Below are 57671 nucleotides of genomic sequence, written 5' to 3' on the forward strand. Positions count from 1 at the left end.
GGCTATAAAATTCATCGTGACGCCTCACAGCAAGCGCTTGACGGTGAACCTTTAAGTTTTATTGAAGAAAGCGAGCCTGGAGATTTGGCCTTTTTTGATAACGACGAAGGAAACATCATTCACGTCGGAATCATTATGGAAAACAACTATATCATTCACGCAAGTGGAAAAGTACGCATCGACCGTTTAGACCACACAGGAATTTACAACCCAGAAATAAACAAACACACGCACAAACTTCGTGTAATCAAGAAGATTATCTAAGGGCTTTGATTTTATTATCGAAAAATTGAATAACGTACGCGGATAAAACAGATTCGCTTTGCGAAAACGCGGATTTCAACGGATTTTTTTTCTCTCGCAGATTTAACAGATTAAGCTGATTTATTTTAAATTCTGCCTAAATTATTTAAAATCTGCATGAAACAAAAAAATCATTTAATCACTTTAATCTGTGGCTAAAAATTAGTGCAAATTCGAGAAATTAGTGGTAAACAAAATCTACGCACTCAATCGAATCGTCTTTCTAAATTCTGAAGGACTGTAGCCTTTTTGCTTTTTAAAGAATTTATTAAAGTGGCTTTCATCCGTAAAACCAAATTCATAAGCAATTTCGTTAATTCGCTTATCACTAAATTGCAAGCGATGTTCAATCAACTTCGTTTTATAATTGCTGATATACTGTTGCATCGTTTCATCGGCATGTTTCTTAAAATAACGCCCTAAATACGTATTCGAAATTCCGAAATAATCACTTATCGATTCCGCTTTAATTTTCTCCGGATAATAAATATTCGTCTGAATGTATTGCAAGATATCCATTGCCTTTGCTTCCGTTCCTACATTCACTTGTTCCGGCAAATATTTCGCAATATTTCGAGCCACAATAATAATCAGTGTATTAACCAATTGCTGAATCAATTCCTGATTGTAAACATCTTTATCCTGATGTTCTCTGCAAATCGCTTCAATCATCACCTTCACCAAACATTTATCAGCATCATTTTTTAAAATACAGCCCGGCTGATGATTCGCATTCTGAAGAATATATTCTAAACGCTGAACATTCTCGTTTTGCAGACTCGAATTCTTCAAATAAATATCATTGAATCTCAAAAAGAAAAACTTCGTTTTGGTTTCAATTGTAAAATTATGACAATCCTCAGGCGTCAATAAAAACATATGTCCGGCATCATATTCGAAAATATTTTTGTTGATGCACTGTCTTCCTGTTCCACTTAAAATATATACCAATTCAAAGAAATTATGACGATCTCCAACATCCGGATATTCATCCAAAGTCTCAAAGGAAACCGTAAACGGCTCGTATAAATTTTCTTTTTTCATGACTTCTAAAGTATTTGAAGTTGCAAATTTACATAAAAAAGACAAATATATACAAGTTAACACTCTTAAAAATGGTATAATTTTGCCAAGTGAAATTTAAGATATAAAAATACAACATTATGGAATATAGAAAATTAGGCAACTCAGAACTTGAATTATCAGCAATAACATACGGCGCATTTGCCATTGGCGGAAACATGTGGGGCGGAAACGAAAAGAAAGATTCAATAGAATCTGTTCAGGCGTCTATCGATCATGGCGTAACCACAATAGACACCGCTCCTTTTTACGGATTTGGTTTAAGCGAAGAAATGATTGGCGAAGCAATAAAATCTTATGATCGCTCTAAAGTTCAGTTGTTGACCAAATTCGGTTTAGTTTGGGACGGAAGCAACAACGGAAAAGGCGATTTTTTTTTCGACGCCGATGATAACGGTAAAAAAGTTCCTATTTACAAATATTCATCAAAAGCAAACGTAATAAAAGAAATCGAAGAAAGCCTAAAACGTCTTCAAACCGATTATATCGATTTGCTTCAAATTCACTGGCCGGACTCCACTACTCCAATTTCCGAAACCATGGAAGCTGTCGAAACTTTAATCCAACAAGGAAAAATCAGAGCTTTTGGCGTAAGTAATTATAGTATTTCGCAAATTCAGGAAGCACAAAAAACAGTTCAAATCGCTTCAAATCAAGTCGCATACAGCATGTTGAATCGCAAAATTGAAACCGATTTAATTCCGTTTACAGTTGCAGAAAACATCGGAATCATTGCTTACAGTCCAATGGAAAGAGGTTTATTAACCGGGAAATATTTCACCGACAGCAAACTAAAAGAAAACGATCATAGAAACGGTTATTTTGGACAATTCGACCTTCAAAAAGTAAAAACTTTGGTTGAAGAATTAAGTTCATTGGCAAACGCAAAACACATTTCAATTTCGCAATTAGTATTACGATGGACGTCATTACAAAAAGGAATTGCAGTTGTTTTAGCCGGAGCAAGAAACGCAGAACAAGCCATTTCAAACGCAAAAGCAATGGATTTCGATTTATCAGCTTCAGAATTGGAGTTTATTAATCAGGCAATTTCAAAGCTTAAATAATATTTTAAACACATAGAAACATAGTTTTACTTTGTCTATAAAGGCGTTTCACTTGCATTAATAAACATAGTCTGGTCAATCTTGTCATTCCGAGGAACGAGAAATCGCACTAGAAACTCCGCAAACTAAGTCGCCAATCTTTGGCGAGCAACGTGTGCGATTTCTCGTTCCTCGAAATGACAAACTTTGAGAACTATGTGTTAGAAACTAGTTTCTTTCCATTACCTTTTTTCAAGATAGAAAAACCTATGTTTCTATGTGTTTAAAAAAAATCTCAAAATTTAAATAATTAGAATTTGGGCGTGTCCCTCCGGGTCGGGCTTTCGGCTATATCTTTTGTTCCGTTTCACTTCACAAAAGGATACCGCCTCAATCCCTCACGCATCCATTTTCAAAAGAAACAATCCTATAAAAATGAAAAAAATATTTATCATCAACGGAAGTCAAAATTTCGCACATTCAGGCGGAAAATTCAATGAAACAGTAACCGATTGGACAATCGAATACCTAAAAAGTAAAAACTACGAAATAAAAACAACCGATATTAAACAAGATTTTGATTTAGACGAAGAAGTAGAAAAATTCGTTTGGGCAGATGTTGTGGTGTATCACACGCCAGTTTGGTGGTTTCAATTACCCAATCTTTTCAAAAAATACATCGACGACGTTTTCACAGCCGGACACAACAAAGGAATCTACAAAAGCGACGGAAGAAGCCGAGTAAATCCCGACATCAATTACGGAACCGGCGGACAATTACACGGACGCAAATACATGCTAACCACAAGTTGGAATGCACCTGCAACTGCCTTCACACTTCCGGGAGAATTCTTCGAAGAAACTTCTGTTGACGACGGAGCGATGTTTGGTTTCCATAAAATGAATAAATTTGTAGGTATGGAAAAACTAAACGGTTTCCATTTTCACGACGTTGAGAAAGGTGCAACTACCGAAAACATTGTCATTTTCGAAAAAAACTACAAAGCTCATTTAGAAGAAACTTTTAAAAACTTATAATTATGATATCCATTACCGCAATTATTAAAAGTAAAAAAGAAAACATTGAAGACGTTAAAAACATGATTCAAAATTTGGTTACACAAACCAGAAAAGAAGAAGCTTGTATTCGTTATGATCTTCATAATACCGAAAATGTTTTCATCATTTGGGAAGAATGGAAAGATCAGTCCGGACTTGATATCCATAACAATCAGCCTTATTTAGTCGATTTTATCTCAAAAAGTGAAGCTTTTTTATCTGCTCCCGTTCAGGTTTACAAAACGATTCAAATTTTATAAGTTTTTTATAGCCACGAATTCACGAATTATTTTAAATACTTTACGCATAGATTTTAAAAAATAAAATTCGTGAATTCGTGGCTATAAAATTTTTCAGAAAAAGATTAAATTGCCATTTCTTTATCCTATAAAATATGAGTCAATATCATCTTGCCGAAATTAATATCGCAAAAATGAAAGGCGTCGACATCAACGATCCTATCATGAAAGAGTTTGTAGACAATTTAGATCTTGTAAACACCTTAGCTGAAAACAGCGAAGGATTTGTCTGGCGACTTAAAGACGACAGTTACAATGCCACAAACTTAAATCCATACAATGACGAGCAGATAATTGTAAATGTTTCGGTTTGGGAAAACATCGAAACTTTGGAACATTATATGTACAAAACGTTTCACAGTGAATTTCTAAAACGCCGAAAAGAATGGTTTGTGAAATTCGGAAAAGCACACACTGCAATGTGGTGGATTCCAAAAGGACATATTCCAACACTTGAAGAAGCCGTTGAAAAACTAGATTATCTTCAGCAAAACGGAGCTTCAGAACTTGTTTTTGATTTAAGAACCAAATTCTCTGCACCAAATGAACATAAAGAAAAAGCGAAATAAAGAATCTTTATTTCGCTTTTCTATTTTACTTTTTAGTTGCTATATCAAATATTCGGCAATAGTTTCCGCCACCAATTTTAGCAATTTCTCCTTCTTTAAAACCAGCGTTCAATAATGATTCCACAACCGTATAATAAAACCCTTGTTTCTCAATTCCCCAGGTCTGATTCGTCCCCTGAGATCCTTGCTTTTTATTATTGTCTTGAGCTTTTTGATCATTTTCTTTTTTAGGCGGTTCATTTTGTCCTTGCGGTTTTTTGTCTTCACCTTGTCCCCAGCCTTTATCATTTGGCGAACGATAGGCTGGCGTCAATTTTGTGTCTGTTCCAATGCAGACATGATCAATACCAACAACATCAACCATTGCTTTAATATTATCGGCAAATTCTGTTGGAGAATCCGCGAGATGCGTCCAAACACCAATCACACCACCATTATCAGCAACGATTTTAGCTTGTTCATTATTAATTAATCTTGGCATCATCATCTTAGACATAAATTCATTATTTCCTAAACGCGTATTTAGCCCAGTATGAGAAACCAAAACAGGATTTTTAGCTACTTTTAAAGCTCCATTTACCGTATTATTATCACAATGCGACAAATCGACCAAAATTCCCAATCTTTCGCATTCCCTAATAACTTCAGAACCAAAAGTCGTAAGTCCGCCCCATTGTGGTGTTTTTGTAAAAATATCACCAAGCGGTACCGAAGCATCATTATCATGAAGCAATCCCAAATGTCTTAAACCGCGATCGTAGGTAATTTGCAAACGCTCAATTTTGCCTTCAAGAAAATGCCCGCCTTCAACAGACTGAATTACAGTTGGCTTTTTAGCTTTTTTCGCCAACTCAAGATCTTTAAAGTTTAAAGAACGTTGCATATTATTAGACTTCAATATTTCATCCATTGCAGTCAAACCGTTAAGGAATCTTTCATAAGCATCTCCCGGATTTACTAACTTCTGATAATCAACTGCAAAAGTCATACAAATCGCCTTTAATCCAGATTTGTTTAATTCACCAGCCAAATCAACTTTTGGCCCGGGAAGTTCCGATTTGATTAGCGGAACATCAATATGATTATGTGTATCAATTCCAAAAGTTCTCGCAACAATACCGGCAATTCCAGGATCTAAATCATTTCCTGCCCACGACAAAAGCGGATTTAACATTAATGCTGTACCTGCTCCGCTCATTGTTAGCAAAAAACTTCTGCGATTCCATTCTTGATTTTGACTCATTTATATTGATTTTGAATGTTTGAAACTAAAATAAACTTGATAATACAAATCAACGCTTTTTTTATATTCTAAAACTAATTATTATACAGATCAATAACTACAAACGACCAATAGTATTAATTCTTCTATTAACCTTTTTCTTAAATCAAAAAAAAATGCCACGAATTACACGAATTTGCACTAATTTTTATTCGCTAAGAAAAATTTAATTCGTGAAAATTCGTGAAATTAGTGGCGAAAAAACAATTATTTAATTCCGCCAAAAGCGCCAAAACACATATTTTTATGCAAAATTTCGACTTTTGAAAAACCAACTTTTTTCATCAAATCCAATTGATAATTCATTGATCTTGGTGTATCTTCTTTAGCAATATAATCGAATACATTTTGGCGGTATTCTGCTCCTCCAATTCCTTCTAAATATTCGCCGTAACGTTGCCAGGTATATTCGTTTAATAATTCCGTGTCTTGCGTAATCAAATCCGAAATCATAAAACAACCGCCCGGTTTTAACAATTTGAATATTTTTTCGAACGTTGTTTCCCAATCCTGATCATCTCTCAAATGATGTAAAACTGCTCCGGCCAAAATAATATCAAACTGATTTTCCGGCAAAGCGACTTCGCGGATATCACCTTGCTTAATCTCGACTTTTCCACTTGTTTCTGCTGAAACTCTTTCTAAAGCTTTCTCCAACATCGGCAAACTCAAATCGACCAAAGTGCAGTTTAAATTTGGCAATTTAGACAACATCATTAAAGTATAATTTCCTGCACCACAGCCAATATCCAAAACATGAGTCGCATTTGGAACAATCCGTTTTGAAGCTTCCGTTATTAATTCCAAAGAAACTTTAGCGTCGATCGTAGACAACTGTCCCGTTTCTAAATTCGAAAATCGTTCGACATCCTTGTCAAATCGTTCTTTGATTTCTGTAATAGTTGATTTTTTCATTGTCTTTACTTTTTTAATCTCTCGCAGATCTAGCAGATTTAGGGGATCTTTTTGCTATTATAGATCGGAAAGTTTAATGATTAAGAATGATTTTAATAAAATTAATTAATAATCTGCCCTATCTGCTGAATCTGCGAGAGAATTATTTTTTCATCAAAACTATCTCTTTCATAAATACTTTAAAAATACTATTTTTATCAATCAACAATACTTTAAAAGTATCATGGAATTACGTCACTTAAAATATTTTTTGGCTGTAGCCGAAGAATTAAACTTTACAAAAGCTTCAGAAAAATTATTCATTTCTCAACCACCATTGAGTCGCCAAATAGCGGAATTGGAAGAAGAACTCCAGGCAAAGCTTTTCATCAGAAACAATAAAAAAGTAGAATTGACCGAAGCCGGAAAATATTTTGAAAAAGAAGTCAAATCAATTTTTCAAGTTCTCGAACGCATTTCCGTTAAAACAAAAAAGATTGCCGAGAATGTTTCGGGCGAATTCAGAATTGCTTATATCAGTTCGATTTATTCTTCAACAATTTCAGATTTAATCAAACACCTGAAAGCACAATTTCCTTATGTAAATTTCAAGCTCTTTGAAGTTTCAACAAGCAAGCAAATCGATGCTTTGGAACAAGGAAAAATCGAAATGGGAATTATTCGTTCCCCGATAAAATCTCCCAAAATAAAATCGCATTTATGGTTTCAGGACGGATTTTCAATTGTTTTTAATAAAAAGAACATTCAGCTAAAATCTGAAAAAGAAATTCTAAACCTGAAAGATGAAACATTCGTTTTCTTCAACAAAGATTATGCACCACATTATCACGAAGTTTTACTGGAACTTTGTGCTTTTTATGGCTTTACGCCGAAAATTATCCACGAAGCCAACAATATCAATTCCATCGTACAATTAGTCAAAAACGGGTTAGGAATTTCGATTGTTCCTTCAAATATTGCAAAAAACAATCAAGATTCTGAAATTGGTTTTATCGAATTGAATAAAGTTAATTTAAAAACAGATGTTTCGATTATAACTTCAAAAGAAGATGATTCTGAAATTACAAAAACTGCTGTTGATTTTTTATTGAATAAAAGTAGTTCACGCTAAGTTTTGTGATGCAATTAATCTCGCAAAGACGCAGAGTCGCAAAGTTTATTCTCATTTTTGTCATTTCGACGAAGGAGAAATCTTCACAAGTAACTCCGTTCCTATAAGCCAATCTTTGTGGAGCTTCTCGTGGAGATTTCTCCTTCGTCGAAATGACAAACTATTCGGAAAAAGCTGTAAAAAAAACTTTGCGCCTTCGCTCCCGATAGCTATCGGGATTGCAAGATTAAATTATAAAAAAACTTTCCGCCTTAGCGCCTTCGCGGCCATAACAAAAATTCGTTACAATTTAGTACAGAAATCCACATTATAAAAAGAGAACTTTTAGATACCTTAGCAAATTCAAATTCTACAATAAAAATTCAATAAAAAATGGCTGAGCAATCTTCAATTCAGTGTCCAAACTGCGGAACTCCTATCGATGTCAATGATGTTTTAAAGCATCAATTGGAAGACAGCATCCGTAAAGAATTTCAACAAAAAGCGACTATTCAAAATAAAGAATTAGAGCTTAAAAATGAGCAATTGGACAAAGCTAAAGCCGAATTTGAAGCCAAAAAGAAACAAGAAAACGAGCTTTTTGCCGAGCGTTTGGAACGTGAAAGAAAAATTGCGGAAAAGGAAATTTCTGAAAAACTAAAAACCAAACTCGAAGAAGAAAATAAAGACCGTTTGCTTTTAATGGAAAAAGAGCTCTCTGAAAAATCGGAAAAAATCAGGGAATTAAATAAAATGGAAGGCGAAATCGCAAAATTACAGCGTGAAAAACTGGAAATGAAAGATGCCATTCAGGCCGAAGCCGAAAAGCAATTAAACACTCAATTGGCTTTGGAACGTGAAAAAATCAGAAAACAAGAAGACGATAAAAACGAGTTAAAATTTAAAGAACTTCAAAAGCAATTAGAAGAGCAGAAAAAATTAACCGAAGAAATGAAACGCAAGCAGGAACAAGGTTCTATGCAATTGCAAGGCGAAATAATGGAATTAGCAATCGAAGAATGGCTTGCCAATAATTTCCCGCTTGATAGTATCGACGAAGTTAAAAAAGGTGCAAATGGTGCCGACTGCCTTCAAATTGTAAACACTCGCGAACATCAAAACTGCGGTTCGATCTATTACGAAAGCAAAAGAACAAAAGCGTTTCAGCCTTCATGGATCGAAAAGTTTAAAAACGATATTCGAATTAAAAGAGCGAATATCGGCGTTTTGGTTACTGAAGTAATGCCAAACGGAATGGAACGAATGGGCATGCGCGACGGAATCTGGATTTGTACGTATGAAGAATTTAAAGGCTTGAGTGCTGTTTTACGTCAATCTTTAATTCAGATCAATCAAGCTGTTCAGGCGCAGGAAAACAAAGGCGATAAAATGTCGATGTTATACGATTTCTTAACTAGCAACGAATTCCGTTTGCAGATTGAAGGAATTGTAGAAGGTTTTACGCAAATGCAAAGCGATTTAGATTCTGAAAAAAGAGCGATGCAGAGAATCTGGAAGCAACGTGAAAAACAAATCGAAAAAGTAGTTCACAATACTTTAGGAATGTACGGATCAATTCGTGGTATTGCCGGAAATGCCGTTCAAAGCGTAAAAGCTTTAGAATTAGATTTTATTGAAGGAGACGATGAAGAGGAAGAAACTAAGGAATTGCTTGAGTAATTAAGTATATTATTGTCATTTCGACCGAAGGGAGAAATCACACTCGAAACTCGACAAAGATTGGAGAAGTTCTGTGCGGAATTACTAGTGTGATTTCTCCCTTCGGTCGAAATGACAAAATAAAAAAGGCTTCGAAATCAATCGAAGCCTTTCATTTTTAATTAACCTTTTTTGAAAGACATTGTCAATCCAAATTGATTGGAAAGGAAAAGCTTATTATTCTCAACAGAATAACCTGAGGTAGTTCTTAGCAATTGCAAAAATTCAACTTCCTTTTTTGCATCACATTTTTTAGTTTCTGAAGTAAGATTCGTAAACTGAACTTGTCCTGTACCTTTCGAAAACAAATTTCCATTAACAGCGTTGCATCCTGTTGAACCTGAAAAAGTTGAAGAAGACATTACAATTTTAGGAAAGTTCGAAAAATCTTTTTCAGTAATAACTTTTCCATTTAAATTCTCCAAAATCCAAGTTTGTTGCAATTTCTTTTCAATTGAATTTTCATTCGTCGAAGTAACAACTTTTGTATCTTTAGTTGATTTGCAACTGCAAACAAGCGATACCGTAATAAATAGCATTAAAATCCTTTTCATGTAAAATAAATAATTATAAGTTTTATTTTACAAAAGTATTTTCGCTTTAAGCCATTCTAGTATACTATAAGTTATTTTTAAACCATTCTAAGACATTTTAAAATCTCAAATTTTAATCAACTTTTTTAAAAACCAAAAGTTTACCAGAAGGATTTGAAAGCGTTAATCGATTATTTTCAATCGAATAGGTTGTAGTGCTTTGTAACGCTTTTGTAAACTCTCCTTCTTTATTTCCGGGGGCACAAGCCATTAAAGTCGAAATCACCTTTGTAAATCGCAATAAATCTTTTTCATAAAAAATTTGTCCGCTAATTCCATTACAACCACCATAACCAGAAAATCTGTTTTCTGCTGAATTAATTTCAATTCTTGGAAATTCTTTTTGAAAATCGGTCGCAAAAACTTTGTAGCCATTTAATTCTTCCAAAACCCAAATATCATAAAGTCTATAATCGGTAATATATTTTCCGCATCCGTTGAGTTTTTTAAATTCTAATTCCGAATTATTTTTAATCTCAACTTTCACACTATAAGGAGAAATCGCGCCAGACATCGAATCCTGACAATCTAACTGCTGAATCGTAATTGTAGCCGAAGCCGATTCAGTATTGACTCTATACATCTTTACATTAGCATCCATTGCTTTTATGGCTTCAACAGCAGGAAAAACTATTTTTTCTTTTCCCGGAATTAAAGATGTAAAAACAATATTCTCATTTCCAATTTTTATTCCCCAAAACGGCTCATTTCCCGTTGCTTTAAAATAAAAGTTCATATCATCTTGATTTACTCCTTCTTGAGCAGTTTCTTTTGTAGCTACATTTTTGCTTGCTGTAGATTTACAGCCCACCATCAAAGACAGTAAAAGCAAAAGTGGTATTATCTTTTTCATATTATTATAATTTGAAATGTGTTTTCTGTTAAAAACATCCGTAAAATTCTTATGAATTTACAACAATTTTTTCAAATGCTTATTTAGAATCTTTTCAAATTTAAAAAATTGCCCATTTACAAAATCACTGAAAACCCGTACTACGTAAAAGATTACGACAAAATACGTAGTAAATAAAAATGATTGGTATTTAAAAAATAAATAAGTTACGTATTTTAATAAGTATAAATACTTATATTTGCGTAGTAATACTTAATTAAAGAAATCATGATTAGAGTAATAGTAGTTGGAAACGGCATGGTTGGTTATAAATTTTGCGAAAAGTTTGTTGCAAAATCAGGACAGGAAAAGTATCAGGTTACCGTTTTTGGTGAAGAGCCAAGACGCGCATATGATCGTGTTCACTTAAGCGAATACTTTGGAGGAAAAACGGCAGATGATCTTTCATTATCAACAAGTAATTGGTACACTGAAAACAATATTATTCTCAATACATCAGAATTAATTACAGATATTAATCGTGACACAAAAACAATTCACACGCACTTAAACAAAACACATACGTACGATTACTTAGTTTTAGCTACAGGTTCTTCTGCTTTTGTTCCACCAATTGAAGGCGTCGAAAAAGAAGGTGTTTTTGTATACAGAACCATCGAAGATCTAGATGCTATAATGGCTTATGCAAAAAAAATAAAAATAAAAGGCGCAACAGAAGCTGCTGTTTTAGGAGGAGGATTATTAGGCCTTGAAGCGGCTAAAGCGGTTAGAGATTTAGGTTTGAATCCGCATGTAGTGGAATTTGCACCACGCTTGATGCCAAGACAATTGGATCAAGGCGCAAGCGATATGCTTCAAGCCAAAATTGAAGAATTAAATATCGGAATTCATCTTAACAAAGCAACACAATATATTGACGGAAAAGAAAGCATAACAGGAATGATGTTTGCGAATGAGGAATTGTTAAAAGTAGACATGTTGGTTATATCTGCCGGAATCAAACCTCGTGACGAACTGGCTAGAGTTTCAGGACTTGAAGTTGGCGTGAGAGGCGGAATCGTGGTAAACAATCAAATGCAGACATCAGATCCTTCAATTTATGCAATTGGTGAAGCTGCACTTTACAACCAAAACATTTACGGACTTGTTGCTCCAGGCTACGAAATGGCCGATGTTGCTGCTGAACAAATCTTAAATGGTGATAAAACCATGAGAGAAACCATCGATATGTCGACACAATTGAAATTAATTGGTGTTGAAGTTGCGAGTTTTGGTGATCCTTTTATCGAAAATGAAAACGTAACTGCCATTATTTATGAAAACAAATTAAGTGGCATCTACAAAAGAATAAATGTTACCAAAGATTCTAAAACGCTCTTAGGTGGAATTTTAGTCGGCGATTCAAGCGATTACAATTCGCTTTTTCAGATTTACAGCAACGCAATGGCTTTGCCTAAAAATCCAGAAGATCTGATTTTAGGTTCTCGCGACGGCTCTGAAGGTTCAAGTTTAGGAAGTGTTATGGATTTACCAGATACTGCCGTAATTTGCTCTTGTGAAAATGTAACAAAAGGCGCCATCTGCTGTAAAATTCTAGACGAATCTTGCGCTACACTTTCAGATGTTGTAAAAGCAACCAAAGCAACTTCAGGCTGTGGAGGCTGTAAACCAATGGTTTCTGATTTGGTAAAAGCGACTCAAAAATCTTTAGGAAAAGAAGTAAAAGAAGTTATATGTGAACATTTCAACTATAACCGCCAGGAATTATTCGATTTGGTAAAAATCAATAAATATGAGAATTTCTACGATGTTTTAGATCATCACGGGAAAGGCGACGGATGCGAAATTTGCAAACCGGTTGTCGCTTCTATTTTCTCTAGCATTTATAACGATACTGCAAATAAACACGTTACAACGCAAGATACAAACGATAGATTTTTGGCTAATATTCAACGAAACGGAACTTATTCTGTAGTTCCTAGAGTTGCCGGAGGCGAAATTACTGCTGAGAAATTAATCGTAATTGGCGAAGTGGCTAAACAATTTGATTTATACACTAAAATCACTGGAGCGCAAAGAGTCGATTTATTTGGAGCACATTTAAGTGATTTGCCGAAAATCTGGAAAATATTGATTGATAACGGTTTTGAAAGTGGTCACGCTTACGGAAAATCACTTCGTGCTGTAAAAAGCTGCGTAGGAAATGCTTGGTGTCGTTACGGAATGGACGACAGCGCCGGATTTGCCATCGAACTAGAAAACAGATACAAAGGAATTCGTTCTCCGCATAAATTAAAAGGTGGCGTTTCAGCCTGCATCCGCGAATGCGCAGAAGCCCGCGGAAAAGATTTCGGATTAATTGCTGTTGAAGGTGGATGGAACCTATACATCGCAGGAAATGGCGGTGCAAATCCAAAACATGCCGTTTTATTAGCCGAGAAAATCGACAAAGAAACAGTTATAAAATACATGGACAGATTCTTAATGTATTACATCCGCACCGCTGGCCCGCTGATTCGAACTTCAACTTGGTTAGAAAAACTAGACGGCGGTTTAGAATATTTAAAAGAAGTAATCATCGAAGACAGTTTAGGAATCTGCGAAACATTAGAAGCAGAAATGCAGACTTTAGTTAACACTTTCGAATGCGAATGGAAGCAAGTTCTTGAAAAACCAAGATTATTGAAACGTTTTAATCACTTTATAAACTCAGACGAAAAAGACGATAACGCAGTTTTTGTCCCTTTAAGAGATCAAAAAATGCCTAAAGCTTGGTCGTAAATAAATTTATTTAAAACACATAGAGACATAGAATCATTAAACTTAAAAAGGCGTTTCACTTGCATAAACACACATAGCTATGCGTTAGAAACTAGTTTCTTTTAATTTTCTATTTCTCAAACAAAAAACAAAAAAATCTATGTTTCTATGTGTTTAAAATAAAAGCCACAGATTAAAGGATTAAAAAGATTAAAAATAAAATCGGCTAAATCTGCAATCCCGATAACTATCGGGAGCGCGAGAAAAAATAGCTCCAAAAAAAAAAGAAAAAAAAATCATTAAACGTTTGCTGTCCTTCTTACCCTCTTTTTTACTGCGCCATCAAACTCTCTTGATTGTAAAAAGAGGGCTAAGAAACAGGAAATCAAAACTTAATCAAAATGGAAGAAATCTTAAATCAATACGAAACGGTTCATGCAAGCGATGCAACAATTTGGTTCAAAGCTGGCAAAGTTGAAGATTTCCCGACCAACCGAGGCGGATGCATCAAATACAAAAACAAACAAATTGCTATTTTCAATTTCACACGTCGTAATGAGTGGTATGCTTGCCAAAACGCCTGCCCGCACAAAATGGAAATGGTGCTTTCAAGAGGAATGACCGGATCTACAGACGATATTCCAAAAATTGCCTGTCCGATGCATAAAAAGACTTTTTCTTTAGTTGATGGTTCAAATTTAAACGGAGAAGAATATAGCATTGCAACTTATCCTATTAAGATTGTTGAAGACGAAGTTTTCGTTGGATTTGTAGATTGATTTCACGCAATCTTGTCATTTCGACGAAGGAGAAATCTTCGCAAGTAACTCCGCACAGAAGCGTTAACAATCTTTGTCGAGCTTCTCGCGAAGATTTCTCCTTCGTCGAAATGACAAAACTATCGTAATTACTATGTGAATTAATGCAAGTGAAACGCCTTTAACCACAAACAAAACTATGTTTCTATGTGTTAAAAAAAATTATCCGCAAAAACTTAATTCCGTATCTTTGAAATTCTATTATCAAACCAAAAAATGACTACACCTTTTCAAAAAGCAAGCGAATGGATTGATGCTGAAAATGCTCAAGACCCAAACATTGAAACCGACCACAACAAAGAATATCCAAAAGAATTACTGTATTCCAACAGGATGTACGAAAGACTGATGCAGTTTGAACCAAATGCATCCGAAGAAATCCAAATTGCTTCAAAAGCACAGCACATCTGTCGATGGAAAGTTGCCCGCGAATCATACCCAATAGACCGTGTTGGTTATTTGAAATGGAGAGAAGAATTGAAAAAATTCCACGCAAAAACTACTGCAGAAATTCTGGAAAAAGCAGGTTATGACCAGACTTTTATTGATCGCGTTTCTTTTTTAATTGAGAAAAAATTACTTAAAAAAGACCACGAAACACAATTATTAGAAGATGTAATTTGTCTAGTTTTCCTTGAATATTATTTAGATCCTTTCGTTCACAAACACGACGAAGAAAAACTAAAAAACATCTTCAAAAAAACCTGGGATAAAATGTCGGACAAAGGACATGAGGAAGCCTTGAAAATCAACTATTCTGAAGAAAATCTTAATCTTATAAAAGCATCTTTAGGATTGTAAACTGACTTTATGAAGAAAAGCAATCAGGAAGAAGAAAAAATCACCTTCAAAAATTTACGCCGTCTGTATTTTTTTGCGCTTCTTACTATTGCCTTAACTATAATTGTGAGTCAGATTTTAGTGCAATACAATCTGAATCAACAGTTAAGCGATTCTAAAATCATTAATTTTTCGGGAAAACAAAGGATGTTGAGCCAGAAAATCGTAAAAGAAGTTCTGATTCTGCATTACGTTTCTGATACCGCCTCTGCCAAACAAATTTCGCATTTAAATGAAGTTTTAGCGCTTTGGAAGAAAAACCAAAATATGCTCGAAAACGGCAGTGATAGCTTGGCTTTTCCAAAAGAAAAATCAGAAACACTTTCTAAATTATATTTAGAAATCAATCCAATTTTCAATAAAATTGCAAAGGCAACCGATTCATTTTTATTGAATTTAAAACAAAAAAAACAATCATCTGAAAATCAAAAATTCGTAAATAGTATTTTAGAAAACGAAGGCATTTTCCTTTCTAAAATGAATCAGATTGTAACCCAATACGATCTCGAAGCACACGAAAAAGTAACTGAGCAACGCAAAATTGAATATTGGATTTTTGGGTTCACTCTTTTAGTTTTGCTTTTAGAATTCCTTTTCATTTTCAGACCTACAAATAAAAAAATCGAAAGATTAATTACAAGACTTTTATCTTCCGAAAAGAAAGCTTTAAAGCTCGCTTACGACACAGAAATCCTCAGCGAAATCAAGGAAAATTCGGTTAAAGAATTAAAATCGCTCAATTATGCGATGGAAAATACTTTACTCTATTGCCGAATTTCGCCTGATGGTTCGATTATTCATATTGGTGAAAAATTTGCCAAATTGCTGAATTATACCAAGTTTTCATCAAACAAAAAATTCTCTGAAGTTTTAACTGTTGACGAAAAAGAACAAACCAATTTTGACCGTCTAATTTTCGAAAAACAAAGAAGTGGCTGGCAGGGCGAAATCAGTATTTTAAACAAAGAAAACGAAACCATTTGGCTTGATTTGTCAATGGTTCCGGTCATGATCAAAAAAGACGAATTAGAACTTTTAATCGTATGTTTCAACATTACTGAACGCAAAAAAGCACAGCGTGAAGTTGAACGTTTAAATCTTGAAAATACAACCGAAAAAATCAATCAGCAAAAGATTATTTCGAGTAAAATTGTTGAAAATCAAGAAAACGAACAAAACCGAATCGCAAAAGAAATTCACGACGGAATTGGCCAAATGCTTACGGGCTTAAAATTCAGTTTAGAAAGTATCAATTTAGACGACCGAGAAAAATCGGAACAAAAAATTGAATATTTAAAGAAACTTTCGCTAGACATTATAAAAGGTGTCCGTACCGCAACTTTTAACCTGATGCCACCAGAATTAAGCGATCACGGAATCGTTTCTTCATTGGCAAAACTTACACAAGAACTCTCAAAACTTACTGGAAAAGAAATCCTTTTCTACAACAAAACTGAGTTCGACCGACGTTTAGATTCCCTAATCGAAATCAACATTTATCGATTAACTCAAGAAGCCATCAACAACGCCATAAAATACGCCGAATCGTCGCATATTATCGTCCAGCTTTCCCACAGCGAAACACTTTTAAGCATCATCATCGACGACAACGGAAAAGGTTTCGACATCAATTCCGTCGACAAAAAGCGCAACAGCGAATCCGGAATGGGGCTTTTATTCATGAAAGAAAGAATACAATACATCAACGGGCGCGTTTTCATCAACTCAATTCCAGGCGAAGGAACGAGAATTACATTCAATATTCCTATTCTTAAATGAGAAAATCAGTCAATTAGATAATTTGATAATTACTTAAAGTCGCGTAAAAAATTATCTAATTATCAAATTGATACATTCCCTAATTATCTAATTAATAAGGGCGAGCCAGTATTAGAAAAAGTGGGCAAACATACTTTATCTTTATTCGCCCACTTTCCCTAATACTGTCGGGCTATCCGCGCTACTTCGGTAGCTTGCTCCTATCCCTCTCGCGGGCACTCGTTTTCAAAAGAAAATTTAAGTTTATAAGGGAATTAAAAAGTAAAAAAAACAATTGCCTCCAGCTTTAGCTGGAGGTTATAAAAAAGTATCAAGAAGGGCTTTAGCCAAACTTATGCATTTGGCTAAAGCCTTTTCCCTTTTACCTAGAAAAAACTCCAGCTAAAGCTGGAGGCAATTGAAAAACAAACTTTGTCAAAGTTTTGAACTTTGACAAAGTTACCCCAAAACTACCCACTATCTTGCTAAGCTGAGCGGAGTCGAAGCCCATGCAAAGCAAATCGCCAATCTTTGTAACGCTACTTGCATGGGCTTCGACTCCCCTCGGCCTGACTAAAAATGAGAGCTAAAAATTGAAATTGATTTTTTTGCAATTGCAATTGATATTGCATTTTTTAATGATTTTTTAATATTGGAGCCTACAATTTCACAAATCAGAATTTAAAATCTAAAAAATTACGTATATTAGCGTCTTCTTTATAGATGAATATACGTAAAAATCGAGAATCTAAATTAAGTAAATTATGAGTAATATCATTCGTGTAGTATTAGCAGATGACCATGTTTTTGTTAGAGACGGAATCAAATCTTTACTGGAAAACGAAGCAAACATCGAGGTTGTGGGCGAAGCAATAGATGGCGCCGATGCAATTGATGTAATTGCCGATACAAAACCTGATTTACTTATAGCTGATATTCGTATGCCAAACTTAACAGGTATCGAACTAGTAGAAAAACTTAGAAGCGATAACAACGATATAAAAATCATCATGCTTTCAATGCACGAATCAGAAGAATATGTATTAAAGTCAATAAAAGCTGGCGCCGACGGGTATTTATTAAAAGGATCTTCTAAAGAAGAGTTTTTAAAAGCGCTTCATATTGTTTCTGCTGGCGGAAAATATTTCAGTGGCGATATTTCTTCTATCTTAATTGGTCAATTAACAAATCCTTCTAATTCATTAGAACCTAAGCAAAATTTAGGTGACGAAATGATGATTACCAAAAGAGAAAAAGAAATTCTGACGCTGTTATTATCAGGAAAAGGAAACAAAGAAATTGCCGAAGCACTTGACATCAGCAAACGTACTGCCGAAGTACACCGTTTTAACCTCATGAAAAAACTGAAAGTAAAAAACTTAATGGAACTTTCTAACAAAGCCACTGAGTATTCTTTAATCTAAATAATTACGTATAAATACGTAATTATTTTTCAAAAACTGCGTTTTAGCATGTTTTAACTAAGTTATAGTACTTATTTTTACATAAAAATATAAGTACTATGAAAACTACAAACTCACTTACGCAATCACACAAGATTTTATTTTTAAATACTTTGGCATTTACAATCTGTTTTGCCTGCTGGACTTTAAACGGGGTTTTAGTAACCTTTTTGGTCGATAATGGAATTTTCCATTGGAGCGTTGTTCAAGTTGGATGGCTTTTAGGAATTCCAATTTTAACGGGTTCTGTAATGCGTCTCCCAATCGGAATCCTAACTGATAAATTTGGAGGAAAATATGTTTTTTCTCTTTTACTATTATTAAGTTCAATTCCACTCTTCCTCCTTCCCTACGCCGACAGTTTTTTCATGTTTGCTTTATTGAGTTTCTTCTTCGGAATGGTCGGAACCAGCTTTGCAGTCGGTATTGGTTATACTTCAATATGGTATCCAAAAGAATGGCAAGGACGCGCCTTAGGAATCTTCGGAATGGGAAATGCCGGCGCGGCAATTACTACATTTTTAGCTCCTTCCCTATTAAATCATTTTTCAATTGATGATCCGCAAAACGGCTGGAAAGTGCTCCCTATTATTTATGCTGTTTCATTAGTTGTTATTGGAATTGCCTTTTTACTTTTTACCGAAAATAAAAAACCTGAAAACAATACTAAAACTGTATCTCAAATGCTTGTCCCTTTAAAATCAGCCCGAGTTTGGCGTTTTGGAGCATATTATTTTTTAGTTTTTGGTTGCTTTGTGGCTTATTCGCAATGGCTTTTACCCAACTTTATGAATGTTTATCAGACTAGTTTGGTTATGGGAGGTTTGTTTGCTACTATGTTTAGTCTTCCTTCAGGCGTTATCAGAGCATTTGGGGGTTATTTATCCGATAAATTCGGCGCAAGAAAAGTAATGTATTGGGTTTTGGGTTCTTCCGTAATTTTGAGCGCTTTATTAGCTATTCCAAAAATGGAAATCATTACAACAGGTCCTGGAGTTTTGGCAACTAAAAAAGGAACCATTACAGCTGTAACAAACGATAAAATTAAGATAGGAGAAACTGATTTTCCGGTCGCACAGAAAAAAGAAAACACAGCCGAAAATGCTATTTTTCCAACTTCAACATCTTGGCAACAAGTCGTAGTAGCAGAAAATCAAAGTGTAAAGAAAAAAGAATTACTAGCAAAAGGAATTACCGTAATTAAGTTTGATGCTAATATGTGGGTTTTCTTGGTTTTAGTAATCTTAATCGGGATTTCTTGGGGAATCGGAAAAGCAGCTGTTTACAAACATATTCCAGAATATTTCCCAAATGAAGTGGGTGTTGTAGGTGGAATGGTCGGAATGATTGGCGGTTTAGGTGGCTTCTTTGGCCCAATCATCTTTGGTTATTTATTAACCGCAACCGGAATCTGGTCAAGTTCATGGATTTTTATTCTGCTTTTTTCAATAGGCTGTTTGGCTTGGATGCATTACGCGATTACCAAAAGTGTAAGCAAAAAACAATCTGTACCAACAAAAGCTATTGAAACGCAGCAACTTGTACCTGCAACTAATTAAAATTTAAAATAATGACTTTTATCATTAGTAAAGGCTTATTTTTCTTACAAATTTACGCCATCAAAAAATTACCAGTTTTATGAAAAAAATAAAATTAATTGCGCTATTCCTTTTTGGTGCTGGCGCAGCGCTACAAGCACAAGAATTAGATGTAAATTTACAAATAAGGCCTCGTTTTGAATATCGAAATGGATATAAACAACTTCTGCAAGAAGGACAAGAAGGTACGTCACAAATTTCGCAGCGTTCTCGTTTAAATTTCAATTATAAACAAGAAGATTTAACTGTAAAACTGACTTTACAAAACACAAGAACTTGGGGAGATGTTGCACCAACATCGCCAGCCGATAAAAACGGAGTTGCTGTTTTTGAAGCTTGGGCACAATATAATTTCACAGACAAATGGAGCGCCAGAATGGGACGCCAAGTACTTTCTTACGATAACCAACGTATTTTGGGTGAGCAAGACTGGGGACAGCAGGCACAAAGCCATGATGCTCTTACCGTTTCGTTTCATACTGAAAAACAAAAATTAGACTTTGGAGGAGCGTATAATTCTACTGCCGAAAATGTTGTACAGACACCTTACACAGTGGCGAGCTACAAAGCGTTGCAATATGCATGGTACCACAACCAATTTAGTACTGATTTAGGTATGAGCTTTTTACTCCTAAATACAGGTTATGAATATGCTAATGCTGACGCAAAATTATTAGTCGATTACAAACAGACTTTCGGACCTTACTTAACATATAAAAACAGTAAAATCGACAGTAATTTTTGGCTATACGGTCAAACCGGAAAAAGTACCGACAAACAAGTAAGTGCTTGGAATGCTGCCGCAAATTTCAATTATAGCATTACCGAATCTTTCAAAGCAGGTCTTGGCTACGAATTTTTATCAGGAAAAGCGACAAATGACGCAAGCACAGTAATAAAATCGTTCAACCCAATATTTGGAACCAACCACGGATTTAATGGTTACATGGATTATTTTTATGTTGGAAATCACTTAAATAGTGTTGGTTTGCAAGATGCTTTTATCAAATTGAATTACAGTGTAAACAAATGGCAATTTGCTTTGATTCCGCATGCATTTCTAGCCGCTGCAGATGTAGTTACTCCATTAAACGAAAAATTGGATTCGTATTTAGGAACAGAGATCGATGCAACTTTTGGTTATAATTTCAAAAAAGACATTACCGTTACAGGAGGTTATTCTCAAATGTTTGGTTCTAAAACTATGGAATTCATCAAAAACGGAGATGCAAATCACACCAACAATTGGGCTTGGTTAATGATTTCTGTAAATCCAAGAATTTTTAGCTGGAAAAAATAGTTTTTCTTCAAAATTAACTCCTAAAAAATCCCCTTTTCCTATTTCGGAAAAAGGGATTTTTTTTTGTCTGTCTAAAACTTTATTATATGATTTAATTATTTATATTTGAAGTGATTATGAACCCCAAATTCTATCAAAATGAAACCATTTCTAAAATTATCTATGCTGACATTTATTGTCACGCAAACAGGCATTGCACAAAAGTACAATGATGCCTTAATTTCTAGTAATTCCGAAATAAATTTTGCCAAAACGCAAAAAAGAGGAATCAAGAAAAACAGTATTGTTTATTATGTCGAGAATGACTTACAAACAATATCAGCCTACAAAAGAAGCAAATTGAAATGGCAGACCAATGTAATTTCAGTTTGTGGAAAACCCAAAAAAGGACAACCTGAAATTAGATATGTAGGTTATAATTCAGACAAACTGCTTATCGTTATGGGAAAGCATAATTTTGCTGAAATTGATATCAATAGCGGTGTTACGAAGCTTGTTGGTTAACCCTAGGATTTTTAGTTGGAAGAAATAACAAGATTTTAAAAAATCTAAATTATATAAACTGCCCTTTTTCTACTTTGGAAAAGGGTATTTTTATTTCTAATTATCTTGCGAATATATTTAAAGTATTATTTAGGTATATTTGGTTGAAAATGCTCGAAATGCAATTTACTATATGAAATATAAAGACATCATAATTTTGTTTGTTTTCATAATTTTATTTTTTCTAATTGGATTATTATGTGATATCGAATATCGAACTTTAACTCGGACGTTCATATCTAAAATTGCTGATTATGATTTAAAATTTTACGGAGGAAAAGAGATTAGATTTTTTATTCCAGATTTTGGCTTCATATTAAGCCTTATTCCTATTGGGTTTTACATCATCTCTCGGCTTCAAAAACCAAAAAAAATCACTTTTGTTTCAATTCTTATTTACATAGTTCTTTTACTTTTATTTTATCTTATATTTTGTTTATTAGAATCACAAATTATAAAGTATACTACCGTAATTGATAGCGAAAACATATATCATTATCATTATAGCAATATCAACTATAGATTAATAGCATTCTCTAGTATTGTTTTTTCATTAAGCATAAACTTCGTTGTTTTAAATATTTTGAAGCAACAAAAATCAATTTCAGAAAAATGAAACTAATCGCCTGGAATTGCAACATGGCATTCAGAAAAAAAGCAGAATACACTCTTGCTTACCATCCTGATATTGTCGTAATTTCGGAGTGCGAAAACCCTGAAAAATTAAAATTTCCAGATAATATAAAACAGCCAACAGATATTCTTTGGTACGGAACCAATCCGAATAAAGGAGTTGCTGTTTTCTCTTATAGCGATTATCGGTTTCAATTATTAGATTGTCATAATCCAGATTTCAAAAATATTCTGCCAATAGCCGTTACGGGTGGAAAAGTTGATTTTACTTTGTTTGCAATTTGGGCAAATAATCCTGCTGACAAAGATGGCGCTTATGTAACGCAGATTTGGAAAGCGATTAATTATTACGAAGATTTAATTAAAGAAACCAAAACCATTTTAATTGGTGATTTCAACAGTAATACCATTTGGGACCGACCGCGTCGAGAAGGAAATCATACAACGGTGGTAAATAAATTGGGCGAAAAGAACATTTTTAGCACGTATCACAAATACTTCAACCAAATTCAAGGCAAAGAAGCGCATCCAACTTTATACATGTATCGTCACGAAAACAAACCGTATCATATGGATTATTGTTTTGCATCAAATGATTTTATAGAAGTTTTAGAAAGCGTTGAAGTCGGAAATTACAAAGATTGGACTTTGCACAGCGACCACAAACCTTTAATTATTAAATTCAATATATAAACCATGAACAACTGGACTAAAAGATGGGACGACCGCTACAGCAGTGAAGAATTTGCTTACGGCGAAGAGCCCAACAATTACTTAAAAGAACAAATCGAAAAATTACAAGTCGGGTCAATTTTATTTCCTGCTGAAGGCGAAGGACGAAACGCCATTTTTACAGCAAAATTAGGTTGGAATGTTTCGGCTTTTGATATTAGTGAAGAAGGAAGAAACAAAGCTTTAAAACTTGCTGAAGCCAATGATGTATCAATCGATTATCAAGTTGGCGAATTAGAAACGCTGGATTTTGAGGAAGAACAATTTGATGCAATTGCTTTGATATATGCGCACTTTCCGGCAGAAATTAAATCGGATATTCACAAACAACTGGGTCAATTATTACATAAAAATGGAATTATTATTTTTGAAGCTTTCAGCAAAAAACATTTAGAATATCTTGCGATAAATGATAAAGTCGGCGGACCAAAAGATATTGAATCGCTTTTTTCAATAGAAGAAATAAAAAATGATTTTCCGAATTACGAAATCATCGAATTAGAAGAAAAAGAAATCGAATTAAACGAAGGTTTATTTCATAACGGAACGGGTTCTGTAATTCGATTTATTGGCAGAAAAAAATAAATTATTCGGCGTGGAGACGCACTGTTGTGTGTCTCTACAAAATCTTAAAACTAATTTTACGTATTATTACGTAATAATTTTAAACAGAGAAATATTTATGTTCCATAATTTCAGAACGTAATTCCTCAACATCCAAAATCCCAATTCGTTTTCCAACTGTTTGAATCAACGCTTCTTTTTTAAGACTTGAAATTACTCGAATCGCTTGTTCTTCAGTTGTTCCGGCAAAATCGGCGATTTCTTTTCGAGAAAGATCAATATCGATCAAACCGTTGATTTGTCCGAATTTACGATGAATATAAAGCAGTAAATCAACCACACGTTCACGGACATTCATATGCGCAATTTTGCGAATATTGTTTTCGCTTTTATTTAATTCTTCTGCATAAAACAGCATTAGAGCATAAGTAAATTCCGGAATCTGTTTTAAAATTTCTAACATCGTTTCGTTGCTGAAATTACATAAAACTGTGTCTTCCAACGCATAAGCACCAATTAAATACTTTTTTCCAGTTCCAAATCCACGAAAGCCGATAATATCTCCGTTTTTTGTTAAACGAACAATTTGCTCTCGACCATTAATTCCCGTTTTAACCGTTTTTGCTTTTCCTTTACAAATAAAATAAAGTCCTTGCAAAGAGGAACCTTCCACAATAAATTGATCTGATTTTTTGCAAACTATATTCTGTTTCTTAGAAACATAAGTATTCATTTGCTCTAAATGCAAGTGTTTCTTGATAAAACAATTTTCATTGGCACAAGAATAACAAACGGTTTGCTCTTCTTTCATGAGTCCTAATTTTTATCGGATTAAAAAACTAATTTCTTGTTGCTCATTTCTTTGCATCAAAAATAAAAAAATAAATTCAAAAAATAAGTATTTATACGTAAAAATACTTATTTTTGTATACGTGATTTATTTACAATCAAACAGATTCAATAATTAGTATCTAAATAAGAACTGTAATGCAAAATACCAAAATCAAAACTACCTGTTCGTATTGTGGCGTTGGCTGCGGTATAATCGTAACCAACGATGCCAAAAATGGCGTGATGGTAGAAGGCGACAAAGATCATCCGGTAAACAAAGGAATGTTATGTTCAAAAGGAATGAATTTGCATTACGTAGTCAACGATACTTCCGATAGAATTTTATATCCTGAAATGCGCGGCAGCAAATCGTATCCGCTGGAACGTGTAAGCTGGGATACTGCGCTTGATCGCGCTGCAGCCGTTTTCTCTTCCATAATAAAAAAACACGGACCAGACAGCGTTGGATTTTATATTTCAGGACAATGCTTGACCGAAGAATATTATCTGGTAAACAAGCTTGTAAAAGGTTTTTTGAAAACCAATAATATCGATACCAATTCAAGACTTTGCATGAGTTCTGCTGTTGTAGGTTATAAAAAGACTTTTGGAGAAGATTCTGTTCCAATCGCCTACGAGGACATTGAACTTGCTGATACATTTCTAATTACAGGTGCAAATCCGGCTTGGTGCCACCCAATTCTTTTCAGAAGAATTGAAAAACACAAAGAGAAAAATCCAAAAATAAAAATCATTTGCATTGATCCAAGACGAACAGATACTGCCGCTTTCGCCGATTTGCATTTACAAATTATTCCGGGTTCGGACATTATTTTGTATCATGCCATTGCCAAACGCATTATTGAAAAAGGCTATGTCGATCATGATTTCGTAAAATACAATGCAGAAAATTTTAAACAATATAAAGACTTAGTTTTAGGCACTTCTTTAGAAAAAGCGTCAAAACTTTGCGGAATTTCAGTTAACGACATTAAACTCGCTGCCGATATTATCGGGAAAGCAAAAGGCTTTATTTCGCTTTGGGCGATGGGATTGAATCAAAGTGCCGTTGGCGTTGACAAAAACACGGCATTGCTGAATCTTTCTTTATTAACAGGACAAATTGGGAAACCAGGTTCTGGACCGTTTTCATTGACTGGCCAGCCCAACGCAATGGGCGGACGTGAAGTCGGTGGCATGGCGACACTTTTAGCCGCGCATAAAGATATTGCCAATCCAGAACACCGCAAAGAAGTTGCAGATTTTTGGGGTGTTGATGAAATCTCAGATAAACCGGGTTTAACTGCAACCGAAATGTTCGAAGCATTAGAATCAGGAAAAATGAAAGCCGTTTGGATTATCTGTACCAATCCTTTAGTCAGTTTGCCCGATTCCCGAAAAATTGAAAAAGCGCTTCAAAATGCAAAATTTGTTGTTGTTCAAGATATTTCGCATAATGCCGATACAGCAAAATTTGCCGATTTACTTTTACCCGCTGCAGGTTGGTTAGAGAAAGAAGGAACGATGACAAATTCTGAACGCCGAATTTCTTATTTACCAAAAGGAATTAATGCGCCGGGAGAAGCACTTCCAGACATTGAAATTTTAATTCGCTTTGCAAAAAAAATGAATTTCAACGGATTCAATTTCAACAGTGCCGAAGAAATTTACAAAGAACATTGTGCACTTACAAAAGGCACTAATATTGATATTTCATTCTTAAATTATAACCGTTTAAAAACCGAAGGAACGTTTCAATGGCCCGTTCCAGATTACGGACATCCAGGAACTCCGAGATTATTTACCGATAAAAAATTCTATACGCCTTCGCAAAAAGCAATTTTTAATCTGCCTATTTCAATCGAAAATACATCGGTGCAACCAAATGCCGAATTCCCTTTTATCTTAACAACAGGTAGAATTCGTGATCAATGGCATACGATGACCAAAACCGGAAAAGTATCGAGATTGTTGACGCATATTCCGAGTCCGGTTTTAGAAATAAATCCGATTGACGCTTATAAAAACGAAATTAAAAATGGTGATATCGTTACGGTTACAAGCAAAAACGGTGAAGTTCGAGTAAAAGCAAAAGTTACAGATTCGATAAAAGAGAAAGTCGTTTTTCTGCCAATGCACTGGGGAAAACAACTTGAAAATGATTTAAATAGAACCAATAATTTAACCAATACCGTTGTTGATCCGGTTTCAAAAGAACCTGATTTTAAATACACTACAGTTTCGATTTCGAAATATGTAAAACCATTTCAAAAAATTGCGATTGTTGGTGCCGGCGCGGCTTCTTTCCGATTTATTCAAAACTATCGAGAATTCAATACAACAGATGAAATTATAGTTTTTTCAAATGAAGTAAATCCGTTTTACAACCGCGTTTTGCTTCCTGAATATATGACGGGAGAATTTACTTGGGAACAACTTTTAAAAGTAAAAGACGGCGAAGCTTTCAGCAAACTAAAAATTACAATGAAAGCGGGAGTTGCTATTGATAAAATAGATACAAACAACAAGACAATCAAAGACAGCCAGGGCGAAATTCACACTTTTGATTCGTTAATAATGGCGACAGGAAGCCGTCCTTTTGTGCCTGAAAATGCGCAACTTCATCTTCCTGGCCGATTTACAGTTAGAAAAAAAGAAGACGCTGATCGATTGAAAAAACACTTAGACAGCACCAATCTTCCGCCAGAAGAACAGCATGTTGTGATTATTGGAGGTGGATTATTAGGACTGGAATTGGCCGCCGCATTAAAACATAAAAAAGTAAAAACTACCATAGTTCAACGTGCTTCGCGTTTAATGGAACGTCAGCTGGACCGAATTTCAAGTAAATTATTGGCCGAGGAAGTACAGCTTCGTGATATTCAAATTTATTTTGATAATGAAGTCAGCACTGTTTTTGAAACGGATAATCCAAATGAAATTGAAATCGCTTTAAAAAGTGGTAAAATCATTACTGCAAATGCGATTGTGTATACCATTGGAACAATTCCGAATATCGAAATCGCCAGAGAAAGCGGTCTCGCCTGCGGTCGTGGCGTTAAAGTCAATCAGTATTTACAAACCTCAAATCCGGATATTTTTGCCATTGGAGAAATAGCCGAATTCAACAATAAATTATTCGGAATCACTTCTGCCGCCGAAGAACAGGCCGATATTCTGGCAAACTTTTTAGCCGGTGACATCAGCAGTTATTACAAAGGTTCGATTTTAATGAATATTCTAAAATTAGAAGACATCAACCTTTGCAGTATTGGTGATATTGAAATTCCCGAAAATGACGATTCATACGAAGAAATTGTTTTTGCCGATTTGAAAAAACGCTATTACAAAAAATGTATCGTAAAAGATGATCTTTTGGTCGGTGCGATTTTAATGGGCGATAAAAATGAGTTTGCCGAATTCAAAACGATGATCGAAAGTAAAATCGAATTATCAGACAAACGAAATACGCTTTTAAGAGGAAGCTCAAATGCAAAACCTGTTTTAGGAAAACTAGTATGTTCCTGCAGTCAAGTTGGTGCCGGAAACATCGAGGAAACCATTAAAAGTGGTGTAAGCGATTTCACTGATTTATGTAAAAATACCGGTGCTGGCCTAGGATGCGGAAGCTGTAAGACGGAGGTTAAAGAAATTCTAGCGAAATGTAAATAGTTTTTTTGTTTCAGGTTTCACGTTTCAAGTTGTTGGAAACTTGAAACAACGCAATGTCACCCTGAGCGGAGTCGAAGGGCGCCCCAATTGGAGACGGGCTTCGACTCCGCTCAGCCTGACAAACTTGCAAAAAACCTGAAACAAAGAAAACCTGAAACCTGAAACAAAAAAAAATGGAACTAACAAGATTAATAGTAAAAGGAGGCGTTATTTCGCCAGGAGAACTGCGAGAAGTAGTAAATATTGCTTTAGACGAAGGTCTGGATTCCATTTCTTTTGGTTCTAGACAGGATATTATTTTCCCAAAAGGTTTTAAATCATTGCATAAAACCACTTTAGGAAAACATCATTTTGTATATCCAGATCAAAAAAGTGGCAATAATATCGTTTCCTCTTATGTTTCGACAGATATTTTCAGAAACACCAATTGGCTAACCGGAAATAGGTTTTTATATGTTTTGGAAGAATTTAAAGAACAACCAAAACTAAAAGTCAACATAACCGACCCGAAACAGCAATTAGTTCCTTTATTTACAGGGCATTTAAATTTTATCGCGTCAGAGCACGAAGATTATTGGTACTTGTACATTCGACTTCCAAAATGGGAGAAAATGGAAGTTTATCCTGTTTTAATTTACAGCTGGGATTTAGCTAAAATTTATTACGAAATTGAGAAAATTTCTGAAGAAGCTACTGTTGATATTGAACTCCTTTTTACGTTAGTAAGCGAAGCTTTAGATACCAACAATCGCACAATTGACAAACCTTTAAATATTCCATTTTATCCTTTTCCGTACTACGAAGGAATGAATAGACTGGGAATCGATCAATATTGGCTTGGACTTTATTGGAGAAACAATTTATATGATTTGGATTTTCTAAAAGAAATGTGCGATATCTGTTTCGAATGCAAAATCGGGAAAATATGTATCACGCCTTGGAAATCATTCATCATCAAAGGAATTCCGAAAGACCGAAAACTCGAATGGGAAAAATTCTTAGGCAAACGAGGCATCAACGTTCGCCATTCTTTATTGGAATTAAATTGGCATTTGCCTGTGGCGATGGAATGGGCTCTTAATCTTAAAACTTTCTTGGTTCGAACGCTCGATCAATTCGACATTAGTACGTACGGATTGAATTTCGGAATTTCAGAATACAACCGTGATGGGCATTATTTCACATCAATTGTCATCGAAAAAAATGAACTTCCTGCCGCTTTAGAATCCATTAAAATCAGAGACACATATAATGTTTTATTTGCAAAGAATTTTGACCCGAATACGCGCGAATATATTGTGCATTCTCAAGATATTGACAAATTGGAACTTCCAACCATCTTAATCGAATTAAGCCGAAAATACTTCGACGAACTCGGAAATTCAACTTCAGAAACACCCGAAAACACACAGAAAAAAGAAAAACCACAATTAGACATTTACCAATGCCAAGAATGTCTGACACTTTATAAACCAGAATATGGAGATGAAAGCCAAGGCATTCCAAAAGGTATTTTATTTACAGATCTAGACGAAAACTATTGCTGTTCGTTATGTGAAGCGCCAAAAAGCAATTTTAAGATTTTAGAAATTATAAAGAATTAATTGTTTCATAATAATTTTAAGAAGCTAATTCCCGCTGTCCTTCCAATCTTTTGTGTCTCGTTTTGGAACGAGACACAAAAGGATTTTCCCTCTCATCGGGGCTAGAGCACTCGTTTTCAAAAGAACTTATTTGAAATGTTTCATGTTTCATGTTTCATGTTTCATGTTTCATGTTTCAGGTTTCAGGTTTAAAGTTTCAGGTTTTCGCTAACGCTTGTCAGGCTGAGCGAAGTCGAAGCCCGATTCCAATTGGAGCGCCATTCGACTCCGCTCAGGGTGACATTAGTTTGTTTCAAGTTTCTGGTTTCATCTTGCATCTTGTCTCTTGCCTCTTTCAGAACTCACAATTAACAATTCACAAATCACCATTAACAATTAATAATCATACCTCTTTTTTCCAAGTAGAATTGTTAAGAGATTTTGTTTTTTATTTTGACCAAAAAACACAAATATTTAAATTCCAGTCAGTTAACATTAAAATTTAACTAAAAACTTAACATTGGGAGACTTGTTTTATAATTATCTTTACTTAACTGTAAATTAACAATTTAGTTACATTGTTAATATTAATCTTCTTAAAAGCACTATAAATATGGAAAACAAACCCGAAGAGACAAATCCGGAAAAAATCGATTCTCCAAAAACTGAAACCGCTCAACCTGTTGCCGATACTGCAAAACCAGCAAATACACCTGTAAAAAAAGCACCGGTTCGTAAAGCTCCAGTAAAAACAACGACAGCGGCAAAACCAGCAGCTTCAACAACTGCAAAACCAGCAGTGGCAAAAGCTCCTGCAGCTACTGTAAAAAAGACAGCTACAACATCTACAGCAAAAACACCTGCTAAAGCTGTAGTAAAAACTGTTGCAGCAACTTCACCAAAACCAACTGTTAGAAGAGCTCCAGCTAAAAAAGTCTTAACTCCAGCTGCAAAGCCAGAGGAAAAAACAGCAGTTGCTCCAGCATCGGTTACTGAATCAAAAGAAGAAAATACTAACCAGGCAGTTAAAACTGAAAAAGACAAAGCTGCTAAAAAAGCCAAAAAAGTGAAAGATAAAGAAAAGGAAAAAGAGAAAAAGAAAGCCGCTAAGAAAAAAGACAAGGCTAAAAAAGATAAAAAGAAAGAGAAAGCTAAAAAAGCAAAACAAAAAGCTGCTGCTAAGAAAAAAGAAAAAGCTAAAAAAGCAAAGGAAAAAGCGAAAGCTAAAAAAATTGCTAAAAAGAAAGCTAAAGCTCAAAAAAAGGCAAAAGCTAAAAAGAAAAAATAATTATTGAGAAAGGTTTGACTTTAAAAAGGTTGAACCTTTTTTGTTTCAAGACGGTTTTCATAAAGTTTGTCATTCCGAGGAACGAGGAATCTCCACAAGAAGCTCCGCATGCAAAATCGCCAATCTTTGTAGAGCTACTTGCGGAGATTCCTCGTTCCTCGGAATGACAAAACTATGTGGCTAAATAAGACTTAGACTTCACTCAGCCTGACAATTCACAATTAACAATTCACAATTAATAATTAATTTTCACCCTCCAATCGCAATCATACTGCGATTATCAAAATGTTTCGCAGGATCGTCCATTTCATCAATTGTAACCATTCCTGCGCGAACTTTCTTTTTATTATGAATCGATGCTGAAATCAAATCCGTAATCGATTCTCCATTTCTAAAAGCGGTCAATAAATCTGTTTCAGAATTTGAGAAAAGACAATTCTTGATTTTCCCGTCGGCCGTTAAACGGATTCGGTTACAACTATCACAAAACGGATTTGTAATCGAACTTATAATTCCGAAATCACCTTGAAAATCTTTTATTTTATAATTTCTCGAAGTATAGTTTTTTTCGTCTTCAAGTTTCTGAATTTCATCAGCTGAAAATGCATTTCCGACTAAAGATAAAATCTCCTTTTGCGAAACCATTTTGCTTCTGTCCCACTCATTTCCTGCAAACGGCATAAACTCAATAAAGCGAACAGAAATTGGCAGAAATTGAGTCAGTTTTACAAAATCAACAATTTCATTATCATTAAAACCTTTCATCAAAACGACATTCACTTTCACTTGAAAATCGTTATTCAGAAGCAAATGCAGATTATCAACAACCTTCTCAAACTGATTTCTGAGCGTTATAGAAGCAAATTTAGACGAAACCAAAGTATCTAAACTCAAATTGATCTTTTTGATTTTAAACTGTTTTAAAACATTAATATGACGGTCAATTAAAATTCCGTTTGTAGTTATCGAAAGTGAGATATCTAAGGTTGCTAATTTTGAAACAATTTCTGGAAAATCTTTTCTTAGTAAAGGTTCTCCGCCTGTTAATCTAATTTTGTCAACACCATTTTGCACGAAAGTCTGAGCGATACCAAAAATCTCATCAGCCGTCATTAAACTGGCTTTTGGAGAAAGCGCAATTCCGTCAGCCGGCATGCAATACGTACAACGCAGATTGCATTTTTCCAGCAACGAAATACGCAAGTAATTGTGTTTGCGTCCAAAACCGTCCGTCAAAATTGTGTTAGAGGCTGTCATGGTTTTTACCTTTTAAAATATGAAAAACATGCATTACATGCGGAAAAACAGCGTCCATCGATTCTCTTACTCCATTTGTAGATCCTGGTAAAGCCAAAACTAGGCTTTTCCCTAAAGTTCCAGCAACACTTCTTGAAAGCATTGCATACGGCATTCGCTGCTGTCCATAATTACGAATTGCTTCTTCGATTCCCGGAATTCTGCTTTCTAAAATTGGTTCTAAAGCTTCTGGCGTTACATCTCTTGGTGATAATCCAGTTCCGCCCGTAAAAATCACCAGCTGATTATCTTTGGCGAAAGCCTTAGTTTTCTCTTGAATAATATCTAATTCATCTGGAATAATTTCATAATGAGAAGTTTCTACTCCATAAGAATCTAGTTTCTCTACAATCGTTTTTCCAGAACGATCTTCTTTATCACCAGCAAAAACCGAATCAGAACAAACAAAAACCGCCGCTTTTATCGCATTCGGAAATTTATTTTTAAAAGACGATTTTCCGCCTTCTTTATTGATTAATTTGATGGTTGAAATTTCGATTTCTTTATCAATTGGTTTCAGCATATCGTACATGGTCAGCGCAACAATCGATGCGCCGTGCATGGCTTCAACCTCAACTCCGGTTTTATACACCGTTTTTACATTGAAAATTATCTGAATTTCTAAACCTTCGATTATATATTCCACCGAAGTAAATTCAATCGGAATTGGGTGACAATCTGGAATCGATAAGTGCGTGTTTTTTACCGCAAACAATCCTGCCGTTTTTGCCATTTCGAGTACATTTCCTTTTGGCACAAGATTATTTACCACAGCATCAATTGTTTCCTGTCTGCTGACTTTTACAATTGCAGTTGCAGTAGCTTTTCTTAATGTACTTATTTTATGCGTAATATCTACCATTAACTATTTTGTTTCCAAGTGAATGTATCGTTTTCAAACATTTCTTTTCCAAAAATCGGAACATCGGTTTTTATCCAGTTTACAATCGCTTCAGTAGCTTCATAAACTTGTTTTCTGCGTGTTGCCGAAACAAATACAAACAAACAAATTTCGCCTGCTTTTACCACACCTAAACTGTGATAAATATGCATACAAGTTAAATCGAATTTAGCAAAAGCTTTTTCTCGAATTGTGTGCAAAGCTTCATTTGCCATGTCTGTGTAAGCAGAATAATCAATCGCAACGACTGTATTATCATGAATTACATCGGCACGAACTTGCCCTAAAAATATATTATGCGCCCCAATTGTATGTTTTGATTGGTGTTTTGCGATTGACTCGGCTATAAATTCAGGAGCAATTGGTCCTTCTACAAATACATTTTTACTCATTTTTTCTATAAATTTACCCCATTACAGACTTTACATCTGTACCACTTGTTTTTTTGCTTTCAATAACTTCAATTTTTTCTTCAGAATGAATTTTAATACTATCTGAAAATAAAAAATAAAAACCAGTAACCCATATTACTACCAAGGTTATGAATACATATTTTACATTAAATTTAGCCCCCTTTTTCAGAAATAAGGGAATTAAACAAAAAGCAACAAATGAATTCCACATTATTGAAAATATTAAAACTCCTGCGATAGAATTGTTAATACCTTTAATAATTATGGCTTCAGAATTATTGTCTGGATTAACGAACACAGAAATTTTCTTTGCATTTTCTAATTTAGAAAATAACGCAACATGCTCTTCTCCATTGCCACCTGAATATCCAATGGCAATTTTATGTCCCAAAAATTCTTTGTTACCAATTTTATATTTATAGCCAATTTTGACTTCGTATATGCCATCACCACCCTCGTTATCATTATCGTAATCCAACTTTATATGCGCTACAGTAGCGGTAACTTTAGTCCAATCTTTTATTTTTTGAGAATTGTAAATATTATTTAAACTATAAATTAAAATCCCAATACCAACCAATACAAATGGCAGAAAAAATAATCCAATACAACCATAACCTTTCATTTTAGTGACAATCCAAGTATCATTTTCTGTCATAAATTAATGTCATCTACTGATGTTTATATTTATACTTTTATTTTTTCAACTAGTTGTTTCATTGCCAAAACGCCTCCAGCAATACTTTTTACATTTTTAAATTGATGTTTTTGAAGCAATTCTGTTGCAATTTTACTTCTTATTCCAGATTGACAGAAAATATAAATCTCTTGATTTTTATCCAATTTATCAATTTCATTCTCTAAATGCATCAATGGAATATGAACTTGATTTTTTAAACCCATTTTTGGCAATTCGTCTTCATTTCTAACATCCAAAAATAAAACTTCATCCTTATTTATTTCTTCTAAAATAGATTCAAAACTTATTTCTTCAATTTCAGTTTTATTGTATTTTTCTTCGAATGTTTCTCTGCTAATCTTTTGAAGATTATTTTTATCGAAATCAAACTTCTGTTGTTCGTTCTTCAAAATATTGTAAACCAATATTTTTCCGCTTAAAACTTCTCCAATTCCGAGAATCATTTTCAAAACTTCATTTGCCTGAAGCATTCCAATAATTCCAACCGAAATTCCAATTACGCCGGCATCTTCACAATTTAAAGCATTCGCGTTTTCATCTGGATACAAACATCTGTACGTTGGTCCGTTTTGATAATTAAAAACCGAAACTTGTCCCTGAAATCTAAAAATCGATCCGTAAACCATTGGTTTATTGGTTGCCAAACAAGCATCGTTTATTAAATATTTAATCGAAATATTATCTGTTGCGTCAACAATAATATCATATTTTTCAAATAACGAAATAGCATTTTTTCCTGATAATTTTTCAGAAAAAGAGTCTACTTCAATTTCAGGATTTAATTCGGAAATCATCAATTTTGCTTCTTCAGCTTTCGATTTTCCAACAGCCGAAGTTTTGTAAATTACCTGACGATGTAAATTTGAAATTTCGACAATATCATCATCCACAATTCCAATTTTCCCAACTCCCGCCGAAGCCAAATAAGGCAGAATTGCAGCGCCCAAACCTCCGGCACCAATTACCAAAACTTTTGATTTCGATAATTTTTGCTGGCCTTCCGCTCCTATTTCAGGAAGTATGATTTGTCGGTTATATCGGTTATTTGAATTCATGTTTTTATCCTCCAGCAAATGGTGGCAATAAAGCAACAATATCACTGGCTTGCAACTGATATTCTTGTGTTTTTGAAACTATTTTTTGATTTACCGCAACGCTGAAAGTTAGTGATTCAAATGCATATTTTTCGTCTAAATCCTGCAATACTTTTTGCAGTGATACTTCAGAAAAAGATAACTTTTCGAATTCACATTTTGTCTTTTCAGCTACAGCTCCAAAATATTTAATCTCGATCATTTTTATAAATTTAAATTCTGAAAAATAAATTCGTCATCAAAATGCTCCCAAAAATATTCTGTCAATTTCGATGTATTTTTCACTACTTCGCCAATCACAATTATGGCAGGCGATGAAATATTATTTTCGGACACCAATTTAGTAATTGTGTTTATAGTTCCGATTACTTTTTGCTCGGAATTTTTCGTTCCGTTCTGAATTATCGCAATTGGAAGATCGTCATTTCTGTTTTCTTGGTAAATCGAAATAATTTCCTCCAATTTATGCATTCCCATCAAAATAACCACCGTCGCCGCCGATTTTGAAGCCAAATGTACATCTTTTGATAATTCATGATTCGAAGTTGTTCCAGTAATAACCCAAAAACTTTCGGCGATTTTACGTTGTGTCAAACTGATTCCTGCAGCAGCCGGAACACCTAAAGCCGAAGAAATTCCAGGAACGACAGCGGTTTCTAATCCAAATTGTACAGCATAATCAATTTCCTCGCTTCCTCTTCCAAAAACAAAAGAATCACCACCTTTTAAGCGTACTACATGACCGAAACGATTTGCCATCGAAACAATCAATTCGTTAATTTGATCTTGCGTATAAGCGTGGCAACCCAAACGTTTTCCAACAAAAACAATTTCCGCATTTGAGGCATATTCTAATAATTCTTCGTTAACTAAAGCATCGTATAAAACAACATCGGCGCTTTCTAAAGCTTTGATTGCCTTTAATGTAATCAATTCAACATCGCCTGGACCTGCGCCTACAATAGTCAATTTTGGTGTTTTTAAATTTCGCATAGTCTTTAGATTAAATTGATATTCAAATCGTTTAATTCGTCAGCCGAATTAACATTGGTTAAATGAAAGTTTTCGCTTTCTTCTATATTGATAATTTGATGTGGCATTTTAGCTAACAAATCCATCATTTTTAATTCGTTTGAATCGATTGCTTCTTTGATAATTGGAACAATTTTTTTCGAATAAATTCCGATTAACGGATGCGTTTTACTTTCGGATGCGAAAACTGTAATTCCAGCTTCTTCTGTATGCTTTGAAATCAATTCCTGCAATAACTCGGTTGAAATTAGCGGAATATCGCAGCTTAAAATCAAATTAAATTCGGTTTCAGAATGTGATAAAGCGGTGTAAATTCCGCCCAGCGGACCTTTATCTAAAATTAAATCTGGTATTTTGTCGTACTCCAAATAATCATATTCTTTTGAAGCCGTAATCAGTTTTATTTTATCTGTAATTGGCAAAATCGCCTGAATAATATGTTCAATAAATGGTTTATCCTGAAACAATACTAATCCTTTTTCAGACTGCATTCTGGAGCTTTTTCCTCCGCAAAGAATAAATACTGTTAGTGTTTCCATAGTTTTTTATTTCAGGTTTTTCTTTGTTTCAGGTTTCAAGTTAATTTTACCGCAAAGAGCGCTAAGACTTTTAATCATTTATAGCTTTAAAATAAAGTTCGCAAAGCTGGATCTACACAAAGCTTTGCTAACTTTGCTGTTTTTATAAACCGCTTTTACAAAACCTTGCGTGCTTTGCGGTTAATTTTTTATTTAATTAGTTATCAAGGAAAAATCAATTTAATGCTTGCCATTAAAATTACAGTTCCTAAAACCATTTTTAAAGTTCTATTCGAGAATTTACCACTTCCGTAAAATCCTCCTAACATTCCTCCCACAACTGCAATTGGAACCAAATAAAAACTTTCCATCGGGATTATTTTTCCTCCTAATAAGAATCCAAGCATTCCTGCAAATGAATTCACAAAAATGAATAAACTTGAAACCGCCGCCGATTCTTTTACCGAGGCCCATCCTAAAAATAATAAAATTGGACTCAAAATAATTCCGCCACCAATTCCAAGCATTCCAGATAATAGTCCAATTGCAAAACCAATTAATAATGCAAATGGAAGATTGATTTTTACTTCTTCTTTTTCTTTAAAATTAAAGATCCCGAACAATCGTAACGCTGCAAAAACTAACACAACTCCTAAAACAATTTTATAAATCGCGTTGTCCAAGGTTATAAATCCGCCAATAAACGCTGCCGGAATTGATGCTATCGCAAACGGATAAAAGAGCTTTGGTTTGAAATAATTATTTCGATAATAAAATAAGAACGAAATACTCGAAACAAACAAATTCAACAACAATGCCGATGGTTTCATCACCGAAATTGGAAAAGCAAAAATACTCATTAAAGCCAAATAACCAGAAGCACCGCCGTGCCCGACACTTGAATATAAAAATGCAATAACAATTAATGCAAAACTGAATAATAGTATGTTTTCGGAACTTAAAATGCTCATTATCTTTTGTTTGTTTTGTTTCAAGTTTAAAGTTTCAAGTTGGCAAGCTGTATGTTTAAAATTACATACCGATTTTCATCCCTTATACTCAAAATCTATTCTCTTTCTCCTTGATTCTTTCTTCTTAAAATATAAATTTTAGTCAATCGGCAATAACGAAACCAATTGACCTTTTTTGTATTCTTCAACATTTTCAGGAACAATTAATAAACTGTTTGCTATCGCAAAAGTATTAAGCATTGCTGAGCTTTGACCGTCTAAAACTGTTACGGTTGTTTCGTCGTATTTTGCTTTTAGAAAAAGCGTTTTTCCAGTATTATTTTTGATATCTGAATTTATTTTTCGAACCACTTTAGGTTTATGAATTTCAGAAAAACCCATTTTATTTTTCACCGCCGGCGCCACATAAATATAAAAATTAGTCAGCGACGAAGCCGGATTTCCCGGAAGGGCAAAAACTAACGTTTCATTTTTAGATCCAAAGAACATTGGTTTTCCCGGTTTCTGATTGATTTTATAAAAAAGCTCTTTTACATCGTTCTGCAATAATGCTTCTTTTACAAAATCATAATCTCCAACTGAAATTCCGCCCGAAACCAGCACAATATCATATTTTTTCAAAATGCTTTTAAGTGCTTTTTTTGTTGCTTTTAAATTATCCCTTACTCTGTAAATTTTCGTTTTTTCGATGCCGATAGTTTGCAATGCTGCTTCAAGCATAACCGAATTACTTTCGAAAATTTTGCCTTTTTTTAATTTCTTTCCCGGTTGCATTAATTCATTTCCAGTAACTAAAATTGCCACTTTCGGCTTTTTGTAAACTTCAATTTCAGTAATTCCCAAAATTGCCAAAAATCCAATTGCTGCCGGAGTAATTAAAGTATTGGCTTCAAAAACAACATCATCTTTAGCAATCTGCTCTCCTTTTGGGCGAACATTTGAAAATTTTTCTGGCATTTCGGCAATCAAAATAGAATCAGTGTTTGCCATTACATGCTCCTGCATCACCACTGTATCTGCACTGTTAGGAACAAAAGCGCCAGTAAATATTCTAATCGCTTCTGTTGCTTTTAATTTTATGTTCGAATGATCTCCAGCTTGTGAAATTCCCACAACATCATATTGATGACGAATGCTGTGCGAAAAAGCATATCCATCCATCGCCGATTGACGAAATGGAGGCATATTGATTGGCGAAATCACTTTTGTTGCCAAAACATATCCCAGTGCTCTATTGACTGAAATAAGTTTCGTTGGCATTTTAGCACTGTTTGCTTCAATAATTGCTATGGCTTCTTCAACTTTAATCATTAGGCTATTTTATAAAAGCAAAAAATACTTACTACAAATATAAGTACTTTTACTTAGTTAAATTCAATAAAAATCTTAATTCTTTAAAAAATATAAATTTACTGCAATAAATGCAAATAGATTCATAAAAAACCAAAATAGCTTTTTGAAATTAAGAATATCATTTTATTTCTTTCTGAAATTTCCCTTTGGAAGATAATAAAGCCATGCAAAACCAATCAAAAATAAGATGGCAGAAGCGATAAAAGCAGGAATTAAAATTTCTTTATTATTATCTAACGCATTATTCAAAGAAGCATACAAAAGCCAGATCTGAATGCTGACATTTAGGATTAAAATAAATATAAGTGTAGAAAGTATATTGTTCAGTTTATTAGGGTTCGCACGATTTTGACTTCTTCTAAAAGTACTCATAATTCTAGATTTAAATTAGCTTTCTTTTTTTTCAATTAATGCTTTTACAAAAACAGCATTTTCTTTAAAAACAACTTCTAATTGAGGCAATGCTCTTGGCGGTGGCCCAGCAATTACATCACCAGTGCTGGCATCAAAAGATCCTTCGTGACAGGGACAATGTATAATTCCAGTTCCGGGTTTGTAAAAAACAGAACAAGAAAGATGTGTACATTTTTGCTCATAAGCTCTAAAGTCACCGTTTTCAAGATGGATCAAAATATACGGAATTGTACTTCCTTCTAAAACAAAACCTCTTGTCCCGCCCACAGGAACATCTTCTTTGTTGCAAATAAAATGTTCTCCTTGAACTTCTTCTTTTGGCAATAAAAATGCTTTTGCCGTTACAAATCCACTACCTACCATTAATCCGCCGGAAACAAATGTTAGGAATTTAGCAAAATCGCGTCGACTGACTTGAGTTGATTCTTGTTTTTTTATTGGAAAATCTTTTTTCCAGTTTTCATTTAAATTATCTTCTTTAGACATGATTCGGCATTTAATAAATTCGTAATTCTGTGCTGCCTTTTGGCATCATAATATTGACCTTTGTAGTAACTTTTTCGTTTCCAAAAATAAAATTATTGACAGGTGAACTATTTGGTCTCATTTCTTCTATTTGTTCTCTGGTACCATAAAACAATGCACCGCTTGGACAAACTGTAGCACACATTGGTTTTTTTCCAACGCTGGTTCTGTCATAACACATCGTGCATTTCATCATCAGATCGTATTCTTCTACTTTTTTAGGCACTCCAAAAGGACAAGCCATTACGCAGTTGGAACAACCAATGCATCTTTCTGTACTTGCCGTATGTACAACGCCAAATTCATCTTGCGAAATTGCATCTGCTGGACAAACATTGGCACAAACCGGATCTTCGCAATGCATACAAACCTGAACTGTTGTTTGGATTGTTGAAGCACGATCTACGTAATTCACGCTTATTAACGTCTGCTGGCCGTTGGTTTCACATTCGGCGCAGGCCATTTCACAGGCTTTACAGCCAATGCAACGTTGCATATCTACAAAAAATTCTTCGCTAGTATTAAAATTGGTTAAATTCATAAGGTTAAATTTTTAGAGATTAAACACTTGCATATGCTTCAGATTCTTTAGACGGCGGGGCTATTGTTCCTTGCGGATCTAATTTGCAGGCACAAACTTTAAACTCGGGAATTTTTGAAATTGGGTCCAAAGTTCCCGGCGTTAATTGATTTGCCGATTTATGTCCCGGCCAGTGATACGGAATAAAAACAGTATCTTTTCTAATTGTTTCTACAATATTCGCGGGAAAAATTCCCTCGCCTCTTCTGGTAACAACTCTTACTAGTTCACGTTGTTTGATATTATAAGATGCAGCCATTTCTGGATGAATTTCTACCATTGGTTCCGGAAACTGATCTACTAATTTTCCGATTCTTCGAGTTTGGGTTCCGCTTAAATATTGCGAAACAACGCGTCCGGTTGTCAATGTTATTGGATATTCCTCATCGGTAACTTCGCCAGGAAGTTTATACGGTGCTGGATTAAAATGCGCTTTTCCGTCAGGGGTTTTAAACTTTTTATCTTCCCAAAGTCTTGGTGTTCCTGGATGATCTTCTGTTGGACAAGGCCAGAAAACGCCCATATTATCCTCCACTTTTTTATAAGTAATTCCGAAATAATCTGCTGTTCCTCCTTTTGAAGCAACACGCAGTTCATTAAAAATTTCTTCGCTGTTGTTGTATGTGAATTTATCTTTCTCACCCAAACGTTCGGCAATTTCCAACAAAATTGAAGTATCTGTTCGCGCTTCTCCCGGAGGCGTAACGGCTTGTCTGATTCGGATAACACGTCCTTCTGCCGAAGTCGTTGTTCCTTCTTCTTCTTCTTGTAAAGAACCAGCCAAAACAATATCAGCATGACGGGCAGTTTCATTTAAAAAGAAATCGATACAAACGTAAAATTCTAATTTTTCTAAAGCAGAACGCACATAATTATTGTTTGGAAGTGAAACCAGCGGATTAAAACAAATCGAAATCAATCCTTTAATTTCGTCTCTATGAATGGCTTCTATAATTTCGTAGGCTGTAAGTCCTTTTCCGGGTAAATCTTTTTCATCAATTCCCCAAACTTCTGAAATGTATTTTCTGTGTTCTGGATTTTCAATATCTCTGTTTCCTGGCAATTGATCACATTTATGTCCGTGTTCCCTTCCGCCTTGGCCATTTCCTTGTCCGGTAATTGTTCCATAACCGCAATAAGGTCTGCCAATTCTTCCTGTTGCCAAAACTAGATTAATACAACCTAAAACATTATCAACACCTTTTGAGTGATGTTCTATGCCGCGCGCGTGGAGTAAAAAACTTGTTTTTGCTTTTCCCCATAATTCGGCAGCTGCTTTTATTTTTTCTTTGTCAATTCCTGTAACTTCTTCTGCCCATTCTAAAGTATAGTCTTTTACAGCATCAATCGTTTCCTGAAATCCAGATGTATAATTATCAATAAAATCATGATCAAGCATATCGTGATCGACCAAATATTTCAGCATGGCGCCATATAAAGCCGAATCTGTTCCGGGTTTTACATCCAAATGGATATCGGCAGTTCTTGCAAGCGGAATCATTCTTGGATCAATTACGATCAATTTTGCGCCTCGATCTCTAGCTTTCCAAATCCAATGTGTCAAAGTTGGAAAAGTCTCGCTAATATTGGCTCCAGTTACAATAATCACCTCGGCATATTCTAAATCAGAATAATTATTTGAAGCGCGATCTAAACCAAATGCTTTTTTATTTCCAGCACCGGCGCTTACCATGCAAAGTCTTCCGTTATAATCCAGATTTCTAGTCTTTAAAGCAACTCTAGCAAATTTTCCAACCAAATAACTTTTTTCATTTGTCAACGAAACCCCAGATAACATTGAGAATGCATGTTTTCCATATTTTTCCTGAATTCTATTTATCTCAGAAATCGTTTTATCCATAGCATCATCCCAGGAAACTTTTTCAAAACCTTTTCCTTCTACTCTTTGTATTGGGTGTAAAAGTCGGTCTGGGTGATTATTTTGAAGATATCTTTGAACTCCTTTTGGACATAAACGACCTTCATTAAAAGGAAATTCCATCCAAGGTTCAAAACCAACTACTTTATTTTCTTTTACCAATAATTGAATGCCACATTGCATTCCGCAAAAACAGCAATGCGTTTTTACCACCTCATCTGGTTCATCTCTTCCTGTGTAACCATCAACAGGCGCATAGTTTAAATGTGGTCCAAAAACATCTATGATTTTCTCTAATGATACTGGTAGTTTTGCCATGCTTTTTTTGTTTGTTTTGTTTCAAGTTTCAGGTTTCAGGTTCTGTACGGAACTTGAAAACTTAAACTTGAACCTTTTATAAATTTTATCTTCAAGTTTGACGTTCTGTTCGGAACTTGAAACTTTAAACGTGAAACCTGAAACTATTATCTTTATCCAAATAAATTTCCGCCTTCTAATCTGGCTTTTAAATGTGCTTGAGCCAGGCGCGATCTTTTTCCTTCGGGACTTAAATCAAGGTGAGAAGTTCCGTCTTCGTGGGTAAAATCAAAACCTAATTGTTTTGTTACTGTTTTTAAATCGTCGATATGAAGCTGTGTAGCGAATTCTTCTCCAGTATGCGGACAAACTGCCATTCCTTTTTTAATTCCTTCTTTCTTATAAATATGTGCGCCAATTTGTGCTGGACGCTGAATGATGTGGAAGAATTTTCCAAACGGAATCCAAAGCAAAAACATAATTACAGTTACGCAATGAATTACAGCAAGAAAATCATAAGCGAAACCTTTCATGAATTGATACGAATAAGTCAGACACAATCCTGTAACCGAAATAGCAATTAACAAAATAAGTGGCAGTAAATCGCCTTCAAAAGTTTGCGTTGCAATTAATCCGGGATTGGTCAATCTTCTTCTTAAATAATAAACTGAACCTATAATTACTAGCCAAGAAGACCAGTTTAAAGCATGAAAAATTAGAAATGCTAAAAATGAGTTTATCTGAAAATCCATCATTTTGAAGCCGAAGAAATGTGCTTCGTAAATTGAAATGGAATTTGGTGCCAAAGTGAAATGAATCCATCCAAACGTAAGCGGAATTGTAATTGCAAAAGCCGATAAACATCCTAAAGCAATACAAAAATGGGCAAACCAGCGCCATTTGCTTCTTGGATAAATGAATCTTTGAACTAAAATATTCTGTACTGATTCTTTCCCCAAAAACCATAAATGTGAAAATACTTTTCCGGTAAAAAGGAATTTAAGACTTCTTTTAAAATACATCCAAGTTGGAGGTCTTTGAAGCCAGACAGTGTATCTATAAACAATTCCGAAGAAAGCAAATACGGTTCCGAAGAGATACGTTACGAGAGCTGCATCAAAATTTTGCAATTGCCTTGAACCGTAAAACACTAGTATAATTGTAAGTATAGAAACTAGTGTTGCAACCAGTAAAGCTTTGGTATTAAACGTTTTATTTTTCATCCTTAATTTTTATTTTAATGATTACTTCTTTAACTTGGTTTCTCGCAATTCTTACGATTGTAAAACCACCAATTGATACCTGTAGCTAATATAGTAAAAAAAGCAACACCAATAAAGAATTGATTTACAGTACCATTAGCAGAAATATTATTTCCTATTAATTTAGAAAAGATAAATGGTCCAAACGCCGCTATTGCAGCAGTCCACCCAATAACGCCTGCTGCCTGACGCGGATTTTCTTTAAAAATAATTGGATATTGTCTGAAGGTTCCGGCATTTCCAATTCCGGTGAAAAAGAACATTGTCAAAATTACTCCCACAAAAAGCGGAAATTGATCCATACTTGTTGGCGCAACTAATCCTTGTGTTACTAAAATAACAGCTCCAGCCAAAATTCCTAAACCTGTTATAGTTGTTAAAACAGCTCCTCCCACTTTATCAGCAACAAAACCGAAAGCGATTCGGCTGGCAGAACCAATCAATGGACCATAAAAAGCATATACCAAAGGATCTGGCGCATTTGGAAAATCTCCGTATAAAAATTTAATCATTAAAGGAAAAGCGGCAGACAATCCCGCAAAAGTTCCGAAAGTCATTACGTATGTGATTGTGCAATACCAAGTATGTTTATTGGAGAAAATATCCAATTGCTCTTTCACTGAAGCTTTCATTGGAATACTTCTTAAATAAAACCAGCTCACGATCGCCATTATTATTAAAAAAGGTGCATACCAAAATGCTGCAGATTGCAAATAAATTGGTTTGTTTTTTACTGCTGTATTTTCAGCACTGATGTTGTTTATTATTTTTTCAGCCAATTTTGGATTTGCATTTGCAATCGCTTTTGCTTTTGCTTTATTTGGAAGCGAAATAAAAACAATTGCATTATCATGAGAATTCACGGCAGTACTTACTGAATCAATAATATTCTTCTTTACATTAGAAAGAATTTTTGTCTGCACTTCCATATCAAGAGCAGCAAATACTTCTTTTTGTTTTTCTGTTGATGAATTTTGAAAAACCGTCAATGTCTCTTTCGGATCAATGCTAGTAAAAACGGTCGATGCTCCAAAAATCCCTACACTAATAATCAATGGCGTAACAAATTGTGCTATTGAAACACCAAAATTTCCAATTCCTGCCTGAATTCCTAATGCAGTTCCTTTCAATTTTTGAGGAAAAAATAAACTGGTACTTGGCATATAAGATGAAAAATCGCCACCGCCAAAACCAGTTGTAAAGGCCAAAACTGCAAAAACCCAGAAAGGTGTATTTACATTCATGACCGCAAAACCAATTCCGATTACAGGAATTAATTTAATTGCTGTCGCGAAAGATAAAATATGTCGCGTTCCAAAAATAGGAAGCAAAAACGTATGAATAATTCTTAAAAATCCGGCCGCTAATCCAGGAATTGCAGTCAACCAGAAAAGCTGATCTTTGGAAAAATTAAATCCTAATCCGGGTAATTTTACCGCTATAACGCTCATCATAAACCAAGAGGCAAATGACAGCACTAATGTAATTGTTGTAATTGTTAAAGTTCTCCAAGCTATTTTACTTCCGCCAGCATTCCAATACGCTTCATCTTCGGGGTTCCATTTGTCTAACCAAGTTTTCATTTGTATGTATTTTAATTTTTAATGATTGTCTTCTATTTCTTTAGTAAAATCAGGTGATTTGCTTCGCATAGCAGTTATGATTGTTCTGTGCATCCATATCAAACAACCCACGGAAACGAGAAATATGAATATCCATGAACTTGTCCAGAGTCCCGTATAATTGAGGAGATAACCGAAGATTATTGGACCTAAAAATCCGCCCAAACCACCAATCAAGCCAACCATTCCGCCTACAACTCCTACTTCATTAGGAAAATATTCTGGAATATGTTTGTAAACCGCTGCTTTACCAATTCCCCATGAAATTCCAATTAGCGTTACCAAAATCACATACACCCAAAGATTTGCGCTGAAATTGATTTGCGTAATTCCTTTTGCTAATAATTCCTTCTTTTTAACTTCCTGATTTTGTTGTACGATAATTTCCTGCCATGATTTTTTTACAGGAAAAACAGAAGATTCTTTACTTATTTCTAGATCTTTTTTATTATTGATTTGATGTATTTTTCCGTTGACAATTATTTTATCTGCCACAATTTCCGTTACTGTTCCGCTACTTAAAGACATAACTCCGGGGCCTGCAGTAAAGATTTCCATTTTAGGAAACATCAATAAAAAACTGATTACTATTGAAGATCCTAAAACCCAATACATTACTTTTCTAGCTCCAAATTTATCTGAGAGATAACCACCAAATGCTCTTATAATTCCAGACGGAAGACTGAACATTGTCGCAAACATACCGCCCATTACTAATGTCGTATTGTAGACATTCATAAAATTTGGAAGAAGCCATTGCGAGTAGGCAACAAAAAATCCGAAGACCAAAAAATAATACGTTCCAAAGCGCCAAACTCTAACCTTTTTAAGCGGAGACATGAGTTCACTCATAGTTTTTGAAACGCCTTGATTCGTTTTGTTTTTAGCAAAAACGATAAAAAGAATTCCAATAATAACAAGTGTAAAGGCATAAATAACCGGAAGCATTTTCCATCCGTTAACGGGATTATTTTCAGATAAATTATTTAGAATAGTTGGCGCAATAAAAGTGGTAATTGCGGCGCCAGCATTTCCCATTCCGAAAATTCCTAATGCTCTTCCCTGCCATTCTTTTGGATACCAAATTGAAGTATATCCGATTCCGACAGCAAAACTGGTTCCTACTAATCCAAAGAAAAAACTGAGCACTGCAAAACTCCAAAACGAATTTGCAAAAGGCATTAAGAAAAGTGGAATAGAACAAAGCAGAAGCAAAACAGAAAAAATAATTTTACCTCCATATTTGTCGGTTAAAATCCCAATTGGAAGTCTAAAAATAGAACCTGAAAGAATCGGAATCCCTAGAAGCCATCCGATTTCGACAACTGTAAAATTGAAAATTCCTTTATCGGCCAAAAAAGTGATCAAAACGCCATTTAATGTCCAACAGGCAAAACAGACTGTAAAAGCAAGCGTATTAAGAAATAAAATTCGGTGAGGTTGAGATAAATTACCCATAAAATATAGATTACTTGAATATCACAGAGAAATTATTCTGTGTTATAACAGCAAAATTATAGCCTCAAATCCTCATTTTATATGACATATATCATATAAAAGACAATTTTATCTTCTTTTAAAAAATACTGAAAAATTAAAGTTTAAAATATAAAAAAAGCCTTTTTCTCATTTTAAAGAAAAAGGCTTTTAAGTATAACTTTTTAATGCGTTTTATTTAGATCACTTTTAATGTTTTCGATCCATATCTTTTGCATATTCCGGAGATTTCTCTTTCATCAATTTCACGACAACGCGATGCATCCAGATTAAACAAATAAGTGAAATTGCCAAAATGAACATCCAGGAACTTGTCCAGAAACCGGTCGTACTTAAAAGATAACCAAAGATAATTGGTCCAATAAATCCGCCTAAACCCCCAAGCATTCCAACCATTCCACCAACAACTCCAACTTCATTTGGAAAATAATCCGGAATGTGTTTGTAAACTGCGGCAGAGCCAATTCCCCAAGCAGAACCAATAAGAATAACTAATACTAAATAAATCCACATATTGGCTTCAAAATGAATTTGTGTGATTCCTTCTGCCAATAAATCTTTCTTTTGAACTTGTTGATTTTGCTCGACTACTACTTCCTGCCATGATTTTTTAGATGGAAAAAATTGGCTGTGTTTTGCATTTTTATCCTCTTGTATTATAGGATATGTTTTATCTCCAATCACTATTTTATCTTTTGCAACTTCGGTAACGGTTCCTGCTTTAGCTGCCGTAAGTCCAGAACCCGATGTTGTGATATCCATTTTTGGAAACATTAAAAGAAAACTTAAAACAACAGACGAACTCAAGACCCAATACATTACTTTTCGAGCACCAAAACGGTCCGATAAAAAACCACCGTAAGCTCTGATTACTCCCGATGGCAAACTGAATATCGCTGCAAAAATTCCGCCCATGACCAATGTTGTATGATATACATTCAAGAAATTAGGAAGCAACCACTGCGAAAAAGTTACAAATGAGCCAAAAACTAGAAAATAGTATAATCCAAAACGCCAAACTCTCACGCTCTTAAGGGGTTGAAAAACCTGACTTACCGTTTTTGGTGCGGCTTCAATTTTTTTGTTTTTTGTAAAAATCAAGAAAATAATTCCCATGCCCAGCAAGACACTTCCGTAAATTATCGGAAGCCATTTCCAGCCATTTACCGGATCACTTTCTGAAAATTTTGTCAATAACGTTGGTGCAAGAAATGTTGTTAGTGCAGCTCCCGAATTTCCCATTCCGAAGATTCCTAAAGCTCTTCCCTGCCATTCTTTTGGATAATATACAGAAGTATATCCCACACCAATTGCAAAACTGGTTCCCACCATTCCGAATAAAAAACTCAAAATGGCAAACGTCCAAAAATTATAAGCAAAAGGCAATAGAAATAGCGGAATTGAACTTAAAATCAATAAACAGGAATAAACCGGTTTTCCTCCAAATTTATCTGTTAGAATTCCCATGGGCAATCGCATTACAGAACCCGTTAAAATTGGAATTCCAAGTAGCCATCCTATCTCGACGACACTCCATTCAAAAATACCACGATCATTTAAAAAAGTAACTAAAACTCCGTTGAGCGTCCAACAAGCAAAACAAATTATAAAAGCTAACGTATTAAAAAACAGAATGCGATGAGATTGTGAAAGATCAGCCATAGAAAAATAGTGTTAGAATTATTATTTTAAAATTTAACCTATAAATCAATATTGCAGAAAAAATAAGAATGGATTTTCCTGCAAAAATAAGAATAGACTAAAATTAGAAAAAAAAGTTTTAAAACACTAATAATAAACAACATAACCGATTAAAAGTAATAATTACTGTTGTTGTCATTTTATTGATTAAATTTTACAAAAACACTTTCTAAGACGTTTATAAGCTGTTTTTGATGCTTTTATCTGTTTTTTAAAGTATTAAAAACAAGCATTTTAAATGTAAAATACTACAATTTTACGCTGAAAACAAAAAAAACTTTAACATTTTTTTTACGCAAAACTAAAAATCAAATACTTGACAATCAATTAATTAAGCACTTAAAACTCATTTACAAAAGACCTTAATGAAGACTTTTTCAAAAAAAATCCTGTAAATTTTTGGTTTTTATTATATTAAAATTAACTTTGTCTATAGGATTAGTAGAGTTTAGATTTTTATTGAAAACCAAAAAAACTATATTTTGAAAACAACCGAGAGCACATCGTATTTAAATCTTCCAAAAATATATACTTATAACAATTGTTGTTATATGTGCTTCTGTTGCTAATTCACAATGCAAGACATTCGTAATTTGATCCATTTCTGTAAATCAAAAACGATATTCAAATTCACCCACAAAATTATCTTTATTGAAAATACAAATATCTGGCTGATGCATATTTTGCATTGCGATGATTTTTTGAATATACCACTATTTTAAAAAGAAAATAATTAACAACTAAAACAAAACTAAAATGAAAAATATGCAAAGCTGTTGTTGCTGTAAATAAAAAAAGCCATTTCTGCGGCAACAGAAATGGCGAGGCTTAAAGAACATTTATCACTAAATCAAGGAAACAATTAGAGGGTTGAAAATTCAACGCTCAGGGCGCCTTGTTAATTACTTAAACCATTACAAAGAAATGAAAAAAAATTTAAAGATATACTCAATATTATTTCTCTTGCTGCTGACGGCAGGACTTAATGCCCAGAATACAACCCCACTTATCCAATCTAAACTTGACGGAACTGTAGTGGATGACATTACAAATCAGCCAATTATTGGTGCTTCAGTAACCATTAAAGGAACAACTCACGGTGTTATAACAGATGCTGAAGGAAAATTTTATTTTCAAACCGGTCAGAAATTCCCTTACACTTTAATTGTAAGTTATATAGGCTACAAAAAACTCGAAATTGTAGTTGATAAAAACCCTGTAACGATTCACTTAAAAGAAGAGCGTCAGGAATTAGATGAACTGGTAGTTGTTGGGTACGGATCTCAAAAGAGAAAAGACATTACAGGTTCAGTCGCTTCAGTTCCAAAAGCAAATTTATCTCAAGTAACTTCATCTGCAGATAACTTGCTTCGAGGTGCAGTTCCTGGTGTGGTAGTTACACAAAGTTCAGGACGTCCAGGAGCTTCGTCAAGCGTACGTATTAGAGGAGGAAATTCTATTACAGCTGGAAATGAACCACTTTACGTTTTAGATGGCGTTTTAATTTACAATGATAATAATAATGGTACGGCAGGTGTTGCTTACGCTGGAGCAACGGTGAATGTCCTTTCGACAATTAATCCTGCTGATATTGAATCTATTGAAGTTTTGAAAGATGCGTCAGCAACTGCAATTTATGGATCTAGAGGAGCAAATGGAGTTGTTATTATTACAACAAAAAAAGGAACAAAAGGACAAGATAATATTTCGTACCAAGGCTACTTTGGATTTCAAAATGTTTCAAAAAAACTTCATTTAATGGATGCGAGTCAATGGGCAAGTTTGCGTAACGATGTTCAAGCAAGCATTGGGCAAGCACCTTCTTTTACTCCTGCTCAAATTGAAGCATTCAAAACTTCTGGAAGTTATGATTGGCAAGATGCCGTTTTTAGAACTGCAGCGCCAATACAAAATCATCAATTGACTTTTTCTGGTGGAGACGATCGTTCAAGATACACTGTTTCTGCAGGTTATTTTGATCAGGACGGAATTGTAATTGCAACCGATTTTAAACGTATTTCGCTTCGTGCTAATTATGAAAGAAATTATTCTCAGAATTTTAAATTTGGCGTAAATGCTAATTACACAAATTCGGATGCAAACGGAGTTGGAACAAATGGCGGTGCGGCTGCCGGAAGACAGCCAAATCCATTAGTAGTTGCTTTATATCAACCACCAGTTGTACCAATCAAAAATCCTGACGGAAGTTACAATTTAACTAACAATCCTTACGCTACAGCTGTAAATGGTATCATTGCTAATCCAATTAACGATTTGGAAAATACTACAAATGAAACCAAAATCAACAGAATTTTAACGAGTTTATTTGGTGAATATAAAATAACAAAACAGCTTACAGCGAAAGTAGCGGTGAGCGGTGATGTAATTGATACAAAACAAAATTATTATGCCCCAGCAACTACTACAACTGGAGCGGGAGTTAAAGGTTTAGCGTCTGTTGGTACGCGCAGAGTAAGTTCAGTTTTAAATGAAAACACAGTAAATTACAATACTAATTTTGGCGACGATCATAAATTCTCAGCTTTAGGAGGTTATACACTTCAATACACAAAAGGCGAGGTTGTAAATGCAGGAGCGCAGACTTTTGTAAATGATGCCAATACTTATAACGCATTGCAAGATGGTGTTCCAGTAAAACCTTATAGTGATGCATTCGAAAGTGTTTTAAAATCTTGGTTGGCGAGAGTAAACTATTCTTATAAAGGAAAATACAACTTTACGCTTTCGGGCCGTGCGGATGGTTCTTCAAGATTTGGATCAGAATCACTTTGGGGTTATTTCCCATCAGCTGGATTTTCTTGGAACATTACTGATGAAGAATTTGCAAACAATATCAAAGGTGTAACGGAAGCTAAACTTAGATTAACAGCTGGTACAACAGGAAACCAGGAAATTGGAAACTATCTTTCACTTGCTTCAATGGGTTCTGTTAATTATTCTTTTGGAGGTACAACTTATACAGGTCTTGCTCCTACTCGACTAGCAAATCCAGATTTGAGATGGGAAAAAACAAATCAATATAACGTTGGTTTAGACTTATCATTATTGGACAGAAAAATCAATTTTGTTTTTGATGTTTATTACAAAAAAACTAAGGATTTATTAATCAACGTTCCAGTGCCATTGACATCAGGATATGCAACTGTTCTTCAAAATATTGGAGGTGTTGAAAACAAAGGTCTTGAAATTGGTTTGACAACTGAAAACATAAAAACAGAAAATTTCTCATGGAATTCTAACATCGTTTTCTCAACTAACAAAAATAAAGTAACAGCGATAGGAAACGGTGTAGATCAGTTTTTTCCTGTTGTTCCAAACGGATCTTTATTACAACAACAGCCTGTAACTGTAAAAGTTGGACTGCCTTTAGGAACTTTCTGGGGATACAGAACAAACGGAATTTTCCAAACGCAGGAAGAAGTAAATACACAACCTAAAATCAATAGTTTGGCAAACACAAAAGTGGGTGACAGAAGATATGTTGACACCAACGGAGATGGAGTAATTACTGCTCTTGACAAAGGAAACCTAGGTACTTCTCAACCAAAATTTGTTGGAAGTTTCGGTAATACCATTTCGTATCATGATTTTGATTTGAATTTCTCTTTCCAAGGAGCTTATGGCGGAAAAATCTTCAATGCTTTGAATCAGCAATTAGAAATTTCAACACTTGGAACAAATGCTAATGTGACGTTAGAAGATCGTTGGACACCAACAAATCCAAGCAATGAAATTCCGAGAGCTACAAGTTCTCCTTTAGGAATCGTATCAGAGCGTTATGTTGAAGATGCTTCTTTCTTGCGATTAAAATTGATTACGCTTGGTTATACATTGCCAAAAAGCACTTCTCATAAACTGGGTGTAAAAAGCGTGAAATTCTATGTTTCTGCAGAAAACTTAATTACATGGACAAAATACACTGGTTATGATCCAGAGGTAAGTTCATACGAACAAAACAACTTATATCCGGGAATTGATTTTGGTTCTTATCCAAACTCTAAAACATTCATCTCGGGCTTGAACGTAACTTTCTAAGAAAAAAAAAATAAAATGAAAAAGATTATTATAACATTCCTATTAAGTGCCGGTTTATTTGTATCGTGCACAGATTTAGAGGTAACACCAACCTCTTTTGTAACCGAAGACAATTACTTCAAAACCCAAGATGATGCAATCGCAAGTGTAACAGCAGTTTATGCTTCGTTAAGTTTAGATCCGGGAGAACAAAGTTTATTTGGAAGAAATTTATACTTCTTGACTGATATTGCTACTGATTATGCAGCAGCCGGAGTTTCGGCAACAAATCCGCAGGTTAGAGCTTTGAGCAGTTTAACACATGATGCGACTTCAGACCGTGTTCAGGTGGCGTGGAGACAAATTTATGCGGGAATCAACAGAGCAAACGTAGCGATTGACAATGTTCCTAAAGTTGCCGGAACAGAAGCAGTAAAAAGCAGATTGATTTTAGAAGCTAAATTCATTAGAGGATTATTGTATTTTCAAGCAGTTCGTCTTTGGGGAGGTGTGCCAATTGTCTTGCACGAACCAACTTCTATTCAGTTAGAAAGCTTAAAATCAAAAAGAGCAACAGTTGACGAAGTTTACGCACAAATTATTTCAGATTTAAAAGATGCTGAAGGTCTGCCTAAAACGTATCCTGCAGCCGATGCAGGTCGCGCAACTTCTGGAGCAGCAAAAGCAATTTTGGCAAAAGTTTATCTAACAAGAAAAGACTGGCCGAATGCAATTACAAAAGCTAAAGAAGTGATTAACGGTGGTTACGGTTATGCTTTGTTCGAAACTTTTCAAGATATTTTTACCAAAACAAAAAAGAATGGAAAAGAACATATTTTCTCAGTACAATTTGAGCCAAATCAAGCAGGAAACGGGTCAAGCGGAAGTACTTTTCAAGCAACATCATTTACTGGATTTACTGCCACTGAGCCTGCAGATATCATTTCAGATGTAGCGTTGTTTTATGACATTTATGCTACCGGAGATGTGAGAAGAGATGTAAGTTATGGCAAGCAATTGCTTAATCCTGCAACAGGAACTTTGTACACTTTTCCGAAACCTATCTTTAAGAAATATCTGGACGTGAGCAATCTGGCGACTCCTGCCAATGTTGCCATCAACTTTCCGGTTATTCGTTATGCCGACATTTTATTGTCTTTGGCGGAAGCCATAAATGAACAAGGCGGACCAACTGCCGAAGCATATGAATTAATCAACCAAGTACGCAGAAGAGCTTTTGCAAAACCAATTACAACGCCAGATGCAACAGTAGATTTAGTTGGATTAACACAAGTAACTTTTAGAGCTGCCATTCAGGAAGAACGTAAAAAAGAATTTGTTCAGGAAGGACAAAGATGGTTTGACCTTGTTCGTTGGGGAACTTTGGTTACTGAAGTGAAAAAAGTAACGGCTAAAAACTCTGTTTCAGAAAGAAATAATCTGTATCCAATTCCACAAAGTGAAAGAAACATCGATCCTGTAGGTTTACCGCAGAATCCTGGATATTAACAATCAAACACAACTAAACCAATAAATTATGAAAGAATATCAAAATAGCATATCAATCAAAAGTCCTAAAAAAGGGCTTTTGATTACTGCAATTTTACTTACACAATTTGGTTTTTCACAAACTAAACCAGACGAATTTAAAGGCGTAATTGGCAAAACCTTAGCCGATTCAAAAGAATATTGGCCAGAACCCGTTACAGCTCCAAAAGGCGTTCCAAATGTGGTTTGGATTATCTTAGATGACGTAGGTTATGGGGCTTCAAGCGCTTTTGGAGGTTTAATCCAAACTCCGGTTTTAGAGAGTCTTGCTAACAACGGACTGCGTTATACCAATTTTCATACAACAGCTATTTGTGCTCCTACCCGCTCCGCTTTGTTAACGGGAAGCAATTCTCATAAAGTTCATGTTGGCGGATTCTCGCATACCATAATGTCGGCGGGATTTCCAGGTTGGGACGGAAGATTGCCTTCAAAAAACGGAACTGTTGCGGAGATTTTACGTGACAAAGGATATAATACTTTTGGCGTTGGTAAATATGGAATTACTCCAGATGAAGAAGCTACAGACGCTGGACCATTCGACCGCTGGCCAACTGGAAAAGGATTTGAACATTTCTTCGGATTCTTAGGCTCAGCAACCGATCAATATAAACCCGATTTAATTGAAGATCAAGCGCACGTTGCTCCTGACGGACGCCACCTGAGCGAACAAATTACAGATAAAGCAATCAGTTATATTGCGCGACAGCAAAAAGCCGCTCCGGGAAAACCATTCTTTTTATACTATTCTCCGGCCGCTGTTCATGCACCTCATCAGGTTGCTCAAAAATGGAGCGATCCGTATAAAGGAAAATTTGACGATGGATGGGACGCTTACCGCGAAAAAACAATTGAAAATCAGAAGAAATTAGGTGTTATTCCTTCAAATGCTGTTTTGCCAGAACGTAATCCACTTATTGCAGATTGGAAAAAATTAACGCCAGATCAAAAGAAAGTGTATGCCAAATTTATGGAAGTATATGCTGGATATTTAACATATACTGATTACGAAATTGGAAGATTGGTTAATTATTTAAAAGAAATCAATCAGTTGGAAAATACGGTTGTTTTTGTTTTGATTGGAGACAATGGAGCCAGCAAAGAAGGAACTTTACAAGGCGCTGTGAACAGACAAACGTATGTTGTTGGCGAAACAGACGAGAAAGTTTTCCAAAATAATTTAAACCGAATTGGAGAAATTGGAACACCTCAAACGTATACCAATTACCCTTTAGGTTGGGCACAAGCAACAAATGTTCCTTTTAAAGATTGGAAACAAGACGCAAACTCAGAAGGCGGTACTGCGGTACTCATAATCCGTTGATTGTTTATTATCCAAAAGGAATTAAAACGCCTGGAATTAGAACCCAATACAGTCACGTAATCGATATTTTGCCAACAACGCTTGACATTTTAGGTGTTAAAGCGCCTGAATCGATCAGAGAAATTAAGCAAGATACCATTCAAGGATATTCTTTCTATAATTCTTTGAATGATGCAAAAGCCATTTCAAATCATAAAATACAGCATTATTACATTTTTGGAGCCAGAGCTATTTACAGCGATGGCTGGAAAGCGGCAGCTGCACATCATCCAAATTCAATTGAAGCTAAAGAAGCTTTGAGTGATCCCAAAAAAGCAGGTTTATTAAAAGCTGATTTTGACAAAGATGTTTGGGAATTGTACAACATCAACGAAGATTTTAACGAACAAAAAGATTTGGCTAAAAAATATCCTGAAAAGCTGGCCGAATTAAAAAAACTATTTGACGAGCAAGCCAAGAAAAACAACTTGTATCCTTTAATAGACTGGTCTGATGTTTATCAAAGAAAAATACATCAAACACCAGGAACAGAAGGAAAATCTGCTCAAGAACTATTGACCAAAGCAAACAAGTAAAAAATAAAAACTATGAAAAATTTTAAATACAACAGTTTAATCAAAAGTCCTAAAAAAGGGCTTTTGATTACAGCGCTCCTAGTTGCACAATTAGGAACAGCACAAGATAAACCAGAAGAATTTAAAGGTGTTATCGGGAAAACTTTAGCCGATTCTAAAGAATATTGGCCAGAGCCAGTAAAAGCTCCTAAAGGTGCTCCAAACGTTATTTGGATTTTATTAGATGACGTAGGATTTGGAGCTTCAAGTGCATTTGGAGGTCTGATCAGTACACCAACTTTTGATCAATTAGCAAATAATGGTTTACGTTATACTAACTTTCATACAACGGCAATTTGTGCGCCAACTCGTGCTGCTTTATTGACTGGAAGAAATTCTGGAAGAGTGCACGTTAGTGGCTTTTCACACACTATTTTATCTGCTGGTTTCCCTGGTTGGGACGGAAGAATTCCTTCTGATAAAGGAACAATTGCGGAGATTTTACGTGAAAACGGATACAACACTTTTGCTGTTGGAAAATATGGTGTAACGCCAGATGAAGATGCTACAGATGCTGGTCCATTTGACAGATGGCCAACTGGAAAAGGTTTTGATCATTTCTACGGATTCTTAGGTTCTCAAACTGATCAATACAATCCTGATTTAGTTGAAGATCAAGTTCACGTTACGCCAGACGGACGTCACTTGAGCGAATTGATTACAGACAAAGCAATCAGTTATATTCAAAAACAGCAAAAAGCAGCACCAGGAAAACCATTTTTCTTGTATTATGCACCGGGCGCAGCACACGCACCTCATCAAGTTGCCACAAAATGGAGCGATCCTTACAGAGGAAAATTTGATAAAGGCTGGGATGCTTACCGCGAAGAAGTAATTGCAAACCAAAAGAAATTAGGTGTAATTCCGGCTAATGCAGTACTACCAGAACGCAATCCTTTAA

General features: G+C 34.8%; 50 protein-coding genes (2 of these 50 cut by a window edge). 25 read left to right on the top strand and 25 right to left on the bottom strand.

Annotation, left to right across the window (positions count from 1 at the left end):
* On the top strand, positions 1–264 hold the 3' end of the coding sequence (locus RB619_RS08265; protein WP_308096258.1) for a C40 family peptidase. It extends 498 nt beyond the left edge of the window; only the last 264 of its 762 coding nucleotides appear in the window; its start codon lies off the left edge, out of view; its stop codon occupies positions 262–264.
* A gap of 237 nt (positions 265–501) precedes the next feature.
* Here the strand turns inward: RB619_RS08265 and RB619_RS08270 are convergent, their stop codons facing one another.
* Positions 502–1347 carry an AraC family transcriptional regulator gene (locus RB619_RS08270; protein WP_308096260.1) on the bottom strand — a complete coding sequence of 282 codons (846 nt, stop codon included), beginning with the start codon at positions 1345–1347 and terminating at the stop codon, positions 502–504.
* A 119-nt stretch (positions 1348–1466) separates the two neighbouring features.
* On the opposite strand from RB619_RS08270, the gene RB619_RS08275 reads away from it, so the two are divergent.
* The 4 genes from RB619_RS08275 to RB619_RS08290 all read left to right on the top strand — a co-directional run bounded on the left by RB619_RS08275 (position 1467) and on the right by RB619_RS08290 (position 4359).
* Positions 1467–2453 carry an aldo/keto reductase gene (locus RB619_RS08275; RefSeq protein ID WP_308096262.1) on the top strand — a complete coding sequence of 329 codons (987 nt, stop codon included), beginning with the start codon at positions 1467–1469 and terminating at the stop codon, positions 2451–2453.
* A 414-nt stretch (positions 2454–2867) separates the two neighbouring features.
* A complete protein-coding gene (locus RB619_RS08280; RefSeq protein ID WP_308096264.1) occupies positions 2868–3470 on the top strand; it encodes an NAD(P)H-dependent oxidoreductase in 603 nt (200 codons plus the stop codon).
* 2 nt (positions 3471–3472) lie between these two features.
* A complete protein-coding gene (locus tag RB619_RS08285) occupies positions 3473–3751 on the top strand; it encodes a putative quinol monooxygenase (RefSeq protein WP_308096266.1) in 279 nt (92 codons plus the stop codon).
* Between the two features lie 134 nt (positions 3752–3885).
* Entirely contained in the window at positions 3886–4359 is a 474-nt protein-coding gene (locus RB619_RS08290; RefSeq protein WP_308096268.1) for a DUF3291 domain-containing protein, read from the top strand.
* A 25-nt stretch (positions 4360–4384) separates the two neighbouring features.
* On the opposite strand, the gene RB619_RS08295 is transcribed toward RB619_RS08290, so the two are convergent.
* Both RB619_RS08295 and RB619_RS08300 read right to left on the bottom strand, forming a co-directional pair.
* Complete coding sequence (locus tag RB619_RS08295; RefSeq protein WP_308096270.1) at positions 4385–5602, bottom strand: membrane dipeptidase; 1218 nt, start codon at positions 5600–5602, stop codon at positions 4385–4387.
* A 246-nt stretch (positions 5603–5848) separates the two neighbouring features.
* A complete protein-coding gene (locus RB619_RS08300; protein ID WP_308096272.1) occupies positions 5849–6556 on the bottom strand; it encodes a class I SAM-dependent methyltransferase in 708 nt (235 codons plus the stop codon).
* A 223-nt stretch (positions 6557–6779) separates the two neighbouring features.
* On the opposite strand from RB619_RS08300, the gene RB619_RS08305 reads away from it, so the two are divergent.
* Positions 6780–7667: a LysR family transcriptional regulator gene (locus RB619_RS08305; RefSeq protein ID WP_308096274.1), complete on the top strand. Its 888-nt coding sequence runs from the start codon at positions 6780–6782 to the stop codon at positions 7665–7667.
* Positions 7668–8039: 372 nt separating this feature from the next.
* A complete protein-coding gene (locus RB619_RS08310; RefSeq protein ID WP_308096276.1) occupies positions 8040–9326 on the top strand; it encodes a DUF2130 domain-containing protein in 1287 nt (428 codons plus the stop codon).
* Positions 9327–9487: 161 nt separating this feature from the next.
* Here RB619_RS08310 and RB619_RS08315 read toward each other — a convergent pair whose 3' ends face one another.
* Together RB619_RS08315 and RB619_RS08320 are read right to left on the bottom strand one after the other, a co-directional pair.
* Positions 9488–9919, bottom strand: a complete 432-nt coding sequence (locus tag RB619_RS08315; protein WP_308096278.1) for an META domain-containing protein — start codon at positions 9917–9919, stop codon at positions 9488–9490.
* 112 nt (positions 9920–10031) lie between these two features.
* Complete coding sequence (locus tag RB619_RS08320) at positions 10032–10811, bottom strand: META domain-containing protein (protein WP_308096280.1); 780 nt, start codon at positions 10809–10811, stop codon at positions 10032–10034.
* Positions 10812–11078: 267 nt separating this feature from the next.
* On the opposite strand from RB619_RS08320, the gene nirB reads away from it, so the two are divergent.
* The 10 genes from nirB to RB619_RS08370 all read left to right on the top strand — a co-directional run bounded on the left by nirB (position 11079) and on the right by RB619_RS08370 (position 23841).
* Positions 11079–13592, top strand: coding sequence for a nitrite reductase large subunit NirB (gene nirB, locus RB619_RS08325; RefSeq protein ID WP_308096282.1), 2514 nt, complete (start codon positions 11079–11081; stop codon positions 13590–13592).
* 380 nt (positions 13593–13972) lie between these two features.
* Positions 13973–14350, top strand: coding sequence for a nitrite reductase small subunit NirD (nirD, locus tag RB619_RS08330; RefSeq protein ID WP_202003818.1), 378 nt, complete (start codon positions 13973–13975; stop codon positions 14348–14350).
* Between the two features lie 255 nt (positions 14351–14605).
* Positions 14606–15190, top strand: coding sequence for a DUF4202 domain-containing protein (locus tag RB619_RS08335; protein ID WP_308096285.1), 585 nt, complete (start codon positions 14606–14608; stop codon positions 15188–15190).
* A gap of 9 nt (positions 15191–15199) precedes the next feature.
* The gene (locus tag RB619_RS08340) at positions 15200–17008 is read left to right on the top strand and encodes an ATP-binding protein (RefSeq protein WP_308096287.1); all 1809 of its coding nucleotides are present in this window, start codon (positions 15200–15202) and stop codon (positions 17006–17008) included.
* Between the two features lie 743 nt (positions 17009–17751).
* Positions 17752–18411: a response regulator transcription factor gene (locus tag RB619_RS08345; protein WP_308096289.1), complete on the top strand. Its 660-nt coding sequence runs from the start codon at positions 17752–17754 to the stop codon at positions 18409–18411.
* Between the two features lie 98 nt (positions 18412–18509).
* Complete coding sequence (locus RB619_RS08350; RefSeq protein ID WP_308096291.1) at positions 18510–20009, top strand: MFS transporter; 1500 nt, start codon at positions 18510–18512, stop codon at positions 20007–20009.
* Positions 20010–20088: 79 nt separating this feature from the next.
* Entirely contained in the window at positions 20089–21348 is a 1260-nt protein-coding gene (locus tag RB619_RS08355) for an alginate export family protein (RefSeq protein WP_308096292.1), read from the top strand.
* Between the two features lie 138 nt (positions 21349–21486).
* Entirely contained in the window at positions 21487–21852 is a 366-nt protein-coding gene (locus RB619_RS08360) for a hypothetical protein (RefSeq protein WP_308096294.1), read from the top strand.
* 651 nt (positions 21853–22503) lie between these two features.
* A complete protein-coding gene (locus RB619_RS08365) occupies positions 22504–23217 on the top strand; it encodes an endonuclease/exonuclease/phosphatase family protein (protein ID WP_308096298.1) in 714 nt (237 codons plus the stop codon).
* Between the two features lie 3 nt (positions 23218–23220).
* Positions 23221–23841, top strand: coding sequence for a class I SAM-dependent methyltransferase (locus RB619_RS08370; RefSeq protein ID WP_308096301.1), 621 nt, complete (start codon positions 23221–23223; stop codon positions 23839–23841).
* A gap of 79 nt (positions 23842–23920) precedes the next feature.
* Here the strand turns inward: RB619_RS08370 and RB619_RS08375 are convergent, their stop codons facing one another.
* Positions 23921–24631: a Crp/Fnr family transcriptional regulator gene (locus tag RB619_RS08375; RefSeq protein WP_308096304.1), complete on the bottom strand. Its 711-nt coding sequence runs from the start codon at positions 24629–24631 to the stop codon at positions 23921–23923.
* Between the two features lie 176 nt (positions 24632–24807).
* Between RB619_RS08375 and RB619_RS08380 the strand changes: the two genes are divergently transcribed.
* Positions 24808–28323 (top strand): molybdopterin-dependent oxidoreductase, encoded by a 3516-nt coding sequence (locus RB619_RS08380; protein WP_308096307.1) that lies wholly within the window; start codon positions 24808–24810, stop codon positions 28321–28323.
* Positions 28324–28496: 173 nt separating this feature from the next.
* Positions 28497–29927 carry a rubredoxin gene (locus tag RB619_RS08385; protein ID WP_308096310.1) on the top strand — a complete coding sequence of 477 codons (1431 nt, stop codon included), beginning with the start codon at positions 28497–28499 and terminating at the stop codon, positions 29925–29927.
* A 654-nt stretch (positions 29928–30581) separates the two neighbouring features.
* Here RB619_RS08385 and RB619_RS08390 read toward each other — a convergent pair.
* On the bottom strand, positions 30582–30968 hold the full coding sequence (locus tag RB619_RS08390; protein ID WP_308096312.1) for a hypothetical protein: 387 nt from the start codon (positions 30966–30968) through the stop codon (positions 30582–30584).
* 4 nt (positions 30969–30972) lie between these two features.
* Here RB619_RS08390 and RB619_RS08395 point away from each other — a divergent pair, with 4 nt between their 5' ends.
* Complete coding sequence (locus RB619_RS08395) at positions 30973–31194, top strand: hypothetical protein (RefSeq protein WP_308096315.1); 222 nt, start codon at positions 30973–30975, stop codon at positions 31192–31194.
* 249 nt (positions 31195–31443) lie between these two features.
* Here RB619_RS08395 and moaA read toward each other — a convergent pair whose 3' ends face one another.
* From moaA to RB619_RS08485, 18 genes are all read right to left on the bottom strand, one after another.
* Positions 31444–32451, bottom strand: coding sequence for a GTP 3',8-cyclase MoaA (gene moaA / locus RB619_RS08400; protein ID WP_308096318.1), 1008 nt, complete (start codon positions 32449–32451; stop codon positions 31444–31446).
* Positions 32438–33352 (bottom strand): bifunctional molybdenum cofactor biosynthesis protein MoaC/MoaB, encoded by a 915-nt coding sequence (moaCB, locus tag RB619_RS08405; RefSeq protein WP_308096321.1) that lies wholly within the window; start codon positions 33350–33352, stop codon positions 32438–32440. Before moaCB ends, moaA begins: the two co-directional genes overlap by 14 nt.
* Positions 33352–33783 (bottom strand): molybdenum cofactor biosynthesis protein MoaE, encoded by a 432-nt coding sequence (locus RB619_RS08410; RefSeq protein WP_308096323.1) that lies wholly within the window; start codon positions 33781–33783, stop codon positions 33352–33354. The genes moaCB and RB619_RS08410 overlap by 1 nt, the downstream gene beginning before the upstream one ends.
* 13 nt (positions 33784–33796) lie before the next feature.
* On the bottom strand, positions 33797–34462 hold the full coding sequence (locus tag RB619_RS08415; RefSeq protein ID WP_308096326.1) for a DUF3592 domain-containing protein: 666 nt from the start codon (positions 34460–34462) through the stop codon (positions 33797–33799).
* Between the two features lie 29 nt (positions 34463–34491).
* Positions 34492–35559 (bottom strand): HesA/MoeB/ThiF family protein, encoded by a 1068-nt coding sequence (locus tag RB619_RS08420; RefSeq protein WP_308096329.1) that lies wholly within the window; start codon positions 35557–35559, stop codon positions 34492–34494.
* A gap of 4 nt (positions 35560–35563) precedes the next feature.
* Positions 35564–35800: a MoaD/ThiS family protein gene (locus RB619_RS08425; protein WP_308096332.1), complete on the bottom strand. Its 237-nt coding sequence runs from the start codon at positions 35798–35800 to the stop codon at positions 35564–35566.
* A 2-nt stretch (positions 35801–35802) separates the two neighbouring features.
* Complete coding sequence (gene cobA, locus RB619_RS08430) at positions 35803–36591, bottom strand: uroporphyrinogen-III C-methyltransferase (protein WP_308096334.1); 789 nt, start codon at positions 36589–36591, stop codon at positions 35803–35805.
* A gap of 5 nt (positions 36592–36596) precedes the next feature.
* Positions 36597–37169, bottom strand: coding sequence for a molybdenum cofactor guanylyltransferase (locus RB619_RS08435; protein ID WP_308096336.1), 573 nt, complete (start codon positions 37167–37169; stop codon positions 36597–36599).
* 203 nt (positions 37170–37372) lie between these two features.
* Positions 37373–38119 (bottom strand): sulfite exporter TauE/SafE family protein, encoded by a 747-nt coding sequence (locus tag RB619_RS08440; protein ID WP_308096339.1) that lies wholly within the window; start codon positions 38117–38119, stop codon positions 37373–37375.
* Positions 38120–38257: 138 nt separating this feature from the next.
* On the bottom strand, positions 38258–39430 hold the full coding sequence (glp, locus tag RB619_RS08445) for a gephyrin-like molybdotransferase Glp (RefSeq protein ID WP_308096342.1): 1173 nt from the start codon (positions 39428–39430) through the stop codon (positions 38258–38260).
* A 165-nt stretch (positions 39431–39595) separates the two neighbouring features.
* A complete protein-coding gene (locus RB619_RS08450) occupies positions 39596–39844 on the bottom strand; it encodes a DUF6755 family protein (protein WP_308096344.1) in 249 nt (82 codons plus the stop codon).
* 15 nt (positions 39845–39859) lie between these two features.
* A complete protein-coding gene (locus RB619_RS08455; RefSeq protein WP_308096346.1) occupies positions 39860–40372 on the bottom strand; it encodes a Rieske (2Fe-2S) protein in 513 nt (170 codons plus the stop codon).
* Positions 40373–40382: 10 nt separating this feature from the next.
* Complete coding sequence (locus RB619_RS08460; RefSeq protein WP_133524364.1) at positions 40383–40952, bottom strand: 4Fe-4S dicluster domain-containing protein; 570 nt, start codon at positions 40950–40952, stop codon at positions 40383–40385.
* Positions 40953–40971: 19 nt separating this feature from the next.
* Positions 40972–43188, bottom strand: coding sequence for a molybdopterin oxidoreductase family protein (locus tag RB619_RS08465; protein WP_308096350.1), 2217 nt, complete (start codon positions 43186–43188; stop codon positions 40972–40974).
* A gap of 152 nt (positions 43189–43340) precedes the next feature.
* Positions 43341–44390, bottom strand: coding sequence for an MFS transporter (locus RB619_RS08470; protein ID WP_308096352.1), 1050 nt, complete (start codon positions 44388–44390; stop codon positions 43341–43343).
* A 29-nt stretch (positions 44391–44419) separates the two neighbouring features.
* Positions 44420–46012: a magnesium transporter MgtE N-terminal domain-containing protein gene (locus tag RB619_RS08475; protein ID WP_308096354.1), complete on the bottom strand. Its 1593-nt coding sequence runs from the start codon at positions 46010–46012 to the stop codon at positions 44420–44422.
* An 18-nt stretch (positions 46013–46030) separates the two neighbouring features.
* Positions 46031–47509: an MFS transporter gene (locus tag RB619_RS08480; RefSeq protein WP_308096357.1), complete on the bottom strand. Its 1479-nt coding sequence runs from the start codon at positions 47507–47509 to the stop codon at positions 46031–46033.
* A 228-nt stretch (positions 47510–47737) separates the two neighbouring features.
* Positions 47738–49210 carry an MFS transporter gene (locus RB619_RS08485; RefSeq protein ID WP_308096358.1) on the bottom strand — a complete coding sequence of 491 codons (1473 nt, stop codon included), beginning with the start codon at positions 49208–49210 and terminating at the stop codon, positions 47738–47740.
* Between the two features lie 963 nt (positions 49211–50173).
* Here RB619_RS08485 and RB619_RS08490 point away from each other — a divergent pair.
* The 5 genes in view from RB619_RS08490 to RB619_RS08510 are tightly spaced (at most 28 nt apart) and all read left to right on the top strand, a layout consistent with a single transcriptional unit that may run on beyond the window.
* Positions 50174–53305: a TonB-dependent receptor gene (locus RB619_RS08490; protein ID WP_308096361.1), complete on the top strand. Its 3132-nt coding sequence runs from the start codon at positions 50174–50176 to the stop codon at positions 53303–53305.
* Between the two features lie 15 nt (positions 53306–53320).
* The gene (locus tag RB619_RS08495; protein ID WP_308096363.1) at positions 53321–54793 is read left to right on the top strand and encodes a RagB/SusD family nutrient uptake outer membrane protein; all 1473 of its coding nucleotides are present in this window, start codon (positions 53321–53323) and stop codon (positions 54791–54793) included.
* A gap of 28 nt (positions 54794–54821) precedes the next feature.
* A complete protein-coding gene (locus RB619_RS08500; protein WP_308096365.1) occupies positions 54822–56156 on the top strand; it encodes a sulfatase-like hydrolase/transferase in 1335 nt (444 codons plus the stop codon).
* Positions 56102–56731: a sulfatase/phosphatase domain-containing protein gene (locus RB619_RS08505; RefSeq protein WP_308096367.1), complete on the top strand. Its 630-nt coding sequence runs from the start codon at positions 56102–56104 to the stop codon at positions 56729–56731. Before RB619_RS08500 ends, RB619_RS08505 begins: the two co-directional genes overlap by 55 nt.
* A 12-nt stretch (positions 56732–56743) precedes the next feature.
* Positions 56744–57671, top strand: partial view of an arylsulfatase gene (locus RB619_RS08510; RefSeq protein ID WP_308096369.1) — the 5' end (the start) only. The gene runs 1004 nt beyond the window's last position; 928 of the gene's 1932 nt are visible here — the first part of the coding sequence; it begins with the start codon at positions 56744–56746; its stop codon lies beyond the right edge, outside the window.

It is taken from the genome of Flavobacterium sp. LHD-80 (assembly GCF_030929605.1).
GTDB lineage: Bacteria > Bacteroidota > Bacteroidia > Flavobacteriales > Flavobacteriaceae > Flavobacterium.

Bases quoted from the DNA above. Each gene is read 5' to 3' on its own strand.
- RB619_RS08485 (WP_308096358.1), bottom strand. From the start codon at position 49,210: ATGGCTGATCTTTCACAATCTCATCGCATTCTGTTTTTTAATACGTTA.
- nirB (WP_308096282.1), top strand. From the start codon at position 11,079: ATGATTAGAGTAATAGTAGTTGGAAACGGCATGGTTGGTTATAAATTT.
- RB619_RS08460 (WP_133524364.1), bottom strand. From the start codon at position 40,952: ATGAATTTAACCAATTTTAATACTAGCGAAGAATTTTTTGTAGATATG.
- RB619_RS08425 (WP_308096332.1), bottom strand. From the start codon at position 35,800: ATGATCGAGATTAAATATTTTGGAGCTGTAGCTGAAAAGACAAAATGT.
- RB619_RS08380 (WP_308096307.1), top strand. From the start codon at position 24,808: ATGCAAAATACCAAAATCAAAACTACCTGTTCGTATTGTGGCGTTGGC.
- RB619_RS08290 (WP_308096268.1), top strand. From the start codon at position 3,886: ATGAGTCAATATCATCTTGCCGAAATTAATATCGCAAAAATGAAAGGC.
- RB619_RS08300 (WP_308096272.1), bottom strand. From the start codon at position 6,556: ATGAAAAAATCAACTATTACAGAAATCAAAGAACGATTTGACAAGGAT.
- RB619_RS08470 (WP_308096352.1), bottom strand. From the start codon at position 44,390: ATGAAAAATAAAACGTTTAATACCAAAGCTTTACTGGTTGCAACACTA.
- RB619_RS08385 (WP_308096310.1), top strand. From the start codon at position 28,497: ATGGAACTAACAAGATTAATAGTAAAAGGAGGCGTTATTTCGCCAGGA.
- glp (WP_308096342.1), bottom strand. From the start codon at position 39,430: ATGATTAAAGTTGAAGAAGCCATAGCAATTATTGAAGCAAACAGTGCT.
- RB619_RS08500 (WP_308096365.1), top strand. From the start codon at position 54,822: ATGAAAGAATATCAAAATAGCATATCAATCAAAAGTCCTAAAAAAGGG.
- RB619_RS08340 (WP_308096287.1), top strand. From the start codon at position 15,200: ATGAAGAAAAGCAATCAGGAAGAAGAAAAAATCACCTTCAAAAATTTA.
- RB619_RS08495 (WP_308096363.1), top strand. From the start codon at position 53,321: ATGAAAAAGATTATTATAACATTCCTATTAAGTGCCGGTTTATTTGTA.
- nirD (WP_202003818.1), top strand. From the start codon at position 13,973: ATGGAAGAAATCTTAAATCAATACGAAACGGTTCATGCAAGCGATGCA.
- RB619_RS08490 (WP_308096361.1), top strand. From the start codon at position 50,174: ATGAAAAAAAATTTAAAGATATACTCAATATTATTTCTCTTGCTGCTG.
- RB619_RS08360 (WP_308096294.1), top strand. From the start codon at position 21,487: ATGAAACCATTTCTAAAATTATCTATGCTGACATTTATTGTCACGCAA.
- RB619_RS08465 (WP_308096350.1), bottom strand. From the start codon at position 43,188: ATGGCAAAACTACCAGTATCATTAGAGAAAATCATAGATGTTTTTGGA.
- RB619_RS08455 (WP_308096346.1), bottom strand. From the start codon at position 40,372: ATGTCTAAAGAAGATAATTTAAATGAAAACTGGAAAAAAGATTTTCCA.
- RB619_RS08345 (WP_308096289.1), top strand. From the start codon at position 17,752: ATGAGTAATATCATTCGTGTAGTATTAGCAGATGACCATGTTTTTGTT.
- RB619_RS08480 (WP_308096357.1), bottom strand. From the start codon at position 47,509: ATGGGTAATTTATCTCAACCTCACCGAATTTTATTTCTTAATACGCTT.
- RB619_RS08475 (WP_308096354.1), bottom strand. From the start codon at position 46,012: ATGAAAACTTGGTTAGACAAATGGAACCCCGAAGATGAAGCGTATTGG.
- RB619_RS08335 (WP_308096285.1), top strand. From the start codon at position 14,606: ATGACTACACCTTTTCAAAAAGCAAGCGAATGGATTGATGCTGAAAAT.
- RB619_RS08410 (WP_308096323.1), bottom strand. From the start codon at position 33,783: ATGAGTAAAAATGTATTTGTAGAAGGACCAATTGCTCCTGAATTTATA.
- RB619_RS08350 (WP_308096291.1), top strand. From the start codon at position 18,510: ATGAAAACTACAAACTCACTTACGCAATCACACAAGATTTTATTTTTA.
- RB619_RS08315 (WP_308096278.1), bottom strand. From the start codon at position 9,919: ATGAAAAGGATTTTAATGCTATTTATTACGGTATCGCTTGTTTGCAGT.
- RB619_RS08415 (WP_308096326.1), bottom strand. From the start codon at position 34,462: ATGACAGAAAATGATACTTGGATTGTCACTAAAATGAAAGGTTATGGT.
- RB619_RS08435 (WP_308096336.1), bottom strand. From the start codon at position 37,169: ATGGAAACACTAACAGTATTTATTCTTTGCGGAGGAAAAAGCTCCAGA.
- RB619_RS08355 (WP_308096292.1), top strand. From the start codon at position 20,089: ATGAAAAAAATAAAATTAATTGCGCTATTCCTTTTTGGTGCTGGCGCA.
- RB619_RS08440 (WP_308096339.1), bottom strand. From the start codon at position 38,119: ATGAGCATTTTAAGTTCCGAAAACATACTATTATTCAGTTTTGCATTA.
- RB619_RS08365 (WP_308096298.1), top strand. From the start codon at position 22,504: ATGAAACTAATCGCCTGGAATTGCAACATGGCATTCAGAAAAAAAGCA.
- RB619_RS08310 (WP_308096276.1), top strand. From the start codon at position 8,040: ATGGCTGAGCAATCTTCAATTCAGTGTCCAAACTGCGGAACTCCTATC.
- moaA (WP_308096318.1), bottom strand. From the start codon at position 32,451: ATGACAGCCTCTAACACAATTTTGACGGACGGTTTTGGACGCAAACAC.
- RB619_RS08370 (WP_308096301.1), top strand. From the start codon at position 23,221: ATGAACAACTGGACTAAAAGATGGGACGACCGCTACAGCAGTGAAGAA.
- RB619_RS08285 (WP_308096266.1), top strand. From the start codon at position 3,473: ATGATATCCATTACCGCAATTATTAAAAGTAAAAAAGAAAACATTGAA.
- RB619_RS08375 (WP_308096304.1), bottom strand. From the start codon at position 24,631: ATGAAAGAAGAGCAAACCGTTTGTTATTCTTGTGCCAATGAAAATTGT.
- RB619_RS08450 (WP_308096344.1), bottom strand. From the start codon at position 39,844: ATGAGTACTTTTAGAAGAAGTCAAAATCGTGCGAACCCTAATAAACTG.
- RB619_RS08270 (WP_308096260.1), bottom strand. From the start codon at position 1,347: ATGAAAAAAGAAAATTTATACGAGCCGTTTACGGTTTCCTTTGAGACT.
- cobA (WP_308096334.1), bottom strand. From the start codon at position 36,591: ATGCGAAATTTAAAAACACCAAAATTGACTATTGTAGGCGCAGGTCCA.
- RB619_RS08275 (WP_308096262.1), top strand. From the start codon at position 1,467: ATGGAATATAGAAAATTAGGCAACTCAGAACTTGAATTATCAGCAATA.
- RB619_RS08320 (WP_308096280.1), bottom strand. From the start codon at position 10,811: ATGAAAAAGATAATACCACTTTTGCTTTTACTGTCTTTGATGGTGGGC.
- RB619_RS08280 (WP_308096264.1), top strand. From the start codon at position 2,868: ATGAAAAAAATATTTATCATCAACGGAAGTCAAAATTTCGCACATTCA.
- RB619_RS08420 (WP_308096329.1), bottom strand. From the start codon at position 35,559: ATGAATTCAAATAACCGATATAACCGACAAATCATACTTCCTGAAATA.
- moaCB (WP_308096321.1), bottom strand. From the start codon at position 33,352: ATGGTAGATATTACGCATAAAATAAGTACATTAAGAAAAGCTACTGCA.
- RB619_RS08305 (WP_308096274.1), top strand. From the start codon at position 6,780: ATGGAATTACGTCACTTAAAATATTTTTTGGCTGTAGCCGAAGAATTA.
- RB619_RS08295 (WP_308096270.1), bottom strand. From the start codon at position 5,602: ATGAGTCAAAATCAAGAATGGAATCGCAGAAGTTTTTTGCTAACAATG.